Below are 55693 nucleotides of genomic sequence, written 5' to 3'. Positions count from 1 at the left end.
GCGCTCGACCAGCGCGAGCAGCTCGTTGCTCACCTCACGGGCCGCGTCAGCCTCGGCCAGGACCCCATCGGCGTCCCGCTGGATACGCTCGCCCAGCTTCGACAACTGATAACGCGCGCGGGACCGCTGGTACTCGCTGATGCTGGACGCCTTCACCGTGTGGCTGCTGCGCAGCAGGTTGCCCCATTTCACCAGCTGCTCCAGCCGGACGGTGAGGGTGTCGCCATCGAGCCCGGCGGCAGGGCCCCTGGCCTGGCGCAGCTTCGCCAGGACGTCCGGGACAGCCAGGTCCGCCAGCAGGGTCCCACAGAAGACGCGCATGATCGCCAGGTGCTCCAGCCGCTCGGGTGCGCTGAGGTAGGTGTAGGCGTCCAGCCGTCGCCGTGTCCCCTCATCGCCGTCCTGACCTGCACCGGATGCTGATGCCTCCATGTCTGTGAGGTTACGCGGCGCAGCCGGGCGCCGCCGGTGAGTGGCCGAAAATGTCACGGACGTGTGCCAGGCCCCCTGAACGAGTCCTTCGGCTTCAGGCGTGAGCGGTAGTGAGGGGCCCGCTACCCCAGGGGCGCATACGAGGGCCGCTGACGCCGACTCAACGGCCTTAGGTAGCCGCCGGGCCGCTGGCCTACGACCTGTGCGCGGAGACCGGCGACCGGTCCTGGCGGCGGTTCGCGGTGCTCAAGGTGCGGGACGTCCTGCCCGTGGACCGGGAACACCCTCGACTTTGACCCGTACGGACACAGCGTGCGGGCGTTCGCCCCTGGCCCGGCCCTGGACGCGACCCGCCGTGCCGCGTACCGCGGCTCCCGCCTGAGGCGGGGCGCCCGCCGCGAGGTTCCCTGACCGCACGGCGACCCTGCCGCACGGCCGCGGACACGCATGACCGCCCCACACGGCGACGACGTCAGCGGGCTTGACGCCTCCGGAGGTCGGCGCCCACCCAGCCCGTGGGCACCGAGTCCGACACGAACAGGGCGCTGGCGTCGTCGATGCCCCCCGGGACGGAGAAGGCATCGTGGTCGGCGAACGGGACCCCGACGCACTCGGCGTGGCTGCCGCGCGCTCCGCCCATGGCGTGCGAGTAGCCGAAGATGCCACCGGCTCTTCGGTTTTCCCTACACCCGGCTCCTCGGCCTCACCATCCAAGACGTGATCGTCAGCGGCGACGCCGTGCAACTCAGCATCGACGGAGACAGCCTGCCTTTGCCGCCCAGAGTCAATCAACTGCGTATGAGCAGCGGAAAGTAAGCGCGGTGCGCTGGACCAACCAGACAGCCAGCACAACACCATGGCTCTGCCGATCTGCGCCGATGTGCGCCGCCTCGCCGGGATACCGCTGTGGCGAGGCGGTGCGGCGCCCCCCGCTCGGTGACGCCGCCGCAGACCGTCGGGAACGCGCCGCCCCATCGCGACGCAGACGAGGCGCGCCGGGTGACGAGGCGCGCGGCGCCGTGGATGTACCGCCGATACGGGGAATGAGCCGCTACAGCGCCAGGCATGCGGGACGAGAAGGAGCGCCCCCGGGGTCGCCGCGCTACCTACCCTCGGAAGGGCGCGAGTTTGATGGAGCGATGAACGACACATCCCTGACGACGCTCAGCGGGAGTCCGGAGGGTCCGTTCTCGATGCACCAGTCGGTGACGGCCGCGTATGGATGTCCAACCTGCCGACCGACGCTCGCGTCACCGACCTGGTCCAGGTGGCCAAGGTCCGCCGGAGCATCGAGCACGACTAGCGCGAACTCGAGCGGCCGGGCCTGGACCACTTCGAAAGCCGATCCTGGCCGAGTGGCACACCACGTCACCTCGTGACCGCCGCCCACGCTTTCCTCATCGAACAGCGCCTCGCCCCAAAGCGCCCGAGCCCCTCACCCTCATCGACTCCTGGACGCAGTCCACATGCCGCACGTTGTTGACGGCAGACGGTTGCGTGGTTGTGGCCTCTGTTGGCACCGGCAAACCCACTGCCGATGGATGCCGTCCGCGGACCAGGTCGAGGCCTCTGTGCTGGGTAGCCCTGCCAGTGCCTCAGCCACCGACTCCCCCTGCGCTGCTCGGTGAGCCACTACTGGTAGGAGAGGCGCTGACACTGCGGGAAGGACTGACGGAAGGACTTGCGGAGGGCCGCGTGGAAGGGGTTGCCGTCCGCGAGGGCGAGCTGGGGCCGCGGCCACTGGAGGCTCGGGGGGTTGGCTTCGCCTTTACCGGTGGCGGCGCACTGGTGGCGGCGGGAGACCGAGAGACCGGTGACGTGCTGCGGGTCGCCGTTGGCGGAGGACGCCGGATCACCTCACTGTTTCGGCCCCGGACGCCCTTTCGGTCCGGGTGCACGGTCACACTCTCCGATGAAGCCTGTGCATCAGGAACGCGGGCCCCGGGCTCTTCGGGGGACGGCTGTTCCGGGATCGAGGCTGCCCGTGGAGCCGTCGACTGGGGAAGCACCGATGCGGTGGCCAGGCCTCCGAGAAGGGTGAAGGCGGCTGCGGCAAGAGACCGGACGGCATACTTCTTCAGCCGCGCCGGACGGTCGTACCGGTCAGCCGACAGGTCTTGCGAGGCAGTCGGTGGCCCGGGAAGGGGCGAAGCGGAGGAGCTCGGTCCCCCGTTCACGTGAACCTCGGGCATCACCGCGTCAGCGACCGGAGCACCGTCTCTCCGATCGCTCAGCGGTGCCATGCCGGGGTCGTACGCCCCACACTCCGGGCAGGTCACCGCGCCGTTGAGCACGCGGTTGCACGGGATGCAATGGTCCATGAAGCGGCCGTCTCAGTCCTTGAGTTGACGGGAGCAAAGGTGCACCCAATCCGGGCAGCGGCCAGCGCTGGGGAGACGCCTCTTGGTTTGTTTCGGACCGATTTTTGACATGTGCGAACCTCGCTTACCGGTCTGCAGGTGGGTCACCGGTTACTGAGGTCAACGGGGTGCATCGAATGAGTGCTCACACGCAGCCAGGAAAGTGGGGTATGTAACTCCTGGATGGACATTGACGACCGGGACGGCGCGGCAGCCTCGGCGTACGAGCCGAACGGTTGCGTCTCGATCCGGGCACCGGGTGCTGCTCGCTTCCCGTAGCTCGACGCCCCCTGCGCGCAGTTTCTTCGTTCCTGCCATGCCCCGGGGTGGGACGGTCAATTGAGTACTTACCGGCAAAAATAGTGAGGCGCGCCAGGCTGCCGGGGCGGCGCGGCGACAGCGCGAACATGCACAGCCCTCCGGGCGCAGCGAGTTGACTGGTCTACACCCTTGACTGGTACAGACCAAAGCGGTTGAGTGTGCCTCCATACCCCCACCACGGCCACGCCCCGCCGTGGCCGGTCCGACCGGCACGCGCCCCCAAGACCCGGCTTCCTGCTGCCCTTGTCCCGGGTGCGCCCGTGCTCCGCAGAGGAGTTGATCCTGTGTCGAAACGCCGCCTCTCCGCCGTGGTCACCGCACTCGTCCTGGGAAGCGCCGCGCCTGTCCTGCTGCCGGCCACGGACGCGTCCGCCGCCGCGTGTTCGAGCTACCCGAGCTGGGTCGCCGGAAGGCCGTACACGACCGGCGACATCGTGCATTACACCGACGGCAAGGCCTATATCGCCGAACACGACAACCCGGGCTACGACCCGATCATCAGCACCTGGTACTGGGAGCCGTACGCCTGCGACAGCGGCTCCGAGTCCCCCGCCGGCACCTTCGTGGTGAGCGAGGCACAGTTCAACCAGATGTTCCCGAACCGCAATTCCTTCTACACGTACAGCGGCCTCACCGCCGCTCTCAGCGCCTATCCCGCCTTCGCGAACACCGGCAGCGACACGGTAAGGAAGCAGGAGGCCGCGGCCTTCCTCGCCAACGTCAGCCACGAGACCGGCGGTCTGGTGTACGTGGTCGAGCAGAACACCGCCAACTACCCGCACTACTGCGACTGGAGTCAGCCGTACGGCTGTCCGGCTGGCCAGGCGGCCTACTACGGGCGCGGCCCCATCCAGCTCAGCTGGAACTTCAACTACAAAGCCGCGGGCGACGCGCTCGGCATCGACCTCCTCGACAACCCGTGGCTGGTGCAGAATGACGCGGCCGTGGCTTGGAAGACGGCGCTCTGGTACTGGAACACCCAGACCGGACCCGGCACCATGACGCCCCACAACGCCATGGTCAACGGCGTCGGCTTCGGCCAGACGATCCGCAGCATCAACGGCTCCCTCGAGTGTGACGGCAGGAACCCGGCGCAGGTCCAGAGCCGCGTGGACGCCTACCAGCGGTTCGCGCAGATCCTCGGGACGTCTCCCGGCGGCAATCTCTACTGCTGATCGCTGTACGCGACTTCGTAAAGTGATGTGCGGCAGGAGCGGAGCCGGCTGGTCGGTGCTGTCGATGGGGCACCAGCGCATCCAGCCAGGCCCCGCCGATCGGGCCTGGCAGGTCAGAACCACCGTCGGCCTGCCAGGAGACGCCGGCTCCAGGCCGGCCGGATCCAGATCAACGGCATGCAGATCGACCTGCTCGCTCCGTTCCGCGGCTGCAAGCAGTCCGGCAACGGCCGGGAACTCGGCCGCTACGGACTGGAGGAGTTTCTGCAGACCAAGGCCATCCACCCTGAGCCCGCATCCGACGGCGAACCGGGCACGCAGTTCCGGGGATTCGCGGAGCCGCGTGCAACGGCCGGCCATGGCCGAGCGGACCGTGAACGCGATGTCGCGGCGCAGCAGTCGATCCCCGTACCCAGCAACGAACCTGGACTCAGCTCCACCCCATCAACAGCACCTGATGACCACCATCGGCAGCCACGGGCCCACACCCTATGCCGCTACAACAGCCACCCAGCGGACCTGACCAAACAACCAACCAACAGAACCGATCAACACCCACAGGACCAACCCAGAGCGGGAGCTGCGCAGTTCACAGGTCCGCCCAGTCGCGGCCCGCAAGCAACGCCAAGCACCCCGCCAGTACACACCACACCGCTGGACCCAACCAGCCAACTGATCAGCCCAGTTCAACGCCCCGGATGCCGATCAGAAAGAACCGACAGCGACACGCGTCATCGAGCTGGAAGCGTTGGGGATGGTGTGGTCGGCATGGGAGACCGCCTGGGCGGAAGGCATCGCCGTCGCCCGCGCTTACGCCACCGTCCACGGGCACTTCCTGCCCGATGCCCTTGTCGACTGCGTCGTCGCCGGCTTCGTTTGGCTGGAAGGAGACCTCATGGGCATTGCCCTCCAAGACCGAAAACAGGGACCATTCCCCGTTTCATGCTATGGTCACACCTGACGTATAACCGGGGAATGGTCCCCACTTCTGTCGGAGCCGCCGATGCGCACCCAGCACCCCACCGTCCGACTCGCCGAGCTCACCGACGACTTCACCGCCGACCCCTACTCCGCCTTCACCGCGCTGCGCTCCCGCGGGTCTGTCCATCACGTGCGTTTCCCCACCGGGGACGAGTCATGGCTGGTCATCGGGCACGAGGAAGTGCGAGCCGCGTTCGCCGACTCCAGGCTGCGCAATGACGTGCGGCACTCTGCCGACTTCGAGGACGACGGGCTGTACGCCGTGGGCCGCAACATGCTCCAGGTCGATCCGCCCGATCACACACGCCTGCGGACGCTGGTGGCCCGCGAGTTCACCGCCCGCCGCGTCCAGGCGCTGCGGCCCCGCGTCCAGGAGGCGGCCGGTGCGCTCCTGGACGCCGTGGTCGCCGACGGCCGTGCCGACCTTGTGGCTGCATACGCCTATCCGCTGCCGCTCACCATCATCTGCGAGCTGCTCGGGGTGCCAGACGTGGACCGGGCTGCCTTCCGGGCGTGGTCCGCGAAGGTCGTCACCCTCGACGATGCGGAGCAGTCCGCCCGCGCCTCGCAGGAGATGGCCGCGTACCTCGCAGGGCTGGCGGAGGAGAAACGGCGGCTTCGGGACGCGGCGGAGAGCGATCTGCTGCACGCCCTGATCCGCACCCACGACGGGGACGGCACCGACCGGCTCACCCCGGAGGAACTGCTCGGCATGGCCTTCTTACTGCTCGTCGCAGGGCACGAGACCACCGTCAACCTCATCGCCAACGCCGTCCACCTGCTGCTCGGCCATCCCGGGCAGCTCGCCGCGCTCCGCGCCGACCCCGAGTTGCTGCCGGGCGCCGTGGAGGAGGCGCTCCGCTTCGAGTCGCCCGCGCCGGCGGGTACCTACCGCTACACCACCGAACCGATCATCCTCGGCGGCGCCCGGATACCGGCGGGCGCGCGTGTCGTGCTCTCCATTGCCGCCGCGAACCGCGACCCCGCGCGCTTCCCCGCCCCCGAACGGTTCGACATCCGCCGCGATCCGGCCGCGACCCGCGCCCACCTCGCGTTTGGGCACGGCCTGCACCGCTGCCTGGGCGCCCCGCTGGCCCGCCTGGAGGCGACCCTGGCCCTGCGTATCCTGCTGGACCGCTTCCCCCGCCTGGCCTTCGACGGTGACGGCACACCGCGGTGGCGCACCAGTCTCATGCGGAGCCTGCGAGAGCTGCCGGTGCGCTGGTAGACGTAAGTCCCCGCCGCCGAGCACGAACGCCGAACTGTACATCGGGTCCTTTCTACGCCGGTGGGTCTCATGCCCACAGCAAAAGAAGGGGGGAGTGATTCCTCTTTGCTCAATCGTCGGTAGCATCCGTACCGGGGAGCACTCTCCGGTACGGGGACGAGACGGAGAAGAAGGAGACGCGATGGGCGGCCACGCGCCGACTGGGCGCCGCGACGCGTTGCGCAACCGGAAGCTACTGACGCAGACGGCCCGCGAGGTCTTCGCCGAACAGGGACTGGACGCTCCGCTCGACGTCATCGCTCGGCGCGCGGGTATCGGCAACGCGACCCTCTACCGCCACTTTCCGACCCGCGCCGCGCTCGTGAACGAGGTCTTCCGGGATGCTCTCACCGAGACCATGGCCGCCGGCGCGCGAGCACGTACCGCCGAGGACGCGTGGACAGGGCTGACGCAGTACCTGCACACCGTGTTCGCGACGCTTGCCGCTGACCGCGGCACCAACGACCTCATGACCACGAGCCTGGAAGGCGTGACCTCTCTGGAGGCCATCCACGCCCATAACCGCGACACCATCGCAGACCTGCTCCACCGCGGCCAGGCGCAGGGCACCGTCCGCCCGAACCTCACCACCGAGGACGTCCTCCTCGCACTCGCGGCGCTGGGCCGGGTCGTGCCTGCACTGAGCACCGTCGCCCCGGACGCTTGGATCCGCCCCCTTACCTTGCTTCTCGACAGTTTCCGCGCCCACCCAGCCGCGTCCACCCTCCCCGCGCCGCCCCTGACCTCCGCCCAACTGGGCAACGTGCTCCTTGAGCTCGGCCCGCACCGGCGGCGTTGAAAAGAGGCCGTCAGTGAGGTCGTTCCCCTCACCTCCAACGGCCAACTACCTGGGAAGCCAAGAGCGAGCCTGGCCGTTTTCACGGCTCTGTCCGCAGTTCCATGAGTCCCCAGGTCAGCGAGAGGAACGAGGGATCGTTTGGGCAGAGTGTTTCCTGCCATGGCGAGCAAGACAGCCAAGGCTGTGCTGTTCCCCGGGATCGATGTGCGGGTGGATCACGTCAGCGACTCCACCGACATCCTTGTAGTGGAGGCGGTGTCCACCGCTCGCCCGGGCCGGTGCCCGGACTGCCGGATACAGGCGAGGCGCATGCACAGCACGCACCAAGGCACTGTGAATGAAAGGCCGTTGGACTACCGCCGGGTGCCGTCCCGCTGCCAGCGGCGGAACAGGTCGTACACCCGGGCCCACGGCCCGTACCGTTCCGGCACGTCCCACCACGGCACACCGGTGCGGGTCCGGAACCGCATGCCGTCGATCAGCTGCCGCCGACTCCACCTCGGTGGACGTCCGGGCTTCCTGCCCTTGGGCAACAACGATTCCAACCGGGCCCACTGCGTATCCGTCAGATCTCCACGTGCCACCCGGTGATCATTACAGGCCGTGATCTACTTCTGGTCATCGCGTCGATCACCGGAAAGCCAAGGTCATGACCAACCACTGCTGCGAAGCGATGAGCCGCCGCGTGAACGTGCACTGCGACGAGCACGACGACCCCTTCGCCTGCCCGGACGCACTGATCAAATTCAGCGCCAAGTTCCAGGAGTACGGGCTGATCATCCACGACGGCGGCACGTCGAGCATCACCATCGACTTTTGTCCCTGGTGCGGACGACGCCTCCCCGAGTCACAACGGGACCAATGGTTCGACGAACTGGAACGCCGCGGGATCGATCCGTGGGAGGACGAAGTCCCCGCCGAATTCCAGGACGACCGCTGGCTCGCCGCCCTACCTCGGGACTGACGAACCACGTCCGCAATGGTCACGTCCAGGCGCAGCCGGGCGTACCGGACGGGGTGCCGCCGTGCACCGCGTTCCTGGGCGGTCTCGACCGCGATCTCGGCGACCAGGCCCGGCTCGACCAGGATCACGTCCAGCGGCGTCCTGGAACCCCATGACGACGTGAAGCGGACGCCCTGCCACGGGTGGCCCGGCGCGGCCGGCACCGGCTGCTCGGCGACGGTTCGTAGCCAGGCCGCAGGCCGGACACGACACGGTCAGTCTCCGCCCCCATGCCGGAACACCGTCATCCCCGAGGCCGGGCTGGATGGGAGCACTCACGTCCGGTCGGCCTCCGATCGCTCAAGGGCAGCCATCCCGGATCGTTGGTGCCCACTGTCGGCCGTTGCTGCCAGGTGCTCCTGGAGGTAGGCGTGCCGGAACTCGTACACCGCTCCGTTCTGCCGCAGGATTCCGCGTTGGTGCGCGTCGTCGAGGAAGGTCATGAAGCTCAGCGGAAGGCGGCCCGTGAGGGCCAGCCACAGCCGGGTCTGGACGAAGAATCCGCACGGGCAAATCAAGAAAAGCAGGGTGAGGGCGACGACACAGAGCCAGAGTGTCACCGAGACAGAACGCAGGATGCCGGCCGGCGTCGTAGAGCCAAGCGCCAGGATGGCGATGAAGCTGCAAAAGAAGACGGACAACCACACAGTGCTCAGGCTGTGCACGAAGTTCCAGCGTGCCGTCTGAAGGAGGAACGACGGGCTCGGGGGCCTGGCGATGTTGACTGGCTCCATAAGGGCGTCGACCCAGCTCTTGCCGAAGGACCAGACGCCTGCCGTGAGTCCCAGGAGACACGCGGCCGGGAAACCGAGAGGCTTCGTGGAGAAGTGTCCGAAGAGCAGCATCAGGGGTAACGGGATCGCCAGGGTCATGAAGACACCGCTGACCAGCGAGCGGGCCAGGAGCCGGCGGTGGAATCCGCTTCTCGGCTGTTGTTTCGCCGTCCGGATGAACGTGGTGGAAAGCCGCTGCGCGAAGGGGAAGTGCGCCCAGTAGATCACTGCCACCAGGGGGAGGTACTTGAACGCGGGTATGTACGCGTGGAGGCCGAGGAGCCGGGCGCGCGGTCGGCGAGCAGGGCGATCACCGCAGCGGTGTAGGTGTGGGCGGTGCCGACAGAGATGCCGAAACCGGCGGCGAGCTGGGCGAGAGTGTCGTGTCGGCGCAGGTACACCAGGCCGACCAGGGCACGCTGGTGCGGCGGGAGCTTGCAGCGGCGGTCACCCCTCGCGGGTGACGATGAGCATGGTGACCCTTAAGAATGGTGGTGGTCCGGGAGGACTGGGTGTAGCTGATGGTGACCTGCCGTTGATGGCTCCGAGTGAGTGGCTGCCCGGTTCTCCGGGACGCTCCGGCCGCTGATTGAGAACTGCGGTCATCGCTGGTTAAGGGCTTGGCGGCGGAGTGTTCCCGGACCCTGAAGGTGCTGCTTCCTGGGAACGGAGCGATGACGGTGACGGAACGTCATGAGCAAGTCTGGATTGGCATCGACGCTGGCAAGGCCCATCACTGGGCTGTCGGAGTCAACGCCACTGGAGAGAAGGTGCTTTCGAAGAAGGTCGTCAACGGTGAAGACGAGATCCTGGACCTGATCGTCGCAGCGTGCGAGATGGCCAACCAGGTGCAATGGGCGGTCGACATCTGCGGCCGAGCCTCGACGTTGCTGCTTGCACTGCTGATCGCCCACGGCCAAAGCGTGGTGTATGTGCCTGGACGCACTGTCAACCGCATGTCCGGCGCCTACCGCGGCGAAGGGAAGACTGACGCCAAGGACGCCCTGGTCATCGCCGACACCGCGCGTATGCGCCGGGACTTCACGCTCCTGAGCCTGCCGAACGAGACCGTGGCCGATCTCCAGTTGCTCACCGCGCACCGAGCCGATCTGGTCGCTGACCGGGTGCGACTGATCAACCGCTTACGTGATGCCTTGGTAGGCATCTGTCCTGCTCTGGAGCGGGCCTTCGACTACTCAGCGGCCAAGGGGCCGGTTGTCATGCTGACCGAGTACCAGACCCCGGCCGCCCTGCAGCGAGTCGGTGCCAAACGACTTGCGGACTGGCTGGCACGACGTGAGGTCCGCAGTGCAGCCGATGTCGCCGCCCGCGCGCTCGAAGCAGCCCGATCCCAGGTAACCGCCCTGCCGGGCGAAAAACGAGCTGCCAAACTCGTGTGCGACCTCGCCCACCAGCTCCTCATGCTCGACGAATGGATCAAAGACACCGACCGGGAGATCCGCGAGGTCTTCCGCCTCGACGAGCGCGCCGAAGTCATCGAATCTCTGCCCGGGATGGGCCCCATCCTCGGGGCGGAGTTCCTCGCCGTCGTCGGAGATCTGTCCAGCTACGCAGACGCCGGCCGCCTGGCCGCCCACGCCGGTCTGGCCCCGGTGTCGCGCGACTCCGGCCGCCGGACCGGTAACCATCACCGGCCCAAGCGTTACCACCGCCGCCTGCGGCACGTCTTCTACATGGCCGCCCAAACCGCCATGATGCGCCCAGGCCCCTCCCGGGACTACTACCTCAAGAAACGTGCCGAAGGACTGATCCATACCCAGGCGCTGCTCGCCCTCGCACGCCGCCGAGTCGACGTCCTATGGGCCATGCTCCGTGACAAGAGGCACTTCACGCCCACCCCACCAGTCACCCAATCGGCTTGACACCATCATTGAGACTCACTCGACCAGGGCATGGGGCAGGTCGAGTGCGGCAGGTTAGGAAACCAACAGGGCTCCTGCGCCAGTGAGTTGAGACGTCGAACACCTCCCCTCAACGGCACGGGAGCCTTGTCCGTTGCGTACGTCTACGCCGTCACCCGATCAGAGGCCACACTGAAAAGCCTCAGTCACTCGCCCTGCTGCGGCGGCCGTCCGTCCTGTCAGTGCCCTGTGGGGGGCTGGATGTAGTCCTCCAGGCGGGCCACGGCGAAGCCCTGCTCCTGGATGTGCTTGAGCAGGTGGGCGAACATCTGCGTCGTCGTGGTGCCCTTGAGCTCCGAAGGGCCGCGGAAGTGGGCCAGGATGATGTCCCCGGGATGCAGCTTCTTGTCCGGGTCCTGGTACGTCATGTTGTGTATCTGCATGGACTCCCGCCACCAGACGATCGCCCTGGGCCCGCACTCCGCCACCGCCGCCTTGGTGCCGGCGTTGTACGCGCCGTAGGGGGGCCTGAACAGCAGCGGTGCCGTGCCGTACTCCCGGGTGAGGATCTTCTGGTTACCGCACACCTCTTCCTTCTGCCGGGCCTGCGGGATCGTGTTCATCGGCGGGTGGTGCAGGGTGTGGTTCTGGACGTGGTTGCCCAACTCCTGCAACTGCTTGAAGTACCCGTAGTCGGACTTGATGACGTCGTTCGTCAGGAACATCGTGAGCGGGACCTTCAGATCCCGCATCATCTCGACGAACCTGGGATCCTTCTCCTGCCCGTCATCGACGGTGATGAAGACGACCTTCTGTGACGTCGTTATGTGCGTGAGGACCGGAACGGTACCGGAGACGGAGAGCTTCACGGGCTTGTCGGCAGGAGGCTGCGGGGCCGAGGGCAACGGCGTCAGGCCCCACTTGCGCCAGAGCGTAGCCTCGGCGGCACGCGCGGCTGCGGTCGTACCACCGGTGGCAGTGGGCCGCACTGGTGTGGGGGACGCGCCGACTGCGTGGCCACCGCCCACGTCGCACCCGCCCGCAGCCAGGGCCACCACAACCGCACTCGCCACCGCTCCGTACAGCCTGCCCCGCTTGTCGTACCGCTTCACCGTGCCGGTCTCCCCACAACTGCCGTGCTGCCGTGCTGCACGTGACTCCGTCGGAAGATCAGCCCGACTGTATGTAAAGAGGATCAATGCGGGAGGTTGGTTGCGGTCACGCAGTTGAGGAGTTGTCTCGTTGACCGATCCTCGGGCGTGCTACTGGCTCCGGGACTCGTCTCGTTCCTACAGGAGGCCGGCATGGCAGGGATCGACGACCCCGGCGACGTCACGGCGCGCTGCGGCTGGTCGTCATCACCCGGGGCATCCGGTCCGACGACATCGAATGGCGAGGCGGCGGTCCGGAGGTATGGCGCCAGGAGAGGTCAGACCTTCGGGTGAGACGCGCGCATGCCGACCGTCCCGTGGGGTGAAACTCCAGCCCGGGGGTGCGTCGACCCTCTCGCCATCCGCGGCCGTACCGCTCCGGCGGCAGGCGGCCGGCACCTGTCGCTCCATCTCGGGCGGCGACGGCTCCGCATTGCCGAGCCACATACGTGGCCCCGTCCTGCATCTGTCACCTACATGCCAAGGCTCACCCGCCTGGAAAAGGGAATGCTCGTGCAAGCCATCACCGTCCGGGACCGCGAGGCAGGGGTAGGGGTCAGGGGGCTGACCCTCGATGACCTCCCCCATCCCCACACCGCCGAGAACGACGTCATCGTGCACGTGCACGCCGCGGGCTTCACCCGAGGAGAACTCGACTGGCCCGCCACCTGGACCGACCGCGCAGGACACGACCGCACCCCGAGCGTGCCCGGACACGAGGTCTCGGGGGTGGTGGCGGAACTCGGCTTCGGCACGACCGGCCTCACCGTCGGACAGCGGGTCTTCGGACTGACCGACTGGGCCCGCCGCCTTCCGGGACCGCCGGGAGCGCCTGTCAGCGCCTCCGCAAGTGGTCGGTCAGACGGGACAGCAGTGGCAGGGTGGCGGCCAGCGTCTCGCGTTCCTCCGCGCTGAGGACATCGGCGATGGCCGTGCCGAGCAGGGCGGCGCGCCGGTGACGTTCCTCGTCGAGGCGGTCCGTGCCCGCCGGGGTGATGTGCAGGAGGTTCTTGCGCCCGTCGCTGGGGTGGGCCTCGGCGCGGACGAATCCCCGCTGGAGCAACTCCTTCACCGCCTTGGCGGCCGACTGGTGGCTGACCCCTCGCTCGTGAGCGACGTCCGCTGTGGTCATCGGGCCGCTGCGGTCAAGGTAGCCGAGGACAGCGGCCTCGCCGGGGGCCATCGTGTCGATCACGCGCACGGCTCGGACGAGCTGTCCCACGGCCGTACGGAGTTCCTCAGCCAGCTGCTTCTCGTCCATGGGACCAAAGCCTACTCGGCAACCCAGCTGTACAACTGGGGTGGCGATACATGTAATCAAGTTGTACAGTTTGGTTGCACGAAGCGGCCCCCAAGGAGGTCCACCATGAAGATCACCAAGCACGCGCACGCCTGCGTCACCGTCGAGAAGGACGGCACCCGTGTGGTCATCGACCCCGGCACCTTCACCCCGGACGCCGCAGAGACCATCGGGCGGGCCGAGGCCGTCCTGATCACCCACGAGCACTTCGACCACTTCGACGAGCACCTGATCGCCGAGGCCCTTCAGACCCGGCCCGAGCTGCAGGTCTTCGGCACGCCGGCCGTCGCCGCCGCACTCGGCGCCCAGGACGCCCGCGTACACACCGTGGTCGCCGGAGACACCTTCAGCGTCGGCTCCCTCACCGTCTCCGTGCACGGCCGGCGCCACGCCCTGGTCCATGCCGACATCCCCTGTCCCGACAACGTCGGCTACCTCTTCGACGGTGGGGCCCTCTACCACCCCGGCGACGCCTACTTCGCCCCCGACGACGTCATCCACACTTTGCTGCTGCCGACCAGCGGCCCGTGGACCAAGCTCGGCGAGGCCGCGGACTTCGTACGGACCGTCAAGCCGGAGCAGGTGCTCCAGATCCACGAGCTCATGCTCAGCGATCTCGGACAGCAGTCCACTGCCAACCTCCTCGGCGAGAAGGGCCTGACCGGCACCCCCATCATCCGGCTCGAGCCCGGCACCACCGTCCAGCTGTAGGACCGACCGCAAGGCCGCAGCCGCTCTGTCCTGTCGTCCTCCTAGGCATCCCCGAACCAGGAGCGGCCCTGGGCCCAGTGGGTCACCCACCCCGCGAAACCGGGTGTGCCCGGCATCAAGGAGGCGCCCGGCCGGGTGCCGAAGGGTATCGCTCCGTTCTCGTCGATCAGCCAGACGTGGCCGCGCTGCGGGCCGGTGACGATCAGCTGCCAGTACATGCCGCAGCCGTCGGTACCCAGCAGCAGTGAGCCGTGATCGAACACGGAGTCCATCCGCGCCTCGAACTCCTGCTCCGACAGCGCCTCATCGTCCCCTTCCTCCACCTCCCACAGCGACGCCGCCGTGAGCGGAAGGGCTCGGCAAGCAGCCGCTCGGGGCGGTCCGGGCCCCAGTCCGAGGGCGTTTGCGCGAGGGGCAACAGACCGTAGTAGGCGGTCCCGCGCGCAGTCCGTCGCAGATCTCCGCCACGAACGTCCGGTACGGCTCCGGGAGCACGATGTCGTGCTCCGCCTCGAAAAGACCGCACCGCCTCCCAACCGGCCGGCGGTACCGCCTCGGGACAGGGCACGAAGATCTCGCGGAGGATGGCCAACCCGGCTGGGTCACAGGTTTCCGTGTTCATGCCGGTCACCATGCAAGATCCGAAAGAGATGCCCCAGTACTCGCCCATGATCACAGGAACCGTCGGATGGGGGTGACGGCGGCTTCCTTGGCGCGCTGGAGTACGGCCCGCCGCCTCCAGCGGGCGAGGTCGATGTCCACACTGTGTCTGAGGTCCGCTTCGAAGTCGCGGTCGAGTGAGGCGGTGAAGGTTTCGTCGAGCACGGCGAGCATGACCTCTTCGTCATGGTCCATGGACCGGCGGTTGAAGTTCAACGGGCAGACAGACGAAGCAGACCTCCACTCTCGGCACGGCGGCGTCGGCGGCCGGAGCAGCACAAGACGCCGACGAGACGGCAGTGATACCAGCCACTGCCACAGTGAAGCCGGACAGCTGATGACGTCCAGACTCGTCCGACGACAACCACCCAACGCGACCGCTCTGCGGACGCTGTGCCCTAACAAGCCAACGTCCATGTCTGGGTGCGGCGTTCGGCGACAGACCAACTGCACCGCAGGACTAGACCAACAGGGGAACCGATGTCCAACTCAGCCGGCAACGTGCCGGATGCCAACCGCCGCCAGCCAAGACGGCACCTCATAACCGTCCAGGCGCTGGCAGCCGCACTCCTGGTCATTGCCGCCGCGGTCGTGTACACCCGAGGGGCATCGGCCGCCCCGACCTTGGCGTCTACGACGGAGCAGCCGCTGTCGACGGCCCAGCAGCAGGCGGGCATGACCTCCGGACAGCCCTTCGCCGACCCGCCGGTCCTCGACACCGCCACCAGCCCGAACATGACGATCACCCTCAACGCGCACGACACGCGTTTCGAGGTGGCGGGAAAGCAGGTGTGGGGCCAGTCCTACAACGGCTCGTTCACTGCCCCCACCCTGCACCTCCTGCCGGGCGAACACGCCACGATCACGCTGGTCAACAACCTTTCGGTAGCGACCAACCTGCACTTCCACGGCTTGCACGTCTCTCCGTCGAACGACTCGGACGATTCGTTCCTTTGCATCGCCCCGGGCACCACGTTCCACTACCGCCTGGACCTGCCCACCGATCACCCGGTCGGCACGTACTGGTACCACAGTCACGCCATGGGCACGACCTGCCCCTCGGACAGCTCCAGCATGGCAGGCATGGAGATGACACCGTCACCCAGCGCCAGCTTCTCCCCCGGCGACGTGGAGAACCAGATCTTCGCCGGCCTCTCTGGCGCCATGGTCGTCGGAGACGATCGGGCCCTGCTCCCGCCCGCCCTGCGGAACATCACCACGCACACCGTGAACCTGAAGGACGTTCAGCTCGACAAGACGGGTCACATCGTCCAGAACACCACCACCACGTCGATCGACTCCGACGCCCCGACGGTACGTCTGGTCAATGGGCAGCTGCTGCCCGCGCTCACCATCAAGCCCGGTGAGACTCAGCTATGGCGCCTGGGCAACGTTGGAGCTGACATCTGGTACCACCTCCAGCTCGACGGATACCGGTTCACAGTCATCGGCCAGGACGGCGTTCCGGCCGCCAAGGTGACCACGGCCGACACCCTGTTGCTGCCCCCCGGCAAGCGCTACGACGTGCTCGTCACCGCCAGCAGGCAGCCCGGCGGAACCACCCTGCGTAGCCTTGCTTTCAACAACGGGCCGGACGGTGATAATTACCCCGACACCCCGCTGTTCAAGGTCAATGTCGCCGGTCGCTCACAGGCCCAGCTCCCCACCGTCTCTGGCGCGCTGCCCTCCTCGCCTACCGACTTGTCCAACGCCTCCATCGCGCAGAACCGCAGCGTGACACTCAGCGGAAACGACTCGGAAGGCTTCCTCATCAATGGCCAGCAGTTCCGCATGGACTCCTCAGTGTTCAACACCCCCGCGAAGCTGAACACCGTGGAGGAGTGGACCATCACTAACGAGGCTGGCGAGGACCACCCCTTCCACATCCACACCAACTCCTTCCAGGTCATCTCGATCAACGGCGTACCCCAGTCCTTCGTCGGCCGCCAGGACACCATCCCGGTGCCCCACGCGGTCAACGGCGTGCCCGGCAAGGTGGTCATCCGCGTCCCCTTCTCCGACTTCACCGGCAAGGTCATGTTCCACTGCCACATCGCGGCCCACGAAGACAACGGCATGATGAGCTACATCAACGTCGTCGACTAGGACTTGTCCGATGGGTCGCGTGACGCTCCCGCTGGGCACTCGTTCCGTGGGACATGGGGCGGGGAGATCTTTCGGATGAAAAGTGGGCTCGACTGGAGCCGCACTTGCCGACGAATCGCGGGCGGGGTGGACGCTGGCAATCCCACCGCCGTGTGATCAACGGGATTCTGTTCCGGCAGCGGACCGGCCTCCCCTGGCGGGACCTGCCTCCCTGCTTCGGTAGCTGGAAGACGGTTCACGATCGTCATCGCAGGTGGTCGGCGGACGGCACGTGGGAGAGGATCCTGCGGGCCGTCCAGGCCGACGCCGATGCCGAGGGCCGGATCGACTGGAGCATGGTCAGCGTCGATTCCACGACTTGCCGCGCTCATCAGCACGCGGCTGGTGCCTCCACCCGTACCCCGAAAATCCCGGGTCGGCGCAGGAGCCCGGCGCGACGCCGTAATCGGCGTCACCTGCGCAGACGCCAGATCAAGCACACGATCCCGAGCCGAGAGACCAGCGGGCCAACCGCCGGCGCCGCGGCAGCCGAGGAGGCAAGGTCGGCGGAGCGGCTTTGGGCTGGAGCTGCTTTGGGGCGAGTGATCATGGCCCCGTAAGCTTGCGGCGCGTCGGGCAGTCTGTGGAACGGCGGCGGCGTGGCCGCCAACTCCCGGCTGCGCGTGCCGCGGCCCAAGCTGTGCACGGACAACGGCGCGATGGTCGCCGCGCTCGGCGCGGAGATGGTCGCCCGCAACGGACCGCCTCCGGCTGGGACCTGTCTGCGGACTCCTCGCTGCCGGTCACGGACCCGCACGTGCCCGCGCACGACCATGTGCACGAGGTCAACAAGGACAACCTGTACTCATGACCGTCGCGCTGATATAGGAGGCGCGGGCGGCCGAGGGCCGGGGCGCGGAGCTGCTGGACTGGGTCCGGTCCCGCGCCGTGGGACGGCACCCCGCTGCGCCGCGAGACCTTCCGCGCCCCGCAGGACCGCATCCTGGTCATCACCTGGCGGGACGCCCCCTACGACGCCGAGCTGCCCGAACTGCCCGAGCTCGACGGCAGTTTGGTCACCCGGGCGGTGCACCGGTGGCGGTTCGAGTCGCTGGGCTGAGCCGCCGCCCCTGCCGCCCGGCCGCTCCGGCGTCGAATTCGCGCCATTGTCGCGCCAATTCGGGGAGATCGCAAAGAGGAATCCTACTGGTTCGGTAGGAAACCTCGTCAAGGTAAAGGGTGGCAAAATTCGCAGGGGTGGCCTTGAAGCGCTTGCAATTCATCACCTAGGTTCCTGGCTTGGTTCATTCACCCGCCGATGACGCCGGCTCCGAGACCCGGACCGGCCGACCCTGGAGCGAGGATGCCCCACCCATCCGGCTCGCCCCTGTCCCTCTCCGACTTAGCCGAGTCCCTCGTCCACCACGACGAGATCTCCGCAGCCGCCCGCCTGCTGGCGGGACGCATCCGCCGCACTCCCGTGCTCCCGCTCGAGGGAAGCGAACTGCTACTCAAGGCGGAGCATCTGCAACTGCTCGGCTCCTTCAAGATTCGCGGCGCGCTGAACGCCGTCGCCGCCCTCTCCGAGGACGTCCGCGCCCGGGGAGTGGTCGCCTTCTCCAGCGGCAACCACGGCAAGGCCGTGGCCTACGCGGCTGGCCTGTACGGCATCAAGGCCACCGTCGTCATGCCGCACACCGCCCCCGCCGTGAAGGTCGACGGGGTGCGCGCGCTCGGCGCCAGCGTCGAACTGGTGACGCCCGAGCGGCGCGACGTGTACCCGTACGAACTCGCCGAACGCACCGGGGCGCACCTCGTCCACCCCTTCGACTCGCGCGCCGCGATCGCCGGGCACGGCACGCTCGCGCTGGAACTGCTGGAACAGGTCCCCGACGTCTCGGCCGTCCTCGTGCCGGTCAGCGGCGGCGGACTGCTCAGCGGCGTCGCCGCCGCCGTCAAGGCGCTGCGCCCGCAGGTTGCGGTCATCGGCGTCGAGCCGGAACTCGCCGGCGACGCCGCCGAGAGCCTGCGCCGCGGCGAGCGCGCCGTGTGGACAACGGCGGACGCCTACCGCACCTGCGCCGACGGGCTGCGCGCGACCACGCTCGGAACACTGCCCTGGGCGCACATACGGCGGCTCGTGGACGACATCGTCACCGTCTCGGAGGACGACATAACCGAGGCCCTGTGTTGTCTGGCCCGCCAGGGAAGACAGCTCGTCGAGCCGTCGGGAGCAGTGGCCCCGGCGGCTCTTCTGTGCGGCCGCCATGTGCCGCCCGCCACGGCGGGCCCGGTCGTGGCGGTCGTCTCCGGAGGGAACGCGGACCCCGCCCTGGTCGCCTCCCTGCTGACCGCACCGTCCTGAAATCGATCCAGACCATGTGACCGCACCGTCCTGAAATCGATCCAAATCATGGGGGAGCTTTGTCACCGCACGCTCGGACCTCGCTGCCGGCGGCATGCACGGAAGCGGAATTCGCCTACCAGTCCTTATCGTTCTACCGGGAGTTGATCGATCGTCACGGTCTCGCCGAGAACGGACGGCTTCGCCTGGCGTCGGAGAAGGAATTCCGCGCCCTGCCCTTCACCGGAAAGCCCGATTTCCGTCGCGGTTTTCCGGCCAAGGTGATCAACCCCGCGGAATCCCTGCCCGAACTGACCTACACCAGCAGCAGTTCCGGCACCACCGGGGACCGTCTGGTCACCGTGGTCCATCGGCCGCTCCTGGCCGAGCGCATGGCGGTCACCGCCGCCGCCCACCCGGCGCTCGGCGAGCGGCTCCTGGGCGCGGAGAACCGCCGAGTGGCCCGGCTCGCCGCGCCCAACTGCTCCGACGTGGAGTGCGCCACGCCGCTGTCCACCCGCGCCGACCGCACCCTGCCCGACGGAACCCTCGTCCTGTCCGTCTCCCACGACGTGCTCGCCACACCGGACGCGATGGTCGACCGGATGCTGGAGGAGATCACCGACCACGCGCCCGCCTGGCTCTACGCCGACCCCACCCACCTGGCCTTCCTCTGCCACCGGGCCCGCGCACGCGGCGTGACCCGCCTGCCGGTCCGGGCCGTCGTCCTGACCTACTCGCTGCTCACCTACGCCGCCCGCCGCGCGGTCACCGAGGCGCTGCCCGAGGACGCCGTGGTGGCGGAGGTACTCTCCATGTCGGAGTTCGGCTGGTTCGGGATCGAGTGCGCCCCCGGCGCGCGGCACCTGAACGAGGAGAACTTCCACCACGAGATCCTGCGCGAGGACGGCACCGAGGCCGGGCCGGGCGAGCTCGGCGAACTCGTCGTCACCAGCATCGGCGACCGGCTCTCACCGCACGTGCGCTACCGCACCGGCGACCTCCTGGAACCCGGCGGCGCCTGTGCCTGCGGAGCCCCGGGGCGCACCGTGGTCCACCACGGCCGCGCCTCCTCCCGCCTGCTCGACGGCCCCGGCGGACGTGCCGTGACACCCCGCCAGGTGGACGACACCCTCGCCGACGTGACCGGCGTACGCCACTACCGCGTCGACCAGAGCGAGCCCGGCACGGTCCGCTGCCGGATCATCACCTCCCCCGGCACCGACCCCGCCGAGGAGACCGGCGCCGTACGGGACCGGCTGCGCGCGCTGTTGCCGCACGTCGAACGCGTCGAGGTGGGCACCGTCGCCCACATCGAGGCCGAGCGGTCGGGCAAGTTCGCCACCTGCTCGGGACCGGGCCGGGTCCGCGAAGGAGCGCTGCTGTGACCGCCCTCGCCGACCCGCGTGCCGACTTCCCCCTGCTGCAGCGCACCGTGGACGCCGGACGCCTGGTCTACCTTGACAACGCTGCCACCACGCTCAAGCCGCACTCCGTCATCGACGCGATCGCCGGCTACTACGGCACCGTCGGCGCGAACATACACCGCGGCAAGCACATCCTGTCCGAGGAGGCGTCCGAGCGGTACGAGCAGGTCAGGGCCCGGATCGCGGAACGGCTGGGCGTGCCCCCGCGCAACGTGGTGTTCACGGCCGGCACCACCGAAGGCATCAACCTCGTCGCCGCCGGCCTGCCGCTGAAGGAGACCGACCTGGTCGCCCTGCCCGTCGACGCCCACCACTCCGCGCAACTGCCCTGGCGCGGGCGGTGCCGCACCACCTGGCTGGCCGCGGGGGAGCACACCACCGTCCACGAGGAGTCCTTCCAGGCCGTCCTGGAGAGCCGGCCCCGTGTCGTGGTCCTCACCGCCGCCTCCAACGTCACCGGCCACACGGCCGACGTGGACCGGCTCGCCGCCCTCGCCCACGAGGCGGGCGCCTGGACCGTCGTGGACGCCGCCCAGCTCGTCCCGCACCGGCTGCCGCGCGTCACCGCGGGCATCGACGCGCTCGCCTTCTCCGCGCACAAGATGCTCGGCCCCACCGGCATCGGCGTGCTCTGCCTCAGCGACCGGCTGATCGAGGCCATCACCCCCGACCGGCTCGGCGGCGGCACCGTCGACTGGGCCGACCAGGCCGGCTACCGGCTGCGCCGCGCCCCCTACCGTTTCGAGGCGGGCACCCCCAACATCAGCGGTGTCTACGGCTTCGGCGCCGCCTTGGAGTACCTCGACCGGACCGGCGCGGACACCGTCGTCGCACGGGACGCCGAGCTGCTCACCGCACTGCTGGAACAGGTGCGCGACCGGCCGTACCTCACGGCGCTCGGCGGGCTCGGCGACCGGGGACGCATCCCCGTGCTCACCGTCACCCTGCGAGGCGTACCCGACCCGTCGGCGATCGCCCGCGCGCTCAGCGACTCCTACGGCGTGATGTGCCGGTCGGGCCACTTCTGCGCCCAGCCGTACTTCACGGCCCACGACCACACGGCCGGGCTGCGGATCGCGCCGTACCTGTACAACACGCGCGAGGACATCGAGTACGCCTTCACCGCCCTGGACGAGGTCCACCGGCTGCTGGCGCGGAGCGTGTGACATGACCGAGCACACCGAGAGCTTCCACGAACGCTTCCGTGCGGTCGCGACCGCCGCGCCCGATCGCACGGCCGTGATCGGACCGGACGGCCGGCGCACCACCTACGCGGAACTGGCCGCGCTGACCGAGGCGGCCACCCGCTCCCTCGCCGCCCGGCTGCGCGCCGAGGACTGCGTGGTCGTGGAGGCCGAACGCTCCCCGCGCCACCTCGCCGCCATGCTCGCGGCCTGGCGGCTGGGCCTGGCCTACGTACCGCTGCGCGCCCACGAGTCACCCGCCCGGCGCGAGCACGTCCTGCGGCAACTCGCCGGCCGGGCCCTGCTCGTCTCCGGCGACGCCTCCGCCGCCCGCATCGGCCGGGTCGACCGGCGCCGGCACGGCGAGCTGCCCGAGCCGCTGCGCTGGCCCAGCGGCCAGGCGGCCTACGTCGTCTTCACCTCCGGCAGCACCGGCACACCCAAGGGGACCGTGCTCACCGCCGAGGGCTTCACCGCCCGGCTCGACTGGAGCCAGCGGTGCTACCCGCTCACCGCCGACGACGTGCTGCTGCAGCACACCGCGGTCTCCTTCGACTTCGCGGTGTGGGAGGCAGCGGCCGCCCTGCTGCACGGAGCCGCCCTGCTGCTCACCGAGGACGGCCCGTACACCGACCCCGAGGAGGCGGTGGAGTCGGCCGTACGGCACCGGGCCACCGTGGCCCACTTCGTCCCCTCGGTGCTCTCCCTGGTCGAGGTGTCCGGACTGCTCGCCGGGTGGACCTCCCTGCGCCTGCTCTACTCCGGCGGCGAGCAACTGCGCGGTACCCTCGCCCAGCGCGTGCTGCGCCAGGCCCCGCACACCCACCTGGTCAACCAGTACGGACCCGCGGAGACCTGCGTCGACTCCACCCACCACCCCTGCACCCCACCCCTGCCGGACGGCCCCGTGCCCATCGGCCGGGCCATCGACGGCACCCGGCTCACCCTGCTGCCGGTGCCCGGCCTCGGCCCGGACGCCGGGGAACTGCTCATCGGCGGCACCGGAGTCGGCTTCGGCTACCTGGACCCGGCCGACCCGGCCGGCGACCGCTTCGGCCACGACCGGCACGGCCGCACCTTCCGCACCGGCGACCTGGTGCGCCGGCTGCCGGACGGCGACCTGCTGTTCCTCGGGCGGGCCGACGACCAGGTGAAGGTCGGCGGTGTCCGGGTCGAGCTCGGGGAGATCGAGACGATCGCCGCCTCGTTCCCCGGCGTGACCGCCGCCGTCGCCCTGGCCGTGCCCGGCCCGGACGGCACCGCGCTCGACCTGGTGGTGGAGAGCCGCCGCGCCGATCTCGACGTACGAGCGCTGCGCGGCACGCTCACCGAACGGCTCATGGGTCCGGTGGCGCCGCGTCGGCTGCGCGTCGTCACGGCCCTGCCCCGCACCGCGGGCGGCAAGGTCGACCGGGCACGGCTGGCGGACGCACCCCGCCCGGCCGGCACGCCGCCGGCGCCCGGCGAACCCGCACAGGAGGCCTCCGTACAGGACACATCCGTACCGGTCCCTTCCGCGCCGGTCCCTTCCGTGCCGAGCCCTTCCGCGCCAGCCGCAACCGCCCACGCTTCCCGCGCACACGTCCAAGAGGAGATGCGTTGACTTCAGCGAACGACACCCGCGCCACGGATACCGCGGCCCAGGTGGCACAGGTCTGGACGGACGTCCTGGGCTGTCCCCCGCCCGGCGCGGACCAGCACTTCTTCGACGACCTGGGCGGCAACTCGCTGCTCGCCTACCAGGCGACCGTGCGGCTGCGCACGGCCCTGGACCGGCACGTGCCGCTCAAGCTGCTGTTCACCGCCCCGCGGTTCGCCGAGTACACCGCACAACTGGACGCCACCGCCGAGGAGGAGCAGCCCGCATGACCGACGGCTCGATCACCCTCGACGACTGCACCACGCACGGCACGTTCCCGCTGATCGTGACCGCGGACGGCGTCCGGGACGCCACCGGCTGGGCCGCCGCCCACGCCGAGCCGTTACGGACCGCGCTGCACCACTACGGCGCGGTGGTCCTGCGCGGCTTCCCCGTGCCGGACGAGCGCGCCTTCGAGGACGTCGTCCGCGCCCTGAGCGGCGGTTCCTGGGCCGAGTACACCGAGCGCGCCACCCCCCGCTCCCATGTGGCGGGCAAGGTGTTCACCTCCACCGAGTACCCGCCCGACCGCTCGATCTTCGTGCACAACGAGAGCTCCCACGTCCTGCACTGGCCCCGCCACCTGTACTTCTGGTGCGGCACGCCCGCGCAGGAGGGCGGCGAGACACCGGTGTGCGACACACGCCGCGTCCACCGCGCGCTCGACCCGGCGCTGCGCGAGCGGTTCACCTCCGAGGGGTGGATCTACCAGCGCACCTTCGGCACCGGCATCGGCTTCAGCTGGCAGTCCGTGTACGGCGTCGACACCTTCGAGGAGCTGGAGAAGTACTGCGCCGACCACAACATGGCGGTGCGCCGCGACGGCGAGACCGTGCGGGTGCGCTACCGGCGCTGGGCGGCGATCCGGCATCCGCAGACCGGCGAGGACAGCTGGTTCAACCACGGCGTGTTCTTCAACCGCTGGAACCTCGAACCCGAACTGCAGGAGTTCGCCGAGGAACTGGGCGAGGACACGCTGCCGTACAACACCCTGTACGGCGACGGCTCCCCGATACCCCGCGAGGTCATCGAGGAGATACGCGCCGCCTACGACGCCGCGACCGTCGCCGAGCCCTACCGGGCCGGTGACGTCATGGTCGTCGACAACATCGCCGTGGCCCACGGGCGCAGGCCTTACCGAGGGCAGCGGCGCATCCTGGTCACGATGACCGACCCCACCGACGGCACGGCCTTCGCGCCACCTGCCGTCGTGGCCACCCCCGGCTGGTAGCCGGACGGTCGCCCGGCGCGGAGCACACCGGCCCGCGCCGGGCGACCGCACCCGCAAACGAGTACGACGACAAGGGAAGAGCTTTCGTGAACATCGTGCTGTACGCCGTGATCGTGCTGTTCTGGGGCACGACGTGGATCGGCATCAAACTGCAGCTCGGCAGCGTGGATCCGGCGGTGTCGGTCGCGTACCGGTTTCTGCTGGCGGCCCTGTGCATGTTCGTGTGGACCACGGTCCGCCGGCTGCCGATGCGGTTCACGGTCCGCAGCCATCTGCGCTTCGCCCTCGTCGGCCTGCTGATGTACTCGACCAACTACGTGCTCTTCTACTACTGCTCGCAGCACCTCGTGTCCGGGCTGGTGTCGATCATCTTCTGCCTGTCGGTGGGCTTCAACATCGTCAACGGGCGCATCTTCCTCAAGCGGCCCATCTCCCGCACGGTCGTCCTCGGCGCGCTCGCCGGGCTGTGCGGTCTCGCCATGGTCTTCGCGGACGACATCGCCGGCACCGAGGCCGGCTCGGGGCTGGTGACCGGACTGCTGCTCGGGCTCGGCGCGACGCTGCTGTTCTCCTTCGGCAACATCGCCTCCTCCTGGAACCAGGCCCGCGCCGGCCTGCCGGTCGTGCAGTCCACCGCCTGGAGCATGCTGTACGGCGGCCTGTTCACCAGCCTGGGCTGCCTGGTGGCGGGCAACTCCTTCACCGTCGAGCCCTCGTTCAAGTACGTGGCCGGTCTGGTGTACCTGTCGGTGTTCGGCTCGGCCATCGCCTTCGTCACCTATCTGACGCTGCTGGCCCGGATCGGTCCCGACCGGGCGGCCTTCGCGACCGTCGTCTTCCCGCTGGTGTCCCTGTCGCTGTCGACGGTCTTCGAGGACTACCACTGGAGCCTGCTCGCCGTACTGGGCGTCCTGGTGGTCCTGTCGGCCAACGCGGTCATCCTGGGCGGGCCGCACCTGAAGGCCGCCCTCGGCCGCCTCCGCCCGGCCGGCGCCGACGCGGGTGCGAACGGCGCTGCGGTGCCGGCGGGTGAGCAGGCCGCCGTACCCGAGAGCGGGCCGGGCCGTGGCTGACGGCCGGCCGGGCGTCGCCCGGCGCTACTACCTGCTGCCCTACGCAGGCGGCGGCGCCGGGGCCTACCGGCGGCTGACGGAGCGGTGGCCGGACACCGTCGAGGCCGTTCCGCTGGGCTGGCGGCCGGCCGAGTACCTCGGCACGGGCGGCATCCGCCGGCTGGCCGCCGACCTGGCGCGGCGGGTGGCCGAGGACGAGGACCGCCGCCCGGCCGCGGGTTACGGCCTGTTCGGGCACAGCATGGGCGCGCTCGTCGCCTACGAGACCGCCGCCGCGCTGCTGGCCCTGGACTGCCCGCCGCCCGCGGTCCTCGTCGTCTCGGGCCGGGCGGCGCCCCAGTACGGCTTCCGCCCCGCCGTCGACCCGGACGTACCGCAGAGCACGGCGGCGTACCTGCGCTCGTGCGGCGGTGACCTGGCGGCGGCCGCTGAGGACCCCGAGTTCGTCGACCTGGTACGGGAACGGCTGCGGGACGACGTCCTGCTCGGCGGGGAGCACCTCCACCTGGACCGGCCGCCGCTGCCGCTGCCCCTCGTCGCCCTCGGAGGCCGCGACGACCCCCTCACCACACCGCGGGAGACGGCGGGCTGGCTGCGGCACAGCACCGATCCGGGCGGCCTGTGGATCTACCCGGGCGGCCACTGGTTCCTGTGGGACCACGTGCCGACGGTCGCGGACCGGCTGACGGCGGAACTGCACACCCGCACGGAGGCGAACACCCCGGCCGGAGAGCCGCACCGGCGCGGGTGAGCCCGCCGCGCCTACGGGGTTCGGGGGGCGGAGCCCCGGGGGTTCGCCCCCCGGGGCTCCGCGGCTCTTTCACGAGTCGGTGTCGACTGGTTCGGCGGTCGGTCGGCAGCGGACCACCGCGGCGGGGCCGTGGGGGGGCTGCGGGCCGGTGCGGGGCGGGAATGCGATCGCCGCCATGACAGCCCCGGGCCCGCCGAGACCCAGACCACAGGACGGTCCGGCCGGACCGCGAAGCTCGCCGAGATCGCGCGGGAAGCCGGCGTGTCGGCCCCGACAGTTTCGAAGGTCCTCAACGGACGCGCCGACGTCGCCCCGGCCATCCGCAGCCGTGTCGAGGAACTGCTGCGCACCCACGGCTACCGCCGCCGGCGCGCTGAGGCCAGCCGCTCGCCGCTGATCGACCTCGTCTTCCACGAGCTCGAGAGTGCCTGGGCGATGGAGGTCATCCGCGGCGTGGAGAACGTCGCCCGCGACGCCGGTCTCAGCGTGGTGCTCACCGAGAGCGCCGGGCGGCTCACCCCCGGCCGGACCTCGGCCGACCAGGTCGCCGCCCGCACGGCGTGATCCTGGTGCTCTCGGACCTCGACGAGTCCCAGCGGACGCTGCTGACCAGCCGGTCCGTCCCGTTCGTGGTGATGGACCCGGCCAGGCGCGGCCTTCAGCAGGACCGGACCACTCCAGGAGATCCACGACATGTCCGGCCTCGGCGGCAAGCCCGCCGCGCTTTCCGGCTTCGCGCACGCCCGCACCGTACAGCCCGGCTTCGAGCAGGCCGTCACCGCCCAGCTCACCCGCTTCTTCGGCCCGGCCGCCACCGCTCCCACCGCCCTGCACGTGCAGGACTGGAGCACGGAGCGCCGGACGTCCCCGTCCACGGTGCAGCGTCTCGCCGACTACTCGCTCGTCGGTCATTCCCTCCACCAGCGGCCAGCCCTCGACGGCCGGCTGCACTGCGCGTCCACCGAGACGGCGACCGAGTACGCCAGGCACGTCGAAGGCGCCCTCGCCGCAGGCGAAAGAGCCGCACGGTCGGTGCTGACGGCACTGAAGGACACCGACGTCCTGATCACCGAGCCCGCCCGGCTCTCCGATCCCGGCTGACGCCCCGCCCCACACACCGGCCTACCATCCACCGAACCCGATCTGGACCGTCAACCCCACCATGCCCGCAGCCCCCGCCCCGGAAGAGGACATGACCTCGCACGCACCCTCCCACGCGACGATCCACATACCCGATGCCGCTTCGTCACAGCGCCGCACCATTCGGGTCCTGGTCGCCGCGCAGATCCTCAGCGGCGCAGGTCTCGCCGCAGGCGTCACTGTCGGGGCCCTCCTCGCCCAGGACATGCTCGGCTCCACCACCCTCGCCGGCCTGCCCAGCGCCCTGTTCACGGCCGGATCCGCGCTCGCCGCCGTCGCCGTCGGCCGCATCTCCCAGGCGAGAGGCCGCCGTCCCGGCCTCGCCACCGGCTACCTCACCGGCGCCATCGGCTCGGCCGGCGTCATCACCGCAGCCCTTCTGGACAACCCGGTCCTGCTGTTCCTCGCCCTGTTCGTCTACGGCGCCGGCACCGCCACCAACCTCCAGGCCCGCTACGCCGGAGCCGACCTCGCCGCCCCCGGCCACCACGCCCGCGCGGTCTCCACCGTCCTGGTCGCCACCACCCTCGGCGGCGTCGCAGGACCCAACCTCGCCGCCCCCACCAGCAACTTCGCCGAGCACCTCGGCATCCCAAACCTTGCCGGGCCGTTCCTCCTCTCCGGCGCTGCTTATGCGTTGGCCGCGCTCGTCCTCGCCCTGTGGCTGCGGCCCGATCCGCTGCTCCTGGCCCGCTCCATCGCCAACGCCAATGAAGCTGACGCCAACCCGGCCGCCGCCGAAGCCACCGATGCGAACGAGGGTCGCGGAGGCGTGGTCCTCGCCGCCCTGGTCATGATCCTCACCCAGCTCGTCATGGTCGCGATCATGACGATGACCCCGGTCCACATGCACGACCACGGACACGGCACCGCCGCCTCCGGCTTCGTCATCGCCCTCCACATCGGCGCCATGTACCTGCCCTCACCCCTGACCGGCTGGCTCGTCGACCGCTACGGACGCATGAAGATCGCCGCCGTCTCCGGCATCACCCTGCTCGCCGCAGGTGTCCTGGCCGCCGCCGCGCCCGGCGACTCCGTCGCCCTCCTCGCGCTCGCCCTCGCCCTGCTCGGCCTGGGCTGGAACCTCGGCCTCGTCGCAGGCACCGCGATCATCACCGACACCGTGCCACTGGCCACCCGCGCCAAGACCCAGGGCATGGTCGACGTCTCCATCGCCATCGCTGGCGCCACCGGCGGCATGGCCTCCGGCATCATGGTCGCCGCCACCAGCTACCCCGCCCTCGCCCTTTCCTGCGGCATCCTCTCCCTCGCCCTCCTACCCGCCGCCGCCGCCACCGCCTACCGCCGATGAGCACCGTCAACGCCGGCATCCCCACGCCGGACATCACCGTCGACGGCGCCGGGCTGCTCTGCGTCACCCTCCTGCTGCGCCTGCGCAAAGAGATCGACAGCGCCGAGCCAGGCACCATCGTGCACGTCATCGCCACCGACCTCGCCGCACCGCTGGACCTCCCCGCCTGGTGCCACATGACCTGACCTGACCACCGGCGAGGTGCAGGCCCACTTGTCCGAGGTCTACGGTGCCGAGGTCTCCCGCCAGACCATCTCCACCATCACCGACAAGGTCCTCGAGGGCATGGCCGAGTGGCAGAGCAGGCCCCTCGACGCCGTCTGTCCGGTCGTCTTCATCGACGCCATCCACGTGAAGATCCGCGACGGCGCGGTCGCCAACCGGCCGATCTACGTGACCCTCGCGGTCACGGTTGAGGGCCGGCGCGAGATCCTGGGTCTGTGGGCCGGCGACGGCGGCGAGGGCGCCAAACACTGGCTGCATATCCTCACCGAGATCAAGAACCGCGGCGTGAACGACGTGCTGATGTTGGCCTGCGACGGCCTGAAGGGCCTGCCCGAGGCGGTGGAGACCGTCTGGCCCCGCACCATCGTGCAGACCTGCGTGGTGCACCTGCTGAGGAACTCTTTCCGCTATGCCGCCCGTCAGGACTGGGACAAGATCGCCAAGCGCCTCAAGCCCGTCTACACGGCTCCGACCGAGGAAGCCGCCCTGGAGCGGTTCGCGGAGTTCGCCGACGCCTGGGGTCGGAAGGATCCGGCGATCGTCAAACTGTGGGAGAACGCCTCGGAGGAATTCACTCCCTTCCTGCAGTTCGACACCGAGATCCCCAGGATCGTCTGCACCACCAACGCGATTGGCCGCGTGGGATCCGCTTGTACGAGCTCGACCTGCCGCCGGTCTTCGAGTTCAAGCACCGTGTGCTGGCGGCGGAGTCCGCCGTAGCGCGCTGCGACAGAACGGCCCTTCCCGTGGACCTGCTGCATACCGCCTGGGCCGATCGGCTGATCGACGCGGGGTTCAACCCGGCGCAGCCAACCGCCTGGGGTGTCGAAGGCCTGCTGGTCTATCTCACCGAAGAGGAGGCGGCCGGGCTGCTCACCACGGTCGGTGAACTGTCCGCCCCGGTCAGCCGGCTCGTCTTGGAGCGGGGACGCAGCGGGCAGACCGTTCTCGACGATCCGTCGGTCGCGCACATCACCTCGCTGTGGAAGGGCGCCCTGGGTTCGAGGACCGCCGACTGGCTCGGCGACCACGGCTGGCACACCCGGATCCATCCACTGGACGCCGTCGCTGACCACTACGGCCGGCCAACAGCCAATCCGTCCGGCACTGGCTTCATCACGGCCGTACGCGGCACGAGCCAAGCGTTGTCCTAGCTCACCGAGCGCCTGTTCCGGCCGGCCTGTTCCAGCCGGTTCACCGTGGTTCTTGGTCCGTCGGTCAGCGGCGAGCCCTCCCTGCTGTGTGCGGGCCCCGCCCCCGGCCTGCGCACAGCGGAGCCGGCCGGGCCGCGGCCGCGGCCGCCGCCGAACGTGTGCTCATCCCGGCGAGCCTCGCCTCCGCGATGGCGCCCACCCTGCGGCACGCTGTCCGGGTTACGCGTGCCGCCGGAAGCGACCCCTGTCCTACGGGAGCCAGGAAGAGGGACGAAAGCCCAGTTGACGATTGCTGCGCGGTGCGGCGCGCTCCGGCCGTCGTCGGGGCCGGTCAGGCGCAGCCGCGCCGCCAGTTCCAGCCGATGAAGGTGTGACGCAGGTTCACCTCGAAGTGGCACAAGGCGGTGCCGTCGGCCTTGAGGTCGACGTACGAGTGGTGGGTGTTGGCGTACCAGGCCCCGGTCGCGTCGAAGATTCCGCGGTAGGTGAAGTCCGCGTGTGCCTCGCTGCGGGAGGCGGGGCAGCCGGTGGCGCAGTCGACGCCCTCGGTGGCCGACTTCCGCGACCAACCCGCATCCCACGGCTCACGGTTCCACTGCTGGCTGGCGCCTGCGCCCGCGCTCACGACGCGACCGCCTTCGGTGGCCCAGTGCGACGTCAAGTACAGGGCGGTCATGCGGATATGGCAGCAGTCGTACATCTCGTTCCAGCTGGAGAGCCGATGCCAGCCGCTCTCGGTGTCTTTGGTCCCGGCCCCTGCCGCGGTTCCGCCGGCCCGGCCGAGCGGCGTCAGCCGCACCTCACCGAGCCGTGGCCTGCAGTCCACGCCGATCGAGACCTCCTGCTGTACGGCCATACCCACGGGCGGTGCGGGCAGTGAGCCCGTCAACCGCAGATCGCCACAGGAGCGGTCGGCCCGTGCCCCCTCGCCGGCCGCGGACGCCGGAACGGCCGCGAAGGAGAGCAGAACGGCGACGAGCGCTGAGCGACAAGCGATTCGGATATGCACGTCTCGTTTCTTCCTTCAGCTGCTGACTCAGTCCGATGCCCACGAGCGGCACCTTGTGAGGGCTCGTGCGCAGTACGTCCGTGATCTGCCCGGCAGATCGAGGAAGCACAAGGGCCCGTCTCTCCCATCGAGACGGAGTTCATACCTCACCAGCAACTACCCGACCGCGCATGTCCCTTGGAACAAAGCTTCTGAGCCAATCCGCTACATTCTCGACGCTCCGCAGTCCTAGTGAGATACACAATGGGCGCCGTCAGCGCGCTTCGGCCCCTGACACAACACAGGGGCAGACTCAGGGGGTCTGATGAAGATGCGACTGGTCTGGGGGGCCGCTGCGGCGGCCGCCGCAGCCATCGCGGCGCGGGCAGCGGCCGGCCGGATCGAACGTCGGCCGGATCCAGTCCCCTACGAACGGCTCCGCCGCGAGCCCGAGGGCGAGGAAGTGCTGCTCTCTCGCCCCGACGGGACGGTGCTGCGCACCCTCGTCGCGGGTGACGGGCCACCGGTGGTACTGGCCCACGGATACGGTGTCTCTCTCCTGGAGTGGAATCTGGTGCAGGCCACCCTGGTGGCGAGCGGTCACCGTGTCATCGTCTTCGATCAGCGCGGCCATGGACGGTCGACGTTCGGCACGGACGGCATCGGCTCCGGACCCATGGCGCAGGACTACCTGGCGGTCCTCGAACACTTCAACGTACGCGACGGGGTGCTCGTCGGGCACTCCATGGGCGGATTCCTCGCGCTTCGTGCCGTGCTCGACCACCCCGGCGTCGCCCGGCGGCTGCACCGTCTGGTGCTCTTCGCGACCTGGGCGGGCCGTATCTATGACGGAGCGCCGCACAACCGGCTGCAGATCCCGCTGCTGGAGACGGGCATCCTCCAGCGGCTGGCACGGACCCGCACGGGCGGAATCCTCTTCGGAGCCGCTCAGTGCGGAACACACCCCTCTCCAGCGACGATCGCGGTCTTCCTCGAGGTCTTCCTCCACCAGGACCACCGCTCCCTCGTGCCGGTCGTGCGGGCTTTCGCCCGCGAGGACCGCTACCCTCGTCTCACCGAGATCACGGTCCCCACCGTCATCATGGTCGGCTCGGCCGATCGCAGCACACCCCCCAGCCACGCCAGGCGCCTGGCCACCGGAATACCGGGCGCACGGCTGGTCACCGTGCCGGACGCCGGACACATGTTGAACTGGGAGGCCCCGCACGCCCTGGTGCAGGCTGTCGTCTCCCTGCACAAGGCTTCTTGACCAACCTGACGGAGCAACAGGATCAGACGGAGGCCGCCCTCACGCCCGCAGAACTGCGAAAAGCCCAGCCAAGTTCGACACCGCACCTCAAACGGCAAACCGAGCTCGTTTCTTTAACCTTTCAACTGTTGTAGGGCGACCGCCTTGCAGCGCACCATGACACCGAGGTCGTCAGTGCTCTCCCGTCGCCGACTAGGGCCTGTCTCTTTGACCCGCTCTGGCGTCGCTGGTGCCGTCGCATGAGTGACGAGCTTGGGTCACCCGGTGGGCTTGACGGCGTGTCCGGTCACAGTGAGCCCGAGCCCGATGATGAGGGTCGTCCATGAGACGAAGGCCAAGCTGGAGACCATGAACAGCATGCCGATTCCCCAAAGTCTGGGGTTGCGTACTGTTCTGCCGAGCCATCGTCCAGGCACTCGGTTGCAGATCAGGGCGTAGATACCGAGCCAGGCACCGGTCATCCCCAGAACTGCCATGGCGACGAGCACAAGCGTCAAGAGTTCACCGAAGGCCATCGTTCCCCCCAAGTTCGGCTGCTGCAAAGCTACTCGTCGGGTCACGCGAACGGGTCAACGGGTCCTGTTGCGGGACTCGTGAGGGGCGCGTGTCTCCCCAGTGGGCTGGACAGTTGATCGGATATGTCCGTCCGGCTAGTGATCAGTGATGCGATGTGGGACCGGATCGAGCCGCTGATGCCGGCCAATCCGCCCCGGGGCCGACGGTGGGCCAACCACCGTCGCACGCTGGAAGCCATCGCGTGGAAGTACCGCACCTGCTCGCCATGGCGGGACCTGCCTGCCGAACTCGGCCCCTTCCAGACCGCTCACAAACGCCTGATCAGGTGGGCAGTCGACGGCACCTGGGAGAAGATCCTCGCCGCGGTCCTGGCCGCGGCCGACGCCGATGCCGACATCGGCTGGACCGTGTCGGTCGACTCCACCGTTGTCCGGGCCCACCAACACGCCGCCGGAGCCCCCAAAAAGGGGCATTCTGCGGAAACGAGCCGACCGACCACGCGCTGGGGCGCTCCCGTGGCGGGCTGAGCACCAAGATCCACCTAGCGGCGGACAGTCGTGCACGACCCCTGGCTCTGACCGTCACCGCGGGCCAGGCCGGTGACGCGCCCGCCTTTGAGACGGTCATGGCGCGCATCCGCGTGCCGAGAACCGGTCCCGGCCGGCCCCGGACCCGCCCCGTCATGGTCCTGGCGGATCGCGCCTATTCATCCCGTTCAATCCGCAGCCACCTGCGCCGCCGCGCGATCCGCGCGGTCATCCCGCAACCGTCCGACCAGATCGGCCACCGCCTGCGGCGAGGCCGTCGAGGCGGCCGCCCACCCGGCTTCGACGTGGACGCCTACAAACAGCGCAACACCGTCGAGCGGTGCATCAACCGCCTCAAGCAGTGGCGCGGCCTCGCCACACGGACCGACAAGCTCGCGATCGCCTACCAAGCCGCTCTCCACCTCGCCGCCATCCTCATCTGGACACGGCGATAACGACCAAAGAGACAGACCCTAGTACTGCAACGGTGTCTACCGTGACTGCTGGCCAGGTTCGTCGTTGTTGTGGTTATGGGTGGGGACCTTGCTGATGTGCGCGTGTGGGCGAGTGAACTGGATGCTGTGCACGGGCGGTTCGTGCACCGGTTCAACCGGTCCGAGCCGCGGGAGTCGGCGCTGGCCTATATGCGGGGCCTGATCGCTCCGTTGCAGCGCAAGAACGGCTGGACACTGGCCGAGGAGGCCGGCCATGCCGGGCCGGACCGCATCCAGCGGATGTTGAACCGGATCGAGTGGGACGCCGACGAGGTCCTCGACGACGTGCGTCGGTACGTGGTCGACAACCTCGGTGACCGGGAGGCGGTGCTCATCGTCGACGACACCGACTTTTTGAAGAAGGGCACGCGCTCGGCAGGGGTGCAGCGGCAGTATTCCGGCACCGCGGGCCGCACGGAGAACTCCCAGATCGGTGTCTTCCTCGCCTATGCCACCGGCCGCGGACGCACGTTGATCGACCGGCGGCTCTATCTGCCCACGTCGTGGACGGACGACCGTGAGCGGTGCCGGCGGGCCGGCATCGGCGACGAGGTCGCATTCGAGACGAAGGTGGCCATGGCCAAGGCGATGGTCCGCAAGGCGATCGCCGACAGGATTCCCTTCACCTGGGTGACCGCGGATGCCGCCTACGGCTTCAGCAAGGGCTGGCGCTTCGAACTCGAGCAGGCCGACGTCTTCCACGTCATGGCCACCACCCGGCACGACACCGTCGTCACCCGCTGGGCACTCGACCACCCCGTCCACGATCTGTTCCCCGGCCTGCCACGGCAGAAGTGGAAACGCCGTTCCTGCGGTGAAGGCGCCCACGGCCGGCGGATCTACGACTGGGCCCGCGTCGAGGTCAGGCCCTGGCACCGCGAAGACCGACTGGGTCATCGCCCGCCGCAGTGTGAGCAGGCCCGAGGAGATCTCCTACTACATCGCCTACTGCCCCGCCGACACCACGCTGGACGAGCTGATCCGCATCGCGGGCAGCCGCTGGGCTGTCGAGGAATGCTTCCAGACCGCGAAGCAGGAGTGCGGCCTGGACGACTACCAGGTCCGCCGCTATCCCGGCTGGCACCGCCACATGACCCTCGCCATGGCCGCCCACGCCTGCCTGACCGTCCTGCGGGCCCGCCAACTGGACACCGAGAAAGCAGAAACGGATCCTCCCAACTCATCCACCTCAGCCTCGCCGAGATCCGACGCCTGATCACCCGCCTCACCGACCGCCGCCCGACCCCCATCGACCACGTCCTGCACTGGTCGACATGGCGTCGACGACGCCAGCACCAAGCCCGCCTCAGTCACTACAAACGACGCGGACACAGCCCCTGAAAACTGCCCAGCACTCAGGACAGACACCGTTGCAGTACTAGAGCAGTTGGCTGTGGCGGCGGCCATCATGGCGGCTCCGGCGGCGATGAACCCTAGCCCCCGCCTGGACCTCGGCCTGCGTCTGGCTCAGCGCACTGCACATCCAGCACCTCGTCGTGACCCGCGCCCACCAGCCCACCGACCGCCGCCTGCGTCCCGCGTCCGCGCCGACGCACCGAAGGACGCCGTCCAGGCTCCTGGTGCGCTGGGCACCTCCGGTCGTGGAGAACACGGCCCCTTCGGCCCCTGGCCCGACTCCACGGAGCCGGAGGACAACGCCGCCCCCGTACGGACGAAGCCGGAGTCATGCTGGGATGAAGCTCAGCCACCAACCTGCCCACGCGCACCGGTGGGCGCATCGGCAGCCTGTCCGCGCTGATCCGCGCAGCCGCGCTCCTGGACGGCACCGAGAAGATCACGAAGAAACAGCCGTCCAACTCGACTATCTCGCTGAGCAGTACGCACCGCCCCCAGCCGAGCAGGCCCCGTCCGGCCACTCCCCGACGGCCGCCTGAAAAGGGTTGTCCTTGTCTTTCTTATTCCTGGCCCACTGTTCGACGCGTCCTCATCTGCGGGCACCCACCGGCCGCTTGAAAGCTCACCCACCAGACCAAGTTCCTGTCCTCACCTGCCCAAGACCGCCCGGCCTCGGGCGCCATCCGCACAACACCTGTCGAAGGCGAGACGACCCATCAAGCGGCTTGACACCCTGGCCGCAGGGGCCGGGCGTACGGCTCGGGTGTGGCCGTGGTGGATCATCGTCAAAGTCGTGCGGAAGGTGTCGTGGACGTTCAAACGGGATCCCCGCCAGCCGTGCTGAGCAGGTACTTCCCATCGACAAGCGGTCCGGCGGGGTCGAAGATCTGCTTGTGACTGATGACGATCTCATTCTCGCCGCGCGCGAGGAGGTAGCCGGCCGCGAACTGCCGGAGCCCGCCGCCGTGGCCGATGTGGCCGCGGCGGAGCTGCTGGTGGGACACCCGATGCCCCCACTCCTGCGGCGGCTGTATCTCGAAGTGGCCAACGGTGGCTTCGGGCCGTGGGACGTGGTGTCTCTGACCGATACCGGCGACTGGTTCAGCGACTGCGCGGATATCGCGGAGGCGTATCGGGACTTCGCCGATCCCGACAGCCCGCTGCCGCCAGGGATCGTCCCGCTCATGGACCGGGGCGGCGCAATGTGGGCGCTGATCGACTTCAGAACGGCCGACGGTCAGATGTGGGACTGGGACCCCAATCTGTGCTGCACGGAGCACGCCTTGGCCCCGCTCGGACCGTCACTGGCCGAGTGGCTCGGCGACTGGCTGAGCGGCACCATGCCTGACGGCCCCTACCCCCACCGCGAGCAGGCCGCCAGAGACTGCCCCGCGCGCTGACACACCCAGCCGTCACATTGCTGGCCTTGTCCCACAACCAGTGAAGACGCTTACCCGCCCTTTCAACCTGCGCACCGATACCCCGTCCCCTGCAGATCAGCAAACCAACAGCCCCCACCACGCATACGAAACACGCCTGGCTACTCAACTCGCCTCAACCACACCAGACGGGCCGGAGCGGATGTCAGGGGAGCGCGAGCACTGCGGCGATGGTGGAGCGAAAATTCTGGTCGTCGAGTACGGCCCGGTAGTCCCGGTAGTGGGAAAGCCGCGAATCGCGGGCCTCGATGAGGCGCAGTGCCCGCCGTGCGGCCGGCGTGACCGTGCCGATGCGCAGAAAGCCGCGCAGTGCCTCGGCCAGGTCGCCGTAGCGGTCGTCGTCCCCCGTGAAGCGCACGACGACCTGCTCCAGTACCGTCAGGGTGGCACCCGGATCGCCGGTGATCGCCCACAGGGCAACCGCCGCCGTCGCCCTCCCGTAGTCGGCGTTCTCCATGACCTCACGCACCCGTCCGACGTGCGCTGCCGCGGCGGGGCCGAAGTCGGACAGGAGGAGGACCGGTCCGTGCGGCGACGCCTGCTCGTCGTGCAGCGCCTCGCCCAGGAGTCGCAGGGCGGTGCCGTCGTCACCCCCCGCGATGCGCCACGCGGCCCACGCGGTCCTGTAGTGGTTGCCCGGGTGGTCGAGGACGACCGCATCGCGCACGGCGGACGCCGTTGAGGCGGCAGCGGGGCCCATCGCCAGCAGCACGTCGACCACGCGCATCGAATACCGCGTGTCCTTCAGGAGCGGCAGGACGACCGGGAGCACGGGCAGCGCGTCCGGCCCCCACTTTTCGGCGACGTGCAGCAAGGTGCCCATGATCTCGCCGTGGGCGCCGTGACGTTCGTGGTCCTGCCGCACCTCCTCCAGCAGCGCGGGCAGGAGGACGTCGGCGTGCTCGCGCAGCGGCGCGAGGACTTCGTGCATCTCCGGCCGGCGCGGATCGCCCGCCACCCAGCTGCGCCCGAACTGCTCCCGGTAGGGCGCCCAGAGCGACTCGACCAGGCCGGGGAGGCCGCGGGGGTCGCCGAGCCGGACCAGGGCCCAGCGTGCGAAGTCGCCGACGGTGGCCTCGATCCAGGAGATTTCGTCGGTCCCGGGATCGTCGAGCAGTGCCGCCAGGCGGTCGGCGTACGGGCCGGAGTCAGGCGCGAGCATGGCAAGGAGGTGCGCGGCTTTGAGCCGCACGCAGTCGTCGGCACAGTCCAGCAGCCGTGCCGCGAGGGGCAGCACCGTCGGTGCCGCGGAACGCCGCAGCACCAGGTGCCGCCACGCCTCGTCCAGGACGACCCGGCGCAGCCCGTCGTCCGCAGTCCGTTCCGCCGCCTCGGCCAGCCGGGTCACGAACGACAGGCCGGCCGGGGCGTCGTGGTCGAGGAGTCCGGACACCCATGCGGCGACGTCGTCACGGGTGAAGGGGATCTCGACGTCAGGCAGCCACCAGATCTCCTCGAACCGGGGCCGAACGGCCGGATCGGCGAGGACGTCCAGCAGCAGGTCGGCATGCCGGAGGGGAGCGTCGCGGTCGAGGGACGCCCGGGCGATCACGGCCGCCACCTTCATCACCGGCTCGTCGTCGCGCAGCACCCGACTCAGCACCGCCTCCACCGCGCCGGTGAAGTGGTGCCGGCTGCCGGGAGACCCGGTCTCGGGGGCGCCGGTGGTCGTCGCGGCACGGGTGCCCAGCGCCAGCAGGAGGGGCAGGCGTACGGCCGGGTGCGTCTCGGCGTGCCACCGGCCCAGCAGCTCGTCGTCGTCCGCAAGGAGGAGGGCGGCCCGGCGAACGTTCGGCAACGGGTCCGCGAGGAGCGCCGTGATCTTGTCGCCCTGACGCCGCCACTCCTCCCGCCACGTCGCGTGCGTGCCCTGCTCAGCGGTCTCGCGCGCCGCACCGTTGAGGGCGGCGAGCAGTTCGACGAGAGCGACTCGTGCGCCGTTGGCTGGGTCGCAGGCGAGCGCCGTGAGGAACGGCAGGGCCGCGGCCGCGGCCGACGGCAGCCCGCCTCCCGGGACGAACAGGCAGGAGTACAGCGGGTGGCAGTCCTCCTCCGTCGCCGCCGGGCCCCGCCTGACCAGGCGGCGCAGCGCCCGCGGGACCTCCTCGACCGGATGATGTTCCGGCAGGCCTGTCCGCAACCGACTCCAGTCCACCGCGTCGACGGAAGTTCCCGTCACTCCCCCCCCCCCCCGTAAGTGCGCTGTACGTCAACCTGTTGACATCCTGGCATCGACCCGACGGGGTGATCACTCCGGTTTTTTCTCGATCATGTTCGAGGCCCGGACTGTGCCATGGCACCCCCCGTGGTCGGCTCGTAGCCGATGGCAGGTCAGAAGTCGTACGGTTTCCTGATGTTCCAGTTCAGTACGTCTGCCTCGTTCCAGCTGAACTGCGGCTTCTGGCCCTTGGTGTCGACGGAGTAGAACGGGCCGTTGTGACCCTCCGTGCCGCGCAGCGCGATGGCGAACGACTGTGCCGTGTGGTTCTTCGAGCCGTAGTCGAAGAGGTTCACCGCGCTGTATGCCTTGTCTCCGGGCCGGAGGACGATGTGCTTGTCGCCGCCCGGGATGTCCTTCTTCGAGTGGGGCAGTGCGGCGCTGTCGACGTCTCCTCCGAGCTTCACGGCCGGGTACGAGGTGATCCAGCATGGCTTGGAGCCCTCGTTCGATGCGGTGACCAGCAGGTGGTCGCCCTGCTGTCCGGCGAATCGGTGCACGGCGGTGACCAGCAACTCGTCTCCGCGGCACGGTCGGGCGTCAGCCGTTGCAGCCGTTGTGCCCTTGCCCGCGCCCTCGCCCGTGCCGCTGGAGGGGGTCGCCGAGGAAGGTGTGCCCTCCTTGGCCTTTCCGCCGCTGCTGGGCTCTGCCGCGCTGCCCATGCCGTCCCCATCGGACGCGGGGCGGCTCTGCGCGGTGCCGGCGGTGTGGTTGCCGCCTGCCGGCTGCGAGCCGTCGTCGGCGCCCCCGCAGGCGGTCAGGCCCAGTGCCAGCGCGGCGGTGACGGCGGCCAGGGAGGCCGAACGGGCGGTACGGCGGGCACGGTGCGTGGTCATGATGAAAGCTCCCCCATGGTTGCCGGGACGCGGCACCTGCTCTGCTTCCGCCGAGCGACCGGCCGCATCCGCTGTTTCGCTGCATCCCGTGAGATGACGCCGCGACGGGCATCGTTCACTCCGGTCTGTCCGCATTTGGTAACAGGCAACGGGGCAGGCACACCGGTTCTTGCCGCCGCCGCCACGCTGGTCGCTCACGTGGCAGCGGCGGCCGTCACAGGGAGGACCACCGCCGCCCCACCCCCGCTCGCCGGCCTCACAGACCGGGCCCGTCCCGCCTGGGAGGTCAGCCCAGGCTGGGTGCGTTCTCGCGGGACGTGGTGAGGCGGGTGGGCCCGGCAGCGTGGAGGCGCTCCAAGTAGGCATGCGCCGCGCACACGGCCCGACCAGGCATGTCACTTTCCTGCCAAGGTGAGGGCGGTTCGTCCGGTCGGGCATTCCCGGCGCATACGCTCCCTCCCGACACGTTCGAGGGAAGGTTTTGAATTACGCAACCGAATCACGCTCGGGGCCGTACTCGCCACTGCGGTCCTGTCCTGACGGCCTGCACGGCCACCACGGCCAGCGCGGCCGGGGCCGCACGGGACGCCTCACCGGCCGCCTCGAAAGACTGCGGTGCCGTGCGGCTGACGGGGTCGTTGCCCGCGCCGCCGGCCAGCATGGCCGTGCAGCAGCGGGTCACGATCGGCGAGGACTGCAAGCCGGTGCTGGGGGGCGACGTGCGGCTGGTGCCGGCGTAGAAGGAGGACCGCGGCGCCGCCAGGACCCTGACGGCTCCGGCCGCCACGGCGGCCGGCGAGGGCCACCGCGCGCCAGTTCAAGAGCTGGAACGAGATGTTCGACTACTGCAACATCCGGATGACCGGGCTCTACACGAACTCCCACTGGACGGCGGATGTCGGCAATGGCTACTTCGTTGACCCGGCAGCCGAAGTCCTTCTGCGGTTCAAGCAGTACGGCACTGTCAATGCCGGCGCGGACGAGAAGGACGGGGGCCTGGTGATCGGCTCGAACGGTGGCGGCCTGTCCTATGTCGTCGGCCCTGGCGGAGTGATCTACCGGACGCGAACGGCGTCGCTGGACGAACCCGAGCTCGACCAAGTAGCTGATGACCTACGGCAGTTTCTCGAGCTGCTGGAGCGATCCCTGACACGGTTCGTCGCCACCAGCGAGCCGGGATGCCTGTGATTACGGGACTTCCCAATGCTGATGCCAAGCGGCGACTGCCACGGGGAGTGCAGCCTTGTCGCACTGTCTGTCCCGGATCATCGCCCACAGAACGTTGACGCGTCGGCGGGCAAGGGCGAGGAGGGCCTGCTTATATCCCTCCCCCTCGCTCCGCTTTCGCTGGTAGTACGCCCTGGAGGCGGGGAGCACTTGAAGCTTGCCAGCGCAGACAAGTACATCGCCCGTAGCAGCCCGCGGTGATAGCGGCGGGGTCTGTGCAGATTGCCACTGACGCGGCCGGAATCGCGTGGCTGCGGGGCCAGGCCGGCGAAGCCGGCCAGGCGGTCAGCACTGTCGAAGGCGTTCATGTCCCCGACCGTGGCGGCGATGAACTCGGCGTCGAGCCGGGCGCCCCTGCCTCCTCGACGACCTTGGACCTGGCGCTGGGGCGGACGCGGTCGAAGAAGGGGTGGGTGAGGTATTCGGTGTCATAGACGAAGCCGGGGTCCACGACGTACTTGAGGAAGCTGTCGACGATCTTGCGCCCCTGGCTCGGAAGATGGATGAGCACGGCTTCCAGCGCGGCCGCGAGGTGGGCGCGGGCGTACTCCATCGTCGGTTCGTAGAGTTCGCCGAGGGGTCGGATGGACGGGTGCGCACACAGGTGGCGGTCGTCGCGGATGCGCTCGAGCTGCTTGCGCTGGGTGAAGTCGATCAGTTCGAGCTTCTCCGCCGTGTCGAGCAGGGTCCTCTCCAGGGTGAGCATCGATCTGGCGTGGATCCTGGCAGTGGCGCAGCAGATCCCGGGGGACCCTCAAGTCGTCGACTACGGCGTGCCCGTGGCAGCGGAAGCACGCCACCGGGCCGAAATCCTTGACCACGAGGTCTACCCCGAACCCCATCACAAGGCCGCGGCGCTGCTGTGCGAGCTGGCGAGAAACCCGAGTCTCGAGATGAGGAACCTGCTGTTCGCGGCAACCGTGACCGCGGCCTACCTGTCGGCGTGCGGCCTTCCGGTGAGCCCTGGCCTGGACACTGTGCTCCCGCTGGCCCGCGCCGCCCGGGATGGACTCCCTGTGCGCGAAGTCGCCGCCCAGATCAAGACCTGGACGAGCTGATCGAGCGGCCGCTCATCCCGGTACGGAGCCAGGTCAGGTCCCAGATCGTCGACAAGCGTCACCCCGGCCATCCACATGCGTGGTCAAGGCCGCAGTTGCCGCGACCGCAGCACTACGCAGGGCCGGTCACGCGGCAGAGGGTGCCTCACTGCTTTTCGAGCCGCCGACGAAATTGGTCACCAGCGCGCGGATCCGGGAGCGGAGCTCGGACCACTCTTCGCTGGTTCGGTGATCCGCCTCCATCTGCTCAAGCACCTTCTGGAAGGACAGCAACGCAACGCGGCCGCGGCGACGGCTCAGCGCGGTCCTGGCCTCCTGTAGTAGGGGCTCCCTGGTATCCGCGCCCTCAGCGCGGCGGTGCAGAGCGGTAATCCGGGGAAGGATGTTGAGGTCGCCCCGAATTCGGACGAGCTGTCGCTCGGACCATATGCCGACCGCGGCTCGTCTGCCCTTCCAGAGCGCGCACCCGACACCAGCGCTCCACATCGAAAGCATCACGATGCGGACGGCCGACGTTGAAGGCTGCGGGATCAACCCGGTGCTGAGGAGCATTCCGTACGGCCCCTGGGCCAGCCCTATGGCCATGCACCACTGCAGAGCAGTAGCGGCCACGGGCACGTCCGCTTGAGGCCAGTGACGCTCAACTGCCGTTCAGGGTTCTCGGAGTCGAAGCGGCTGGCCCGCATCTCCGAACCCGGAAGGACGACAACGACCTTCGCTTGATGATCGCGCGAGGGAGGTCGTGTCGTGGCCGCTATGAGTATGGAATGGTTTTATTCACGCGTTGGGACAGCGGACGTTCACGACGTTCAGCGGCGTTCTGATGGTGCCGTGTTCGATGTTCATGGGAGGTGACAGCACCAACTCAGGGACGCTGTCGGCGGCTGGCGTCTCCGACTGTTGAGAGGCGGCCGCTCAGATCGCATGGGAGCACGGAGGGGTCAGGTCGCGATGCCGCTCATCGGCGTCAGGACGCGTGAGGTAGCTGCAGTCCCCGGAGAAGGAGAGCGACCAGGCGTCGGGGGTCGTAGCGGGGGTCGGCGTCGCGTCCGACGCAGAGGTTGCCGATGCCGCGCATCAACTCGTATGGCTGCGTACCGGGCCTGATGTCACTGGCCTCGACCGCAGCGTCGAGCAGTTGGGCGCAGACGGGCAGCAGGCGGTCCAGGAAGTAGGCGTGCAGCGCGGCGAATCGGTCGTGGTCGGACTGCAGGGCGTCGGCGAGTCCGTGCTTGGTGACGAGGAAGTCGACGAAAAGGTCGATCCACTGGCGCAGTGCGTCGAGCGGGGAGTCGGCACTGGCCAGCAGGTTCGGGCCGGCCTCGGCGCATGCCTCGATCTGATGGCGGTAGACGGCCGTGACGAGGTCCGCCCGGGTCGGAAAGTGGCGGTAGATCGTGGCCATCCCGACGCCCGCCCGGGCCGCGATCTGGCGGATCGGCGCATCGACGCCGGAGGTGACGAACACCTCGGCGGCAGCAGTGAGCACCGTCTGCCGGTTGCGCTGTGCGTCGGCCCGCTTGCCTCGGGACGGCGACTGCCCTGCAGGGGTGTCGGTGGCCATCGCGCACTCCTTCCACAGCGATTGACAAAACGGAGCAATGCTCCGAATAATAAATGGAGCGTTGCTCCGCTTCAGGTTAGTCGAAGCGGGATGCCCCTGACCACCTTGTCCGTCATCGGTTGCAGGAGACCAGCGGACAGCAGGTGCCACCGAAAGGGAACCCACATCGTGACCATGTCCACCATTCCTAGCGCCGACGCCAGCGGCACGGCCGCCCCGGTCCTGTCCTTCAGCCCCGTAATCCTCTCTGTGCCCGGACGTCCCGTGGATCTCCAGGTACGCGTCTCCGCGCCCGCGACCGGAACCGGTCTTGCCGTCATCCTCCTCTCCCACGGCGGCGGCCCGTCGAACAACCTCTCCTCGCTCAACGGCTACGCGCCGCTCGTCAACCTCTGGGCCGCTCACGGATTCGTGGTCATCCAGCCAACCCACCTCACCTCCAGGACGCTGAGCCACCTGGTCGCCGACGCCGCCGGGGCGCCTTTTTTCTGGCGCTCGCGCTCCGAGGACATGTCGCACATCCTCGATCGGCTCGACGTGATCGAGAAGGCCGTGCCGCTGCTCTGCGGGCGGATCGACCACACCAAGGTCGCCGTTGCCGGGCACTCGTTCGGGGGCTTCACCTCCAGCCTCCTGCTGGGTGCCCGGGTCACCGACCCGCACGAGGGGGGAGAGGTGAGCCTTTTCGAACCGCGGATCAAGGCGGGCGTGCTGCTCGCCGCGCCCGGCAGGGGCGACGTCCTCAACGGACCGATGGCCGACGCGCTGCCGGTCTTCCGGACCATCGACTTCTCCACCATGACCACACCCACGCTGGTCGTCGCCGGCGACAAGGACGACTCCCGGCACTTCACGGACATGGGACCGGACTGGCACGCCGACCCCTACACCCTCGCCCCCGGGCCCAAGACCCTGCTCAGCCTGTTCGGCGCGGAGCACGGACTCGGCGGGATCGCCGGATACGACGCCGCCGAGACCACCGACGAGAACCCCGAACGAGTCGCCGCCCTCGCCCGGCTCACCGCGGCCTACCTCCGCACCCAGCTGCGCCCCGGTGCCCCCACGTGGCAGGCCGAGTGCGAGGCACTGACGACCGACCCTGATCCGATAGGACGAGTCGAATCCAAGTAAGCCCTCGCCCCACGGCCACGTCCCTCCTCGGACGGTCCGCACCGTCGGCCGCACGAAGTCAGTCAGCAGGCTGGTACTCAACGACGGTGCCCAGGCAGCCGACCGCCACGGTGTGAGCGCCTGGGCACCAGGGCCCTCAGAGGTAATCGGCTGCTGCGGCGCTTCCCAGACTCCTGCACTGTTCGAATCGCAGCCGACCGTGGGCGCTGCCCAGAGGTATGGGGGTAGCGGGTCTCAGGGGTTCGGGTGCGAGGCGGCCTTCGGGCGCCAGCGGCTGTCGTGCAGGGGCGGGAACCGGTGGTCCTTCACGTCGGTGAAGTGCTCGTGGCGCTGCCCGCAGTCACATGCGTAGATCGCGGACTCAGGAACCATCTCACCGTGGCGCCATGGTGATCGCCGTTGTCTGAGGGCTCGCACCTGCGCCGTCCGATACGGCTGCTGCGGCGGTTCCGTTCCGTTGGGCTTATTCCTCGATCACAGCTGCACTATTGAGGCCGGCTTGCTGCAGGGTACGCAGCACGGCGCGCCGCGGCCCCCGCACGGTGGTCGTCCCGGAGTGGAGCGTGACGGCCCGCAGCAGCGCGTAGGCGCAGGCCAGCTCGATGTGGGTCACGCCGCGCAAGTCCAGAACCCAGTGTGCTGCGCCCTGCAAGCGTGGATCGTCAAGCCGCTCTTCCAGGGTGCGCAGGGCATGGGTGCTGACGTCTCCGGTCAGGGTCACTTCGACGTGCTGGTGGTCGACCGCATTGATCATTACGTCTGGTCGCGAGGCTTGAGGTTCAGCTGGCACAGCGGCCTCCTAAGCTCCTCAGTTCCATCCCCCACTCCAGTCTGCCTGCTGATAGAAGTGGTCTGCGGGCAGCGCCAGGTGTGAGGACTTCTCCGACGGGCCGGGGCAGTGGCAGGTTGCGAGCAGCATCGTCAGGACCATGGTGGGCGGTGTGTGTCGGCGGCTGAAGGGTGCCTTCACCAGGGCAGCCGGGCGGAGGAAAATGGCAAGGGCCGCAGTGGATGATGCACGGGCTGACGCGTACTGATCACGATCGAGATTCGTGTGAGGCCGGCGCTCGGAGCGGTCATCGCTGAGCAGAGGGCCACGTTCCGAGCGCTCAGAGGGGCTGGGTGATGCAGGGTTTCCGAGGATGGTTGGCTCAGTTCCAGCAATCTCGCACATCGCTGGGAGACCTCGCCCGCCTTGCGGCAGGAGACCCAGCCTGGCCTGACGGCCCCGACCGGCTCCAGACCTACACCGACTACATGGAGCGAGCGGGGGCCTCCCCCGCGGCACTGCAGATGCTCATCGATGCCTGGATCCTGTACGCCGCGCACGAAGAAGCACCCGCAGCGCACACGACCGGTCGCTGAGGCCGTTCCAAAGGCTGGGACAGCCGCGTTCAGCGATGAGCTGCGCTCTCCAGCGGGGTGCCGGGCCGGTTCTTGGGCAGCAGCACGCGCAGGGCGCCCGGCCGGATTGCGCACGCGACGGGGAGAGGAAGTCGTACCGCTTCTCCATCGATGCCGGCGTCGAGATGCCGCGCGTCGCCGTGCAGTGTGATGCCGGGGGCCGACCAGATGACGGCCCCTTCACCAGCTGGGCGGGCACCGCGCTGGCGGTCGCGCAGTTCGCTGCGCAGGTGCCGCAGGAGGTCGGGAGGAGCCTGGGCCGGGCGTTTGAGGACGATAGCGCCCAGTTGTCCGGTGGTGAGGGAGAAGCGGCGGCCCAGCCAGCGCGGTGTGGTCAGGTGGTAGGGGTTGTTGGAGATCAGCACCACTTGCGGGCACTCGACGGTTCCCCATGGGGTGTCGACTCGGGCGTCGACCCACTGCTTTCCCCTGAGGTAGTCGGGCGCCACCGCGGCGAAGGCGCGAGGCTTGTCCTCCCGGTATCCGGGCTCCAGCAGGGCGTCGGCGTACATACCGAAAGAGACATTGTTGACGAAAACGCGCGGACCGACCACCCCGAGGTCCACCTGCGCTGGTTCACCATCGACCAGGGCGTCCAGCGCCTTGCCCGGATCGCCGAGGTCGAGCCCCAGATCCCGGGCGAAGTGGTTGCGAGTGCCCGCCGGGACCACCACCAGCGCCCGGCCCGTGCCGGCAGCCACCGCGGCGACCGCCGACACGGTGCCGTCGCCGCCCGCCACTCCCAGCACCTGCGCCCCCTGCTCGACGGCGTCTCGCGCGAGCGACGCCGCGTCCCGTTCCGCACTGGTCGTCCAGACCTCGGCCCCCAGCGCCTCGGCCCGCTGCGCCAGGCCGTAACGGGCCGTCTTGCCCCCGCCCGAGCGCGGGTTCGTCACGATCACCACCCGGGCATGCGTGCGACGGCCGGCCATCACCGCACCGCGTCTCGGCGCCGGGCTTCCGCCGAAGGAGGTGTCCTGTGGCTCGGTGCCGGGCGGAGTCAAATCGCCGGTGCGCGACGGATCGGAGGGGGATGTCATACCGCCTCACCCTTCCGGGAACAGCAAGGTGGACGTTTCCCTCCATCGTTATCCCTCCTGGGCCGTATCGCCTGGCGGGAAAGGATGTGATCAAGGCAGGGGGTTGTGTCGGCGCCGTCCGCTTGGGGCGCTCGGCCTGAAGGCTGCTTACGGCAGCGAATCGATGAGCAACCGGGATGCACACCAGCCACGGACTGTTCTGGTCCTCATCCACCCACCGGGCCCGCGCCGCCATGCACATCACTATGCGGGATCCCCATCAACCCCGCATCACCGCCTTTGTCTCCGCCAGTAAGCAGACAAGACCCATCCAAGCGGACCGTCAGCGGCGGAACTCCCCAACAGCCCTGCCGAGGTCACGTTCGGTCTCCCCCACACTCTGCAGGCCCCGGCCAGTCAGGTAGTCCAGGCGCTCGCGGGTTTCGGGCAGGGTGATCAGGCTCTGAAATGTTGCGGCATTGGAGCAGATGTGTGCGGGCTCTGCCAGTGTGGGGTCGTTGATGGCGCACTTGGCGGCCTGGACCGCCTGGCCGGCAGAGCGCGGTTGATCCAGCCATAGTGTTCGGCGAGGCCGACGTCGAAATCGCGGACGGCAGAGGTGGATCTTCGTGGCGAGCAGGCCCGCGAACGCGGCGAACTCTGCCGTCAGTCTGTCGCGGCCGACCCCGGCCTCGTGGTCCCAGACGAGCGTCTTGGGCACCGCACCCCAGGCGGACAGCAGCCGCCAGTGTCCGTCGATCAGGTCTCCGGTCGTGCGGGAGGGCAGCATCCGTGCGGCGATCACCCGCGAGTAGCCGGACATCATCACCAGCACCGGCGGGCGACCGGTTTGCCCATAGCCGAGCGGGATGTCCGCCTCGGGAAACCACAGGTCGCACTGGGCCAACTCGCCCGGCTGATAGGTCGTGCGGAAGACCGGATCGACGGGAACGCAGGCAGCCGCAGTTCCCGCGCCCGCTCCTTGAGGACCGTCATCCCGCGGTCCCACCCGATCCGCTCGGCGATCACCGTGGCGGGCATCGTCGGAGTCTCCCTGAGCAGCTCACGGATCTGCACCTCGACGGCATCGACCACCGAGCCCTCGGCCGAACCAGGCACTGTCGGCGGCACGGGCACCAGTCGAACAGAGCGTCGCAAGGCTGAAGACCTGGCGGATCTTCCGCAGGGCCCGCTGCAGCCCGAACCGCCTGTCGTCAATCGCCGCTCCCGTCCTCACCCTGGAGCGTCAGCGCTGAAAACGCTCAGTGAGTCTTACGGCTTCGCCTTAGCACCTCAATGCCGGCCTGGTCCATTTCCTCGGGTGTTCCGCCGAGGCGGTGGATCATGACCCAGCGACCGTCGTCCATCGCTCCGGCGAACAGCGAGGCGTCGCGCGTGGCGCCATTGTGCCAGCGCAGGGAGCCTGCCGCTGCCAGGACGGCGCGGGGTCGCCCAACCTGCGTTCCACGAGGAGTCGTACGACCAATTCCGCGGGCCGAGCGGTGACCCTGGCCGCCTGCGGCGACATGGTCCACGAGTCCGACCGCCTGCAGGGCAAGCTGTGTGAGGGGCCCTGCTTCGACCTGGCCAGCCGCAAGGACAGCGGTGAACGCGTGGTCCGGATCCCGGACATGTCCCAGCCGCAGCCATCCTGGGAACGGTACGCCGCCGGAGCCCGCAAGCTCGGCCTGGGCAGCATGACCGGCTTGCTGCTCTACACCGACGACGACGACTTCGGCGCACTGAACCTGCACTCGCGCCGCCGCGGAGCCTTCGACAAGGACATCGAGACCGCCGGCTGGCTGCTCGCCTCACACGCCGCCGTCGCGCTGGACAGCGCCCGCACCATCGACCAGCTCGAGCACGCCAAGGAGTCCCGGCACGCCATCGGCGAGGCCATGGGCATCCTCATGGAACGCCACAAGCTGAGCGAGGACGACGCCTTCAACGTGCTGCGCCGCATCTCCCAGGAGCACAACATCAAGCTCCGCGACGTCGCCCAGCGGGTCCGGCGCGAGCACACCGGCCCTGCCTGAGCACCACACGACGTGTGCCGTGGCGGCGCCACCGCGCTGCAGCGCGCGATTGGCCGGGGGCGTCACGGGTGGCAGGTGAGGACAGGGCGGGCAGGCGACGGGGGGGTGCGCCTGCTCGCCCCGTGGGCAATCACCCGGGGGGATGCGGGCATTGCAGGGCCGTAGTTGCGGCCTATCTACTATGAGCGCACGGGGCGCCCCTCCTGTCACAACCGCGATGACGCGTCCGCAATCGGCATGCCTTCTCCCCCGTCGTTGGTGACGCGGCTTTGCGGCATCAGCAGCAAACGGCCTGCGCCTGCCAGCTGGAACAGTCGCGCGACGGCGGGCGTGACCGGTCTGGACACGGAGAGACCCACTCCTCGATCCTGGCAGTTGATGCTGGTTGCCAGCAGGAGGTTCAGACCGGCACAGTCGCAAAAACAGACCCGGCTGAAGGTCACCTCGACCTGCTGGGCGCCGCCGGCGGCAGCGGTCTCCAAGCAGCATCGTCCGCACCCCGGTCCTCGCCGTTTCTCATGGTCGGGACCGTGACAACTGAGGTCGGTCCGGCGTTTCGGGCATGTTGGATGAGGTAAGCAAGCGGTTATTGCGTGGTGTCGTGTTGCACTCATGGCCCACTGGCCGAAGATGCGTACGTCTTCTGGTCTGCCTCGGCCGAGGCGGTGGGACGAAGGCGTATGGCCAGGGACAGCAAGGCGGCTGCGGCGCAGGCGGCGGCCAGGGCGAGCCAGACGGGGTCGTAGCTGCCGAAGGTGTCGCGGGCGACGCCTCCCACGAAGGAGGCCGAGGCTGCACCGATCTGGTGTGCTGCGTTGGTCCAGCCGAAGACGATGGCGCTGTCGTCACCGTAAAAGGTTCGGCACAGGGCGATGACGGGTGGCACGGTCGCCAGGTCGAGCAGGCCGAAAGCGACCACGAAGGTGATCATGGGCGCGATGACGGTGGCGGTCATGATCAGGGGCAGACTGACCATCACAGGCCCCGCAGGAGGAAGTAGGCGGCGAGGAGCCGACGGGCGTATATGCGGTCGGTCAGCCGTCCGGAGGCGATCGTGCCGACCACGTTGAAGATGCCGATCAGCGTCAGCAGGGTCGAGGCCGTGGTGACGGGCATGCCGTGGTCGTGGGCCGCGGGGGCGAAGTGGGTCCACATGATGCCGTTGGTGGATGCGCCGCAGATGGCGAATGTACCGGCGAGCAGCCAGAAGGGAACGGTGCGGGCGGCACTGCGCAGGACGATCACGGTGCGGCGGACCGCACCGGGAACGGGTGCCGGGCGCGGGATGAAAGTCTCGCTGCCGTAGGGGCGTCGCCCGATGTCGGCCGGGTGCTCGCGCAGTACTAGGTAGGCCATGGGGGCGACCGCCAGTGCTGCGAGTGCGAGGCTGATGAGGGCGGGGCGCCAATCGTAGCGGGGTACGCCGGGCCAACGGTTCCTCAACGGTCAGCCAGGGTCTGGCCATGGGACGGCAAGGGTTGGGCAGGTCGCCAGTTGTTCACTTGTTGGCTCTACTCGCATAGACCGCCGCAGTGGTGTCATGCCGTCAGATGCCCGGCACACCATGCCGTGCCGTGACTGACGGAGGCCCCCACGCAACGGACACGCCGACTCGCCGCCGCATCCTCCGCGTTGGCTCTCGCCGCGGCTGGCTTGGTCTTGTCGACCACCAGCGCGCATGCCGTCCCGACAGCCTCGTGCTCGCAGTCGTACCTGCCGCTGCCGGACCCGGCCTGCCAGCCCGGCGCCTACAATGCCCTGATGGACGAGGGCGTCACCTGAGACGGTTCGCCGTCGACGCCGAGGTCGTGGAGGAGCGAGCGCATGGTTGAGGGGAGCCCGGCGATTTGCCGGGCTCCCCTCAACGAGGCTCGCCGCACTCGATCTGAGGGCGGCTGGGACAGGCGAGCGCAGCGTACGCGGCCCCCCGTGGGAGCTGGGTCAGGATAGGGAGGAGCGGGGCCAGATCATCGTCTTCCGGCTGCTGCGGCCGCTGGAGAGTCGTACAGGTCGTACGTCTCGATGCCCAAGTCGCTGTCGAGGTGAAGCCGATGGCCGTTCTGCTGGAGGGTGCCGTGCAATGGGGCTATGTCGTCCAGCTGTCCTCGCGGCACGTCGATCTCATTTCCGCGCTGGGTGCCCTGAAATGACTTCGTTTCACCCACGGGCGTCCAGCGACCTTTGCCGTTCGCCTGTTCCTGGATCGAGTACGTCCCGTCGATGGGTCCGTTGTCGTCCTGGGACGTCCAGGTGAGTACCTCGCGCTGGTTCAGGCTTGGGTCTTGAGGGTCATAGCCGTAAAAGGTGTGCTTGACGATCTTGTGGGTTGGCTGTGACGACTGTGCTGGCTGTGACGACTGGCTGTGGCTGCAGCCGGGAAGCACCACGACGATCATGGCAATGCCAACAGCAACTAACGCGGGTCGAGAGCCCATGCGCATTCTCTCTCTTGTGTGACGACAGTGATGTCTTCATGCCCACTTAGTCCGGTCGGCCCCCCTCAGGGCGGCGGCCACCGTCAGGGCCAGGGTCAGCACCATGCCGTCAACCAGGCCGACGTCCGGCAAGGGGCCCGTGAGGAGCCAGGTCAGAAGGGGCGGGCCGAGCACACCCACGAGCCAGTCGGCGCCGACCCCACCGGCAATCCACGGCCCTTGCCGGCATTGATGCTTCTTCCTCTTCGGTTCGCGCGGGGTCGCCCCGGTCACGAGAGAGGCGCCGAGCGGGCAGGACCGAACCGGGCCCACCCGCCCCCGTCTGCACACCGGGTGACACAGACGTGCCACGTAAGGACTGCGTCAGGATTGCCCCACCCGGCGTCAGGAAGCCGTCAGTGGCAGTCACCCTGCCCTCTGTACCGCCTAACATCGACGGCATGCAGCGGAACCCGGTCGGTGACCGCGACTGGCCCGGCAGCGCCCGTCTGGCGACAGACTGCGCCCTGCTGTTTGGCGCCGCGACCCTGCTCGGCGACTGGGAGGCGGGGAGCCTCACCCCGCTGCGCTCGCTGCTGTGGAGCGCCCTGTCAGCCGTCGACCTCCTCATCCTGCTGCCGCCCCAGGTGACCGCAGGCCCCGGCTGGCTCGCGGTGCGCACCCTGGCTTCAAGGACGCCATGATCGTCGACGCCGACGCCGACATCCCCGCCGCGGCCGACGCGGCGCTCTGGGGCGCGTGCAGCAACGCCGGGCAGACGTGCATCGGCGTCGAGCGGGTCTACGTCCACGAGCAGGTCTACGACGAGTTCGTCGACGTACTCACGACCAAGGCTGCCGGCCTGTACGCGGGCGCCGACGCCAAGATCGGACCGATCACCATGCCGGGCCAGCTGCACGTCATCCGCCGGCACGTGCAGGACGCCCGCGACAAGGGCGGCCGCGCGGTGGTCGGCGGTCTCAATGCCGTGGGCGAGCGCTACGTACAGCCGACCATCTTGGTCGATGTGCCGGAGAACTCCCTGGCGGTGCAGGAGGAACTTCGGACCGACCATGACCGTCGCGAAGGTGCGGGACATGGACGAGGCCATCGAACTGACCAACTCGACCGCCTACGGCCTCGGAAACACGGTCTTCAGCAAGCGCCAGGGCATGACTGTCGCCGAGCGGATCCGCTCGTGCATGTCCGCGGTCAACGGCGTGATCAGCTTTGCCGGCATACCGAGCCTGCCCTTCGGCGGCGTCGGCGACTCCGGCTTCGGCCGCATCCACGGGCCCGCCGGCCTAAAGGAGTTCACCTTCGCCAAGGCGATCGCCCGGCAGAGGTTCAGGCCGATGCTCACACTGACCACCTTCGACCGCACCGAGAAGACCGACAGGCTGTTCACTCGAGTGATCAGCCTTCTCCACGGGCCCAGGACGAGGAGGTAGCCGCAAAGCACCCAGGGGCATCAGCGAAGGCCTCGCCCCGATCCCGAGCCCGCCAGATCGACTGCACGCCGACCGGGCCCGGTGGTGCGTCGATGCGGCACCTGGCGTGTCCGCTCGCCTCCTGTCTCGTACGGGTCGGCCCAGCCGGTCCGCATGAGGCCGTCCACTCTTCGTGCCGCTTTCGTGCCGCCGGGCTCAGGAAGCCCCGCTTCACCACGGCGTTCATGGCTCGGATTGACCTGCCAGTCCTGCACGTTGGTGATTTGATCAAAAAGCAGGTCCAGCGCGGTGCACGCCTCCCCTGCCCGGCGCACGAACGTGGGGACGTCGACGTAGAGAGGATCCGGGCGGGCCGGCACCGTCTTCCCGCCCTGGCCCTTGACCATGCTGTACCGCAGCGCCTGGCCGCTCGGATCCAGGCATGGACGTCGTCGCAGAGTGATACGACATCGCCCTGAAGATGCATCCGGAACATCGGTGCGAGCTGGGCGAGATAGTCGGTCAAGACGTCGAGCTGGTGGGTGTGCGCGAGCTTCTTGCCGACCTTCCCCACGATCTCGGGCGGCACTTCGCCCGGCGCAACCTCGAACGTGATGCTGTCGACCAGGGCGCGCAGCACGACTTTGAGCCCCAGTTCGAGGGCATGCCGGCAGTTGTACAGCACGACCAGCACCAAGAATCGTCGGCGCGGTTGTCGTGCCAGTGCTCGGCCGGCAGGTCGCCAGCTGTACGGAATGCGAACGCAAGCGCCGCATCGGTCTCCAGCTCCGGCTCAGCCGCCCCGGAGGAAGAGCCAGCAGGCCGCCCGCCGAGGACCGCGTAGTCCTCTGACCAAGGGCTCGGGAACGAACGGGAGAACACGGCACGACTCGTCATGAGGAACATCTTGGAGTCCCGGACGACGGCGTGGGAGCGATTAATGAGCGGGGCTTCTCCGGCCTGACGTCCGGTTGATGGGGCTCGTTGAAATCCCCCACCCCCTGCTCGGGGCCGGGACAGACATGCTCAGTTGATCTCTCCGCCCGTCCAGGTGTTGACTTGGGACGGAGCGTCAGACCCGCGGAGTCGCCCGTCAGCCAGCCGCCTTCGGGGCGGACTGAACTGTCCAGGGTGGGGCCCAGCTGGCCCTGACGGATGAGGAATCGAGGGGGCCGTCCAGGGCCGGGCCACTCTCTTACGCTCAGACGCCGGGGCTGACGGCGTTCCAGCCGCGTTCGAGGAGGTCGAAGGCGCGGCTGACCCTCTCATGGCGGTCGGCACGGCCTCGGGCGGTGCGGGGCGCTTCGAGGACGAAGTGGGCGAGCGCCGCGCAGTCCGGATCGTCAGCGGGAACTCCGGTCGCCTCGGCGATGGCGTGCGCGAGCGCACTTTCGTGGCGCAGCCACATGTTCTGGCCGTAGTCGCGTAGGGCGGGGGTGCCCTCCACGAGTGCGGCGAAGGCGGCAAACTCCGGGTCGCCGCCCCGGGCCTCGACGCGGTACCGGAGAGCGTGCTCGCGCAGGGCGGCCACGATGGACTGGCCTTGGTGCCGCTCGCGCACGGCGGTCAGCAGCAGGGATTCCTGTTCCGCGTCCTCGTCGAAGACGAGCGCCTCTTTCACGGGGAAGTGCTTGAACAGCGTGGTGGTGGACACGTCCGCGGCATCGGCGATGTCCCGGATGCCGACCTGGTCATAGCCGTGTTCGAGGAAGAGGCGCAGGGCGGCCTCGGCCAGGGCCTGCCGGGTGGCGGCCTTCTTGCGCTCGCGGCGCCCCCCCGGTTCATGCCCCGCAGTCGTCTCGTTCACGCTTCAACCCTACCCCCTTGGTTACACAACTCCAAAAGTTGGGTTGTTGCACTTTTATGTCGAGGGTGCTCTTCTGGAAGCGCCGGCCGCGTGGCCCGGCCGCGGCCGGCCCAGCCTCTCCTTCGACTGAGCACACCCATGAGCGGAGCATCGCCATCTACACACCCACCGCACCCCGCATCGCGATCATCGGCGCCGGCCCCGGCGGCCTGATCTGCGCCCGCATCCTCCAGCGGCACGGCATCATCGCCACCATCTACGACCTGGACGCCTCCGCAACGGCCCGCAACCAGGGCAGCACCCTCGACATGCACCCCGACTCCGGCCAGAACGCCCTGCGCGAGGCCGGACTGCTGGACGAGTTCGTGGCGCTGGCCCGCCCCGAAGGCCAGCAGATGCGCCTGGTCAGCCGTGACGGACGCCTCCTGGTCGACGCCGTCCCACCCGAGGCCGACACGGACGGCAACCCGGAAATCGACCGGGGCCAGTTGCGCGACCTCCTGCTGAACGCCCTGACGCCCGGTACCGTCCGCTGGAACCACAAATTCACGCACGCAGAGCCCATCACGGACGGCGTCCACCGCCTACATTTCGCGGAC

Annotated in this window: 49 protein-coding genes and 17 pseudogenes (2 of these 66 only partly in view); 40 read left to right on the top strand and 26 right to left on the bottom strand. The window is 69.1% G+C overall.

What is annotated here, in order from left to right:
- Positions 1-432 carry the beginning of a TIGR02677 family protein gene (locus AB0J12_RS31160; RefSeq protein WP_363267899.1) on the bottom strand. Its footprint begins 1194 nt before the window's first position, so 432 of the gene's 1626 nt are visible here — the first part of the coding sequence; it begins with the start codon at positions 430-432; the stop codon falls past the left edge of the window.
- A 1219-nt stretch (positions 433-1651) separates the two neighbouring features.
- Between AB0J12_RS31160 and AB0J12_RS31155 the strand changes: the two are divergent.
- The 5 genes and pseudogenes from AB0J12_RS31155 to AB0J12_RS31135 form a co-directional block, all read left to right on the top strand.
- Positions 1652-1915: pseudogene (locus AB0J12_RS31155) on the top strand (IS701 family transposase); the annotation flags it as partial.
- A 1482-nt stretch (positions 1916-3397) separates the two neighbouring features.
- Positions 3398-4288 carry a glycoside hydrolase family 19 protein gene (locus AB0J12_RS31150; RefSeq protein WP_363267898.1) on the top strand — a complete coding sequence of 297 codons (891 nt, stop codon included), beginning with the start codon at positions 3398-3400 and terminating at the stop codon, positions 4286-4288.
- A 141-nt stretch (positions 4289-4429) separates the two neighbouring features.
- A pseudogene (locus tag AB0J12_RS31145) lies at positions 4430-4570 on the top strand (aldehyde dehydrogenase family protein); the annotation flags it as partial.
- A gap of 721 nt (positions 4571-5291) precedes the next feature.
- Complete coding sequence (locus AB0J12_RS31140) at positions 5292-6497, top strand: cytochrome P450 (RefSeq protein WP_363267897.1); 1206 nt, start codon at positions 5292-5294, stop codon at positions 6495-6497.
- A 181-nt stretch (positions 6498-6678) separates the two neighbouring features.
- Positions 6679-7335 carry a helix-turn-helix domain-containing protein gene (locus AB0J12_RS31135; RefSeq protein WP_363267896.1) on the top strand — a complete coding sequence of 219 codons (657 nt, stop codon included), beginning with the start codon at positions 6679-6681 and terminating at the stop codon, positions 7333-7335.
- Between the two features lie 353 nt (positions 7336-7688).
- Here the strand turns inward: AB0J12_RS31135 and AB0J12_RS31130 are convergent, their stop codons facing one another.
- The gene (locus tag AB0J12_RS31130; RefSeq protein WP_363267895.1) at positions 7689-7919 is read right to left on the bottom strand and encodes a transposase; all 231 of its coding nucleotides are present in this window, start codon (positions 7917-7919) and stop codon (positions 7689-7691) included.
- A 65-nt stretch (positions 7920-7984) separates the two neighbouring features.
- Between AB0J12_RS31130 and AB0J12_RS31125 the strand changes: the two genes are divergently transcribed.
- Entirely contained in the window at positions 7985-8299 is a 315-nt protein-coding gene (locus AB0J12_RS31125; RefSeq protein WP_363267894.1) for a hypothetical protein, read from the top strand.
- Between the two features lie 314 nt (positions 8300-8613).
- Here AB0J12_RS31125 and AB0J12_RS31120 read toward each other — a convergent pair.
- Positions 8614-8823 (bottom strand): annotated as a pseudogene (locus AB0J12_RS31120) (hypothetical protein); the annotation flags it as partial.
- Between the two features lie 569 nt (positions 8824-9392).
- Positions 9393-9585: pseudogene (locus AB0J12_RS31115) on the bottom strand (transposase family protein); the annotation flags it as partial.
- A 200-nt stretch (positions 9586-9785) separates the two neighbouring features.
- On the opposite strand from AB0J12_RS31115, the gene AB0J12_RS31110 reads away from it, so the two are divergent.
- Positions 9786-10994, top strand: a complete 1209-nt coding sequence (locus AB0J12_RS31110; RefSeq protein WP_363267893.1) for an IS110 family transposase — start codon at positions 9786-9788, stop codon at positions 10992-10994.
- A 218-nt stretch (positions 10995-11212) separates the two neighbouring features.
- On the opposite strand, the gene AB0J12_RS31105 is transcribed toward AB0J12_RS31110, so the two are convergent.
- The gene (locus AB0J12_RS31105; RefSeq protein ID WP_363267892.1) at positions 11213-11842 is read right to left on the bottom strand and encodes a polysaccharide deacetylase family protein; all 630 of its coding nucleotides are present in this window, start codon (positions 11840-11842) and stop codon (positions 11213-11215) included.
- Between the two features lie 795 nt (positions 11843-12637).
- Between AB0J12_RS31105 and AB0J12_RS31100 the strand changes: the two are divergent.
- A pseudogene (locus AB0J12_RS31100) lies at positions 12638-12925 on the top strand (alcohol dehydrogenase catalytic domain-containing protein); the annotation flags it as partial.
- A 34-nt stretch (positions 12926-12959) separates the two neighbouring features.
- On the opposite strand, the gene AB0J12_RS31095 reads toward AB0J12_RS31100, so the two are convergent.
- A complete protein-coding gene (locus AB0J12_RS31095) occupies positions 12960-13385 on the bottom strand; it encodes a MarR family transcriptional regulator (RefSeq protein ID WP_363267891.1) in 426 nt (141 codons plus the stop codon).
- A 105-nt stretch (positions 13386-13490) separates the two neighbouring features.
- Between AB0J12_RS31095 and AB0J12_RS31090 the strand changes: the two genes are divergently transcribed.
- On the top strand, positions 13491-14135 hold the full coding sequence (locus AB0J12_RS31090) for an MBL fold metallo-hydrolase (RefSeq protein ID WP_363267890.1): 645 nt from the start codon (positions 13491-13493) through the stop codon (positions 14133-14135).
- Between the two features lie 41 nt (positions 14136-14176).
- Here the strand turns inward: AB0J12_RS31090 and AB0J12_RS31085 are convergent.
- A pseudogene (locus tag AB0J12_RS31085) lies at positions 14177-14769 on the bottom strand (SMI1/KNR4 family protein).
- Between the two features lie 38 nt (positions 14770-14807).
- Positions 14808-15008: pseudogene (locus tag AB0J12_RS31080) on the bottom strand (cardiolipin synthase B); the annotation flags it as partial.
- 267 nt (positions 15009-15275) lie between these two features.
- On the opposite strand from AB0J12_RS31080, the gene AB0J12_RS31075 reads away from it, so the two are divergent.
- The 18 genes and pseudogenes from AB0J12_RS31075 to AB0J12_RS30990 all read left to right on the top strand — a co-directional run bounded on the left by AB0J12_RS31075 (position 15276) and on the right by AB0J12_RS30990 (position 30360).
- Positions 15276-16901 carry a multicopper oxidase family protein gene (locus tag AB0J12_RS31075; RefSeq protein WP_363267889.1) on the top strand — a complete coding sequence of 542 codons (1626 nt, stop codon included), beginning with the start codon at positions 15276-15278 and terminating at the stop codon, positions 16899-16901.
- A 53-nt stretch (positions 16902-16954) separates the two neighbouring features.
- Positions 16955-17442 (top strand): annotated as a pseudogene (locus tag AB0J12_RS31070) (IS5 family transposase); the annotation flags it as partial.
- Between the two features lie 112 nt (positions 17443-17554).
- Positions 17555-17751 (top strand): annotated as a pseudogene (locus AB0J12_RS31065) (tRNA (adenosine(37)-N6)-threonylcarbamoyltransferase complex transferase subunit TsaD); the annotation flags it as partial.
- A 50-nt stretch (positions 17752-17801) separates the two neighbouring features.
- Positions 17802-18000, top strand: a pseudogene (locus AB0J12_RS31060) (hypothetical protein).
- Positions 18001-18243: 243 nt separating this feature from the next.
- Complete coding sequence (locus tag AB0J12_RS31055; RefSeq protein ID WP_363267888.1) at positions 18244-19245, top strand: threonine/serine dehydratase; 1002 nt, start codon at positions 18244-18246, stop codon at positions 19243-19245.
- 143 nt (positions 19246-19388) lie between these two features.
- A complete protein-coding gene (locus AB0J12_RS31050; RefSeq protein WP_363267887.1) occupies positions 19389-20612 on the top strand; it encodes a hypothetical protein in 1224 nt (407 codons plus the stop codon).
- Positions 20609-21817 carry an aminotransferase class V-fold PLP-dependent enzyme gene (locus AB0J12_RS31045; RefSeq protein ID WP_363267885.1) on the top strand — a complete coding sequence of 403 codons (1209 nt, stop codon included), beginning with the start codon at positions 20609-20611 and terminating at the stop codon, positions 21815-21817. The genes AB0J12_RS31050 and AB0J12_RS31045 overlap by 4 nt, the downstream gene beginning before the upstream one ends.
- 1 nt (position 21818) lies before the next feature.
- Positions 21819-23438: an AMP-binding protein gene (locus AB0J12_RS31040; protein WP_363267884.1), complete on the top strand. Its 1620-nt coding sequence runs from the start codon at positions 21819-21821 to the stop codon at positions 23436-23438.
- On the top strand, positions 23435-23704 hold the full coding sequence (locus AB0J12_RS31035) for a phosphopantetheine-binding protein (protein ID WP_361621997.1): 270 nt from the start codon (positions 23435-23437) through the stop codon (positions 23702-23704). The genes AB0J12_RS31040 and AB0J12_RS31035 overlap by 4 nt, the downstream gene beginning before the upstream one ends.
- On the top strand, positions 23701-24705 hold the full coding sequence (locus AB0J12_RS31030) for a TauD/TfdA family dioxygenase (protein WP_363267883.1): 1005 nt from the start codon (positions 23701-23703) through the stop codon (positions 24703-24705). The genes AB0J12_RS31035 and AB0J12_RS31030 overlap by 4 nt, the downstream gene beginning before the upstream one ends.
- A gap of 86 nt (positions 24706-24791) precedes the next feature.
- Positions 24792-25778 carry an EamA family transporter gene (locus AB0J12_RS31025; RefSeq protein WP_363267882.1) on the top strand — a complete coding sequence of 329 codons (987 nt, stop codon included), beginning with the start codon at positions 24792-24794 and terminating at the stop codon, positions 25776-25778.
- Positions 25771-26529, top strand: coding sequence for a thioesterase domain-containing protein (locus AB0J12_RS31020; protein WP_363267881.1), 759 nt, complete (start codon positions 25771-25773; stop codon positions 26527-26529). Before AB0J12_RS31025 ends, AB0J12_RS31020 begins: the two co-directional genes overlap by 8 nt.
- A gap of 138 nt (positions 26530-26667) precedes the next feature.
- Positions 26668-27176, top strand: a pseudogene (locus tag AB0J12_RS31015) (LacI family DNA-binding transcriptional regulator); the annotation flags it as partial.
- Positions 27177-27222: 46 nt separating this feature from the next.
- Positions 27223-27630 carry an FAD-dependent oxidoreductase gene (locus AB0J12_RS31010; RefSeq protein ID WP_363267880.1) on the top strand — a complete coding sequence of 136 codons (408 nt, stop codon included), beginning with the start codon at positions 27223-27225 and terminating at the stop codon, positions 27628-27630.
- A 91-nt stretch (positions 27631-27721) separates the two neighbouring features.
- Positions 27722-28981: an MFS transporter gene (locus AB0J12_RS31005; RefSeq protein ID WP_363267879.1), complete on the top strand. Its 1260-nt coding sequence runs from the start codon at positions 27722-27724 to the stop codon at positions 28979-28981.
- The gene (locus AB0J12_RS31000; protein ID WP_363267878.1) at positions 28978-29166 is read left to right on the top strand and encodes a sulfurtransferase TusA family protein; all 189 of its coding nucleotides are present in this window, start codon (positions 28978-28980) and stop codon (positions 29164-29166) included. Before AB0J12_RS31005 ends, AB0J12_RS31000 begins: the two co-directional genes overlap by 4 nt.
- 1 nt (position 29167) lies before the next feature.
- A pseudogene (locus AB0J12_RS30995) lies at positions 29168-29839 on the top strand (IS256 family transposase); the annotation flags it as partial.
- A 17-nt stretch (positions 29840-29856) separates the two neighbouring features.
- On the top strand, positions 29857-30360 hold the full coding sequence (locus AB0J12_RS30990) for an SAM-dependent methyltransferase (protein ID WP_363267877.1): 504 nt from the start codon (positions 29857-29859) through the stop codon (positions 30358-30360).
- A 331-nt stretch (positions 30361-30691) separates the two neighbouring features.
- On the opposite strand, the gene AB0J12_RS30985 is transcribed toward AB0J12_RS30990, so the two are convergent.
- Entirely contained in the window at positions 30692-31216 is a 525-nt protein-coding gene (locus tag AB0J12_RS30985) for a hypothetical protein (protein WP_363267876.1), read from the bottom strand.
- A gap of 457 nt (positions 31217-31673) precedes the next feature.
- Between AB0J12_RS30985 and AB0J12_RS30980 the strand changes: the two genes are divergently transcribed.
- Positions 31674-32618 (top strand): alpha/beta fold hydrolase, encoded by a 945-nt coding sequence (locus tag AB0J12_RS30980; protein ID WP_363267875.1) that lies wholly within the window; start codon positions 31674-31676, stop codon positions 32616-32618.
- A 257-nt stretch (positions 32619-32875) separates the two neighbouring features.
- Here the strand turns inward: AB0J12_RS30980 and AB0J12_RS30975 are convergent, their stop codons facing one another.
- Positions 32876-33133: a hypothetical protein gene (locus AB0J12_RS30975; RefSeq protein ID WP_363267873.1), complete on the bottom strand. Its 258-nt coding sequence runs from the start codon at positions 33131-33133 to the stop codon at positions 32876-32878.
- Between the two features lie 123 nt (positions 33134-33256).
- Between AB0J12_RS30975 and AB0J12_RS30970 the strand changes: the two genes are divergently transcribed.
- The 3 genes and pseudogenes from AB0J12_RS30970 to AB0J12_RS30960 all read left to right on the top strand — a co-directional run bounded on the left by AB0J12_RS30970 (position 33257) and on the right by AB0J12_RS30960 (position 36911).
- Positions 33257-34116 (top strand): IS5 family transposase gene (locus AB0J12_RS30970; RefSeq protein WP_363267872.1). Its coding sequence is split into 2 segments (ribosomal slippage): positions 33257-33617 and positions 33617-34116, totalling 861 coding nucleotides; the frame shifts between segments, so codons are not numbered across the junction.
- 75 nt (positions 34117-34191) lie between these two features.
- A pseudogene (locus AB0J12_RS30965) lies at positions 34192-35371 on the top strand (IS701 family transposase).
- Between the two features lie 1033 nt (positions 35372-36404).
- Positions 36405-36911 (top strand): SMI1/KNR4 family protein, encoded by a 507-nt coding sequence (locus AB0J12_RS30960; protein WP_363267871.1) that lies wholly within the window; start codon positions 36405-36407, stop codon positions 36909-36911.
- Positions 36912-37095: 184 nt separating this feature from the next.
- Here the strand turns inward: AB0J12_RS30960 and AB0J12_RS30955 are convergent, their stop codons facing one another.
- From AB0J12_RS30955 to AB0J12_RS30945, 3 genes are all read right to left on the bottom strand, one after another.
- Entirely contained in the window at positions 37096-39129 is a 2034-nt protein-coding gene (locus AB0J12_RS30955; RefSeq protein WP_363267870.1) for a hypothetical protein, read from the bottom strand.
- 152 nt (positions 39130-39281) lie between these two features.
- Positions 39282-40004 (bottom strand): DUF4232 domain-containing protein, encoded by a 723-nt coding sequence (locus AB0J12_RS30950; protein ID WP_363267869.1) that lies wholly within the window; start codon positions 40002-40004, stop codon positions 39282-39284.
- A 499-nt stretch (positions 40005-40503) separates the two neighbouring features.
- Positions 40504-40791 (bottom strand): hypothetical protein, encoded by a 288-nt coding sequence (locus tag AB0J12_RS30945; RefSeq protein WP_363267868.1) that lies wholly within the window; start codon positions 40789-40791, stop codon positions 40504-40506.
- Positions 40792-40838: 47 nt separating this feature from the next.
- Between AB0J12_RS30945 and AB0J12_RS30940 the strand changes: the two genes are divergently transcribed.
- Positions 40839-41192, top strand: a complete 354-nt coding sequence (locus AB0J12_RS30940) for a hypothetical protein (RefSeq protein ID WP_363267867.1) — start codon at positions 40839-40841, stop codon at positions 41190-41192.
- Here AB0J12_RS30940 and AB0J12_RS30935 read toward each other — a convergent pair.
- Positions 41193-41545: pseudogene (locus tag AB0J12_RS30935) on the bottom strand (transposase); the annotation flags it as partial.
- Positions 41536-41937: a hypothetical protein gene (locus AB0J12_RS30930; RefSeq protein ID WP_363267866.1), complete on the bottom strand. Its 402-nt coding sequence runs from the start codon at positions 41935-41937 to the stop codon at positions 41536-41538. The gene AB0J12_RS30930 and the pseudogene AB0J12_RS30935, both read right to left, overlap by 10 nt.
- Here AB0J12_RS30930 and AB0J12_RS30925 point away from each other — a divergent pair.
- Positions 41930-42289, top strand: coding sequence for a hypothetical protein (locus AB0J12_RS30925; protein ID WP_363267865.1), 360 nt, complete (start codon positions 41930-41932; stop codon positions 42287-42289). The two genes, AB0J12_RS30930 and AB0J12_RS30925, sit on opposite strands and share 8 nt — an antisense overlap.
- 126 nt (positions 42290-42415) lie before the next feature.
- On the opposite strand, the gene AB0J12_RS30920 is transcribed toward AB0J12_RS30925, so the two are convergent.
- Entirely contained in the window at positions 42416-42841 is a 426-nt protein-coding gene (locus tag AB0J12_RS30920; protein ID WP_363267864.1) for a hypothetical protein, read from the bottom strand.
- 415 nt (positions 42842-43256) lie between these two features.
- Positions 43257-43853, bottom strand: a complete 597-nt coding sequence (locus AB0J12_RS30915) for a TetR/AcrR family transcriptional regulator (RefSeq protein WP_363267862.1) — start codon at positions 43851-43853, stop codon at positions 43257-43259.
- 174 nt (positions 43854-44027) lie between these two features.
- Here AB0J12_RS30915 and AB0J12_RS30910 point away from each other — a divergent pair, with 174 nt between their 5' ends.
- Positions 44028-44984 carry a chlorophyllase gene (locus AB0J12_RS30910; RefSeq protein ID WP_363267861.1) on the top strand — a complete coding sequence of 319 codons (957 nt, stop codon included), beginning with the start codon at positions 44028-44030 and terminating at the stop codon, positions 44982-44984.
- A gap of 234 nt (positions 44985-45218) precedes the next feature.
- Here AB0J12_RS30910 and AB0J12_RS30905 read toward each other — a convergent pair whose 3' ends face one another.
- Together AB0J12_RS30905 and AB0J12_RS30900 are read right to left on the bottom strand one after the other, a co-directional pair.
- Positions 45219-45356, bottom strand: coding sequence for a hypothetical protein (locus AB0J12_RS30905; protein WP_363267860.1), 138 nt, complete (start codon positions 45354-45356; stop codon positions 45219-45221).
- Between the two features lie 91 nt (positions 45357-45447).
- Complete coding sequence (locus AB0J12_RS30900) at positions 45448-45738, bottom strand: STAS domain-containing protein (RefSeq protein WP_363267859.1); 291 nt, start codon at positions 45736-45738, stop codon at positions 45448-45450.
- Positions 45739-46109: 371 nt separating this feature from the next.
- Between AB0J12_RS30900 and AB0J12_RS30895 the strand changes: the two genes are divergently transcribed.
- Positions 46110-46349: a YozE family protein gene (locus tag AB0J12_RS30895; protein WP_363267858.1), complete on the top strand. Its 240-nt coding sequence runs from the start codon at positions 46110-46112 to the stop codon at positions 46347-46349.
- Between the two features lie 29 nt (positions 46350-46378).
- Here AB0J12_RS30895 and AB0J12_RS30890 read toward each other — a convergent pair whose 3' ends face one another.
- Both AB0J12_RS30890 and AB0J12_RS30885 read right to left on the bottom strand, forming a co-directional pair.
- Positions 46379-47293 (bottom strand): diacylglycerol kinase family protein, encoded by a 915-nt coding sequence (locus AB0J12_RS30890; protein WP_363267857.1) that lies wholly within the window; start codon positions 47291-47293, stop codon positions 46379-46381.
- Positions 47294-47750: 457 nt separating this feature from the next.
- Positions 47751-48314: a hypothetical protein gene (locus tag AB0J12_RS30885; RefSeq protein ID WP_363267856.1), complete on the bottom strand. Its 564-nt coding sequence runs from the start codon at positions 48312-48314 to the stop codon at positions 47751-47753.
- A gap of 202 nt (positions 48315-48516) precedes the next feature.
- Here AB0J12_RS30885 and AB0J12_RS30880 point away from each other — a divergent pair.
- Both AB0J12_RS30880 and AB0J12_RS30875 read left to right on the top strand, forming a co-directional pair.
- Positions 48517-48663, top strand: a pseudogene (locus tag AB0J12_RS30880) (IS5/IS1182 family transposase); the annotation flags it as partial.
- A 201-nt stretch (positions 48664-48864) separates the two neighbouring features.
- Positions 48865-49443, top strand: coding sequence for a GAF and ANTAR domain-containing protein (locus tag AB0J12_RS30875; protein WP_363267912.1), 579 nt, complete (start codon positions 48865-48867; stop codon positions 49441-49443).
- Positions 49444-49649: 206 nt separating this feature from the next.
- Here AB0J12_RS30875 and AB0J12_RS30870 read toward each other — a convergent pair whose 3' ends face one another.
- The 3 genes and pseudogenes from AB0J12_RS30870 to AB0J12_RS30860 form a co-directional block, all read right to left on the bottom strand.
- Entirely contained in the window at positions 49650-49925 is a 276-nt protein-coding gene (locus AB0J12_RS30870) for an STAS domain-containing protein (RefSeq protein ID WP_363267855.1), read from the bottom strand.
- A 128-nt stretch (positions 49926-50053) separates the two neighbouring features.
- Positions 50054-50856, bottom strand: a pseudogene (locus AB0J12_RS30865) (MFS transporter); the annotation flags it as partial.
- Positions 50857-51410: 554 nt separating this feature from the next.
- Positions 51411-51839 (bottom strand): hypothetical protein, encoded by a 429-nt coding sequence (locus AB0J12_RS30860; RefSeq protein WP_363267854.1) that lies wholly within the window; start codon positions 51837-51839, stop codon positions 51411-51413.
- 479 nt (positions 51840-52318) lie between these two features.
- Here AB0J12_RS30860 and AB0J12_RS30855 point away from each other — a divergent pair, with 479 nt between their 5' ends.
- A complete protein-coding gene (locus AB0J12_RS30855; protein WP_363267853.1) occupies positions 52319-52561 on the top strand; it encodes a hypothetical protein in 243 nt (80 codons plus the stop codon).
- Positions 52558-53308, top strand: a pseudogene (locus AB0J12_RS30850) (aldehyde dehydrogenase family protein). The gene AB0J12_RS30855 and the pseudogene AB0J12_RS30850 overlap by 4 nt, the downstream one beginning before the upstream one ends.
- Positions 53309-53328: 20 nt before the next feature.
- Here AB0J12_RS30850 and AB0J12_RS30845 read toward each other — a convergent pair.
- Positions 53329-53694, bottom strand: coding sequence for a hypothetical protein (locus tag AB0J12_RS30845; RefSeq protein WP_363267852.1), 366 nt, complete (start codon positions 53692-53694; stop codon positions 53329-53331).
- Positions 53695-54488: 794 nt separating this feature from the next.
- Positions 54489-55094, bottom strand: a complete 606-nt coding sequence (locus AB0J12_RS30840) for a TetR family transcriptional regulator (RefSeq protein ID WP_363267851.1) — start codon at positions 55092-55094, stop codon at positions 54489-54491.
- Positions 55095-55159: 65 nt separating this feature from the next.
- On the opposite strand from AB0J12_RS30840, the gene AB0J12_RS30835 reads away from it, so the two are divergent.
- Positions 55160-55693, top strand: the start of a protein-coding gene (locus tag AB0J12_RS30835; protein ID WP_363267850.1) for an NAD(P)/FAD-dependent oxidoreductase. The gene runs 699 nt beyond the window's last position; only the first 534 of its 1233 coding nucleotides appear in the window; it begins with the start codon at positions 55160-55162; the stop codon falls past the right edge of the window.

Source organism: Streptomyces sp. NPDC049915, assembly GCF_040656475.1.
GTDB lineage: Bacteria > Actinomycetota > Actinomycetes > Streptomycetales > Streptomycetaceae > Streptomyces.
Note: the sequence above shows the minus strand (reverse complement) of the source record. Positions and strands in the feature narration are given on the sequence as shown.

Excerpts from the sequence above, each read along its gene's own strand:
- AB0J12_RS31000 (WP_363267878.1), top strand. The coding sequence starts at position 28,978 with ATGAGCACCGTCAACGCCGGCATCCCCACGCCGGACATCACCGTCGAC.
- AB0J12_RS31055 (WP_363267888.1), top strand. The coding sequence starts at position 18,244 with ATGCCCCACCCATCCGGCTCGCCCCTGTCCCTCTCCGACTTAGCCGAG.
- AB0J12_RS31125 (WP_363267894.1), top strand. The coding sequence starts at position 7,985 with ATGACCAACCACTGCTGCGAAGCGATGAGCCGCCGCGTGAACGTGCAC.
- AB0J12_RS30980 (WP_363267875.1), top strand. The coding sequence starts at position 31,674 with ATGAAGATGCGACTGGTCTGGGGGGCCGCTGCGGCGGCCGCCGCAGCC.
- AB0J12_RS31140 (WP_363267897.1), top strand. The coding sequence starts at position 5,292 with ATGCGCACCCAGCACCCCACCGTCCGACTCGCCGAGCTCACCGACGAC.
- AB0J12_RS30845 (WP_363267852.1), bottom strand. The coding sequence starts at position 53,694 with ATGGTCAAGGGCCAGGGCGGGAAGACGGTGCCGGCCCGCCCGGATCCT.
- AB0J12_RS31095 (WP_363267891.1), bottom strand. The coding sequence starts at position 13,385 with ATGGACGAGAAGCAGCTGGCTGAGGAACTCCGTACGGCCGTGGGACAG.
- AB0J12_RS30985 (WP_363267876.1), bottom strand. The coding sequence starts at position 31,216 with ATGGCCGTACAGCAGGAGGTCTCGATCGGCGTGGACTGCAGGCCACGG.
- AB0J12_RS31040 (WP_363267884.1), top strand. The coding sequence starts at position 21,819 with ATGACCGAGCACACCGAGAGCTTCCACGAACGCTTCCGTGCGGTCGCG.
- AB0J12_RS30940 (WP_363267867.1), top strand. The coding sequence starts at position 40,839 with ATGTTCGACTACTGCAACATCCGGATGACCGGGCTCTACACGAACTCC.
- AB0J12_RS31010 (WP_363267880.1), top strand. The coding sequence starts at position 27,223 with ATGTCCGGCCTCGGCGGCAAGCCCGCCGCGCTTTCCGGCTTCGCGCAC.
- AB0J12_RS30920 (WP_363267864.1), bottom strand. The coding sequence starts at position 42,841 with ATGCTCCTCAGCACCGGGTTGATCCCGCAGCCTTCAACGTCGGCCGTC.
- AB0J12_RS31075 (WP_363267889.1), top strand. The coding sequence starts at position 15,276 with ATGTCCAACTCAGCCGGCAACGTGCCGGATGCCAACCGCCGCCAGCCA.
- AB0J12_RS31110 (WP_363267893.1), top strand. The coding sequence starts at position 9,786 with ATGACGGTGACGGAACGTCATGAGCAAGTCTGGATTGGCATCGACGCT.
- AB0J12_RS31030 (WP_363267883.1), top strand. The coding sequence starts at position 23,701 with ATGACCGACGGCTCGATCACCCTCGACGACTGCACCACGCACGGCACG.
- AB0J12_RS30915 (WP_363267862.1), bottom strand. The coding sequence starts at position 43,853 with ATGGCCACCGACACCCCTGCAGGGCAGTCGCCGTCCCGAGGCAAGCGG.
- AB0J12_RS30910 (WP_363267861.1), top strand. The coding sequence starts at position 44,028 with ATGTCCACCATTCCTAGCGCCGACGCCAGCGGCACGGCCGCCCCGGTC.
- AB0J12_RS31005 (WP_363267879.1), top strand. The coding sequence starts at position 27,722 with ATGACCTCGCACGCACCCTCCCACGCGACGATCCACATACCCGATGCC.
- AB0J12_RS31135 (WP_363267896.1), top strand. The coding sequence starts at position 6,679 with ATGGGCGGCCACGCGCCGACTGGGCGCCGCGACGCGTTGCGCAACCGG.
- AB0J12_RS30930 (WP_363267866.1), bottom strand. The coding sequence starts at position 41,937 with ATGCTCACCCTGGAGAGGACCCTGCTCGACACGGCGGAGAAGCTCGAA.
- AB0J12_RS30900 (WP_363267859.1), bottom strand. The coding sequence starts at position 45,738 with ATGATCAATGCGGTCGACCACCAGCACGTCGAAGTGACCCTGACCGGA.
- AB0J12_RS30905 (WP_363267860.1), bottom strand. The coding sequence starts at position 45,356 with ATGGTTCCTGAGTCCGCGATCTACGCATGTGACTGCGGGCAGCGCCAC.
- AB0J12_RS30860 (WP_363267854.1), bottom strand. The coding sequence starts at position 51,839 with ATGATCGTCGTGGTGCTTCCCGGCTGCAGCCACAGCCAGTCGTCACAG.
- AB0J12_RS30855 (WP_363267853.1), top strand. The coding sequence starts at position 52,319 with ATGCAGCGGAACCCGGTCGGTGACCGCGACTGGCCCGGCAGCGCCCGT.
- AB0J12_RS30895 (WP_363267858.1), top strand. The coding sequence starts at position 46,110 with ATGCAGGGTTTCCGAGGATGGTTGGCTCAGTTCCAGCAATCTCGCACA.
- AB0J12_RS30950 (WP_363267869.1), bottom strand. The coding sequence starts at position 40,004 with ATGACCACGCACCGTGCCCGCCGTACCGCCCGTTCGGCCTCCCTGGCC.
- AB0J12_RS31090 (WP_363267890.1), top strand. The coding sequence starts at position 13,491 with ATGAAGATCACCAAGCACGCGCACGCCTGCGTCACCGTCGAGAAGGAC.
- AB0J12_RS30975 (WP_363267873.1), bottom strand. The coding sequence starts at position 33,133 with ATGGCCTTCGGTGAACTCTTGACGCTTGTGCTCGTCGCCATGGCAGTT.